Source organism: Mangrovibacterium marinum, assembly GCF_003046625.1.
Lineage (GTDB): Bacteria > Bacteroidota > Bacteroidia > Bacteroidales > Prolixibacteraceae > Mangrovibacterium > Mangrovibacterium marinum.
This window is the reverse complement of the sequence record NZ_QAAD01000005.1, coordinates 114,003-171,673: the sequence shown is the minus strand read 5'-3', so window position 1 is coordinate 171,673 and position 57,671 is coordinate 114,003. Positions and strand designations below refer to the sequence as shown.

Here is a 57,671-nt window from a genome sequence, read left to right as displayed (position 1 = left end):
TTCAGAAAACAGCTGCCGCGCAGGAATAACAATCAGCACTGTCCAGTAGGTTTTCGGGACAGGAGCAAAATGAAACCACGCTTTCTCATAGTTCAGGGCCTCGGGACGGGCAAAGCCGGATCCTTGTTGATGCGCACGCATCAACGCCTCATAATCGAGCCTTTGCGAAGGAGAAAGAATTTTTTCGGACAACTCGTAGATGTTCTTATTCATAATCATCGAAGAATCCGGATGGGCCAGGAATGTACCGTCCTCACCTAAGATGAAAGACATCGCTCCTTCATCAATTTTTAAATTCGAGTTGATTTGATTTAAGAAATTGAGATTGATTTGCGTAGACAGATAGCCTACCACCGTGCCGTCTTCCTGGTGAATTGGGCAGGTATAGCTTGCAACCAGCAAAGTAGTGTCCAACGGACAGTAAAACGGGGTCGACCACAGCCCGTCGGTTTGTTTCGATACAAATCCTTTAATCGAATTATAATTGGGAAAATTACAATATTCGGGCGAATGAAAGATCTCGACAGTGCCGGCCTTGTTGAATAAACTCAAATACCGCTGTTGGCCTGCCTGCGCAAATTCAACCCGGAATCCGGAAAGAATCGGATTATCTCTCAAAACATTTCCCAGAAAATCTTCGAGGCTTTTCTGCTGCGAATAAAACAGGATTTGGTGACTGGCATTTCGTGTGATTTCCTGCGTTGAAACCACATAAAACGATATTTTGTTCTGAACTTCTACCGACTTATTGATCGCATTTTCCTCGATTTTCTCAATTAAAATACGTTTACTGTAGTTGTAATTCAGATATACAATTACACCAACCGTAATTGTTACAATCACAACAATATATAAGCTTAATTGAAAAGCAATGCTTCTATTATTCATACAGGTAAAGCGTATTTTTATACAAATTATGACTTTTTTTTAAATGAATTGCTCTTTTTTCAATTCGGCAAAACATTTTCTGGTTCCCTCGTACCGGCAGGTTTGGCTCGCAAAAGAACTTGCAAGCCGAAGCGCCGACTCAAAATTTCGGTTTTTAAGCCAGTAATAGCAAAATGCGCCATGCAAAAAATCGCCGGCTCCCAAGCTGTCTTTTATCTTCAGTTTTTCAACAGCAATTTCGCAGATGTGGCCTTGACCGGCGCACAAAATTGAATCTGCTCCCCGGCTGATGGCAACTTCAGACTTTTGATGCTGGTGAAAGAAACGGATAACATCGCCGGACGAATTACAGCCCGGAGGACGAAAATCAGCAGAGCAAATAATCAGGTCAAAAAAAGGAAGCAACGATTCCAAATGAGGCTTCCAACTTCCACCGTCAAAAACAACGGGAATATTTCTGGCAGTCGCCTCTTCGCACACACGCAATGTCATCTGAGGGTAAAAACCATCCACCAGCACAAGCTCCGGTTGCAGCTGGTCGAAGAGAGCTTGTACATCCAGGAAGAACGAATGATCCTCCGGATGATGAGATAAGATTGATCGGTCTCCATTTGCGCTGGTAATAACTGTTGCCAACACCGGATTTGTACTTTTTGCTACAATAAAATCGATCAAATGAACAGCGTGCTCCTGAAGGTCTTGCTGAATTAATGGATTGAAAGGGCTATGACCGACAGCACTTAACAGGTTGGCCTCTCCGGCGAGAAAAGCATACGCAACAGCAGCGTTCAATGCAGGTCCTCCAACTAAAAGATCGGGAGGTTTACATTTCACTTTTTGATTCGACGAGGGAAAGCCGGGAACAAAATATTGAATATCAATTGTGCTTAGTCCTGCAAATAGCACCGAAGACATAAATTGTTGTTTGATGGTTTGAAAGTAAAAGTAAGAAAAAAGCCGGATTGAACATCAATCCGGCTTTTCATTATATCGTATATCTTACATTAAGTGTTCATCGCACCACAAACGTTGATGGTTTGTCCACTCACGTACGAGGACAAGTCAGAAGCCAGGAACAACGCTACTTTGGCAACTTCTTCGGGAGTACCACCGCGTTTCATCGGGATGTTGGCTTCCCAGGCTTTACGGGCATCTTCCGGAATAGCGCCGGTCATTTCAGTAATAATGAATCCCGGAGCAATTGCGTTGCTGCGAATACCACGCGAGCCCAACTCTTTAGCAACAGATTTTGTGAAACCCAAAATACCTGCTTTTGAAGCCGAGTAGTTTGATTGACCAGCATTACCGCTAACACCAACAACTGAACTCAGGTTCACAATTGAACCACTGCGCTGTTTCAACATCGTTTTTTGTACGGCTTTTGTAAAGTTGAAAACCGATTTCAGGTTTACGTTGATGACTGCATCCCATTGTTCTTCGGTCATACGCATCAACAAAGTATCTTTTGTAATACCGGCATTGTTTACCAAGGCATCTACACGACCAAAGTCTTCAACAATCTTGTTAACAACTTCGTCAGTGGCTGCAAAATCAGCAGCATTTGAAGCATATCCTTTTGCCTGAACACCCAAAGCGGCCAATTCAGCTTCAGTTTCTTTCATTGCTTCATTTTCAAACAAGTCGGTGAATGCAATATTGCAGCCTTCTTCCGCAAATTTCAGAGCGATAGCTTTACCGATACCACGTGACGCACCGGTTACAATAGCTGTTTTACCTTCAAGTAATTTCATGTGTGTAAAATTTATTTTTATTGGTTTTCTTTCTTGCCGAATGAACGAAATTTGCTTTGAATAAGTCATTTTTCATCACTCCTGCATCCCAATATTCATTTGCGCAACAAATATAGTGCTTTGATTATTTGCAGTGTCAACTTCAACCTTTTTTTTCTGAAATGCCCGTCGGATCAAGCAAAACGATTAGAATCTTTGACTGAAAAGTTTTAATGATTCAGCAATTTCTAATCGCATCGAATCCTGTGAAATTCTACATTCGCGATTCTTTAAAGATTTCCATACTTTTGCAAAAAAAATGAATTATGCTCGACCAGGCTACAATATGTGCTATCGCAACTTCTCCCGGAATGGGGGCTATTGCAACTATTCGACTTTCAGGTGACGATGCGGTGAAAATTGCAGACGAGGTGTTCCAATCGGTCAACAAATCGAAAAAGCTGGTTGATCAGAAAGCCAACACACTTCACTACGGCACCATCAGCGAAGGTGTCGAAATTATTGATGAAGTGGTGATTTCGCTATTTCGCGCCCCCCACTCTTTCACCGGCGAAGATATTGTCGAAATTGGTTGTCACGGCTCGGTCTACATTCAACAACGTATTTTGCAGCTTTTGATCAAACATGGAGCGCGGATGGCAAAGCCCGGCGAGTTCACACAACGGGCTTTTCTGAATGGAAAGATGGATCTTTCTCAGGCTGAAGCCGTAGCCGACTTAATTGCCTCGAGCAATGCCGCCAACCACAAAATGGCGTTGAAACAAATGCGCGGTGGTTTCTCAAAAGAAATCAGCAAACTGCGCGGGCAGCTATTACATTTTATTGCCATGGTTGAACTGGAACTCGATTTTAGCGAGGAAGATGTGGAATTTGCCGATCGAAAACAATTAATTCAATTAACAAGCGATATCCAACAATTGCTCAGTAAATTAGCAAAGTCCTTTAAACTGGGGAATGTACTAAAAAACGGCGTTCCGGTTGCCATTGTAGGCGAAACCAATGTCGGTAAATCTACTTTGCTCAACGCTTTGTTACAGGAAGAAAAAGCAATTGTGTCGGATATTCACGGCACTACGCGCGATGTAATCGAAGATGTAATTAACCTCGACGGAACTGCTTTCCGCTTCTTCGACACGGCCGGCATTCGCGAAACAACCGACCAAATTGAAAACCTGGGCATCGAACGCAGCTACAACAAATTAGAGCAAGCCGAAATTGTGCTGCTGGTTACCGATCTGACCAATCCAATTGCCCTGATTAGCGAGCGAATTGAAAAAATTCGTAAGCGCATCACAGATCAGGAGCTGATTATTGTTGGGAATAAAGCCGATGTAGCCGGTCGTGAGAAAATTGCTGAAATGCTCGGCTCTATCAATCTTGGCGACCAGGAAAACATCGTTTTCATCTCAGCCAAACAGCAGCAAAACCTGGATAGCCTGGTTGATTTACTCAAAGAAAGCGCCAACCTGCAACAGGCCGAAGGTGCCGACGTAATTGTGTCGAACATCCGCCACTATGAAGCGCTGACACAAGCCCTGGAAGCCGTCAATCGAGTAATCGATGGCTTGCACGACGGCATCAGCGGCGACTTCCTGGCTCAGGATATCCGCGAATGCCTGCACTACCTGGGTGAAATCACCGGTGAAATATCTAACGACGAAGTGCTGGGACATATCTTTAAGAATTTCTGTATCGGAAAATGATCATCCGATTTTTCTTTTACATTATTATTACACAACCCTTACAAATAGGGCCTTTTAGCGATTTTTCAAGGATTTAAAAATTGTTCGTTTTACTGTCCCTTTTCCTTATTTTTACCCTATATTTGTCCCTGTACTGTCCCCCAAATCGATCGAGGGACAGCGAGGGACAAAAATCATTAGTAACTGTAAATTGCTACATATGGCTAAAATTACAATTAGGGAAAAGGAATTGGCTAGTGGAAAAAAAAGCTTATTTCTTGACATTGTTATAGATGGTAAAAGGACGAAGGAATATTTACAACTCTACCTTGATCCCAAAAACAAATCAGAGAATAAGCGGACATTGGCTTTGGCTGAAGATATCAAGGCACAACGCCTACTCGGATTACGTGAAAACAAATTCCATCTTCCGAAAACGATCAATCTGGATGCTTCTTTCATTGCTTTTTTTCAAAAGTTGGTGGATGCCCGAAAAAAAGCCGACACGAATGGAAATGCAGGGAATTGGAATAGTACGCTGCAACACATAATCAAATACAAAGGCGATAACATCACGTTTAAGGATATTGATACTGAGTTTTGTGAGGGTTTTAAACATTACCTGGTCAATAAAGCGCGAACTAAATCAGACAAATCCCTATCGCAAAACAGCCAATCTTCTTACTTCCTGAAATTTAAAACTTCGATTAAAGAAGCGCATCGTTTGAAGCTCATCCATGAGAATTATGCTGAATATATACCGTCTGTAAAGCCGGACGATGTAGAAAAACAGCACTTAACAATTGATGAGCTACAAGCCTTAAAAAACACAGAGTGCTCAATACCAGTTTTAAAGCGTGCCTTTTTATTTTCCTGCTTAACCGGAATCCGATGGAGTGATATTGAAAAATTAACTTGGTCGGAGGTGCAAAAAGATGATAAGGGGCACAAGATTGTATTTAAGCAAAAGAAGGTGAAGCGCCAGGAATATTTACCGATCAAAGAAAGTGCTTTGGAATATTTGGGAGAACGAGGAAAACCTCATGAACGGGTTTTCACGGGGCTTAAGTACTCTGGCTGGCATAATGCTACCCTCTTAAATTGGGTCGTTAGTGCCGGTATCCCCAAAAAAATAACCTTTCATTGTGCCAGACACACGCATGCTATTCTTTTGCTAAATGCCGGAGTAGATATTTTTACGGTATCCGAACTACTTGGACATAGCGAAATAAAAACTACGATGGTTTATGCTAAGATTGTTGACCAGAAAAAGAGAGAAGCAGTTAATTTATTACCAGATATTGAAATATGAGCACAACTAATGGCCCAAAAGAAGTTGAACATTCATTAAAACAGAACAAATACTACAGACTAAAAAGAATTGAAGACCTAGATGCTAAAGACTATGAGAAATCATTCTCAGGCAAAAGCTTTGAAGAGCGTTCAATTCGTATGTTTCAGATCGTTAAGTCACTGGGAAAACCAATTGAATTACTGGGAAACAACCTTGACCTATTAAGAAAAACTGGATTAGATGAAGAAACACTCGATATTATTGCGATTTATTTACTCTACACAAAGGTATATACTAATCAAGAGGAAAGACAATCTTGGAGAAACTTAACAAAGACATATCAAGGTTTTATCAAAAGTCCTTATGCACAAAAAAGACCTATGCTTATTCGCGATTTGGAAGCTGAAATAGCAAACTTGCAGAACCGATTTTGTCTAGATTTTTTATCAGAAACAATTGGCATTCTCATGGAGATTATACCTCTTGATTCAAAGCGAAAAAGAAGTATTATAATAAGTGAACAGCTTAGAGAACTTGATATCCAAATACACTCTCCCTTTTATACACTAGAAGAGGCAAATGATGAAGCAGAAAGGAGTGATACATTTCAAGACGGAATAAGTATAATCTACGACAGATTAAAGAAATACGATATCAAATACAAAAAAATGATTGAGAACACCATAGCTCTAATCAAACAAAATAACCTATAACGAATTGATTCTCAAGCAGGGAATATTTCACATCCCCACATTCCCTACTGTACACCGTTTCCTTACCTTATGTTTGTATCGTTAACAAATTTGAGGTCATGCATGATCATTTTATTAATTTTTAAAATCAATAAAATGATAGATTTTAATTCACTATCAGAAAAATTGGATAGCATTGAATCAATGTTATCCAATCAAAAACGTGTATTCACGATCCAAGAGGCAGCAAAATTCACGAATCTCGCGGAACGTACCATTTACAAAAAAACATCGGAGGGTGAGATCCCGCATTACAAACAAGCCGGGAAACTCTATTTCGACAGGCGAGAACTGGAAGATTGGCTTTTAGCTAATAGAGGATTCTCGAAAGAAGATATTAGTCGCGCCGCTGCTACCTATAATATGAATATGAACTTAAAAAATCCAAAATGTCAGCAAGGAAAAGCATAAATATTGAATCAGGGTGGATTTGTCTTTACCGTTCACTAGCACAATCCCCACTGTGGCTTACAGAAACATTTACAAGGGGGCAAGCATGGGTCGATTTACTCGTTTTGGCAAATTATTCCGATGGTTTTATCCGGGTAAGAGGAAGTAAAATTGATGTCAAACGTGGTCAATTGGGGTGGTCAATGCTAAAACTGGCAGGCAGATGGGATTGGTCGAGAGATAAAGTAAAACGCTTCTTTAACGAGCTTGAAAAAGAAGGAAAGATTACACAACAAAACAGCAAGCTAACCTCCATTATTACAATTAATAATTACGAATATTATCAAAACAGCAATCAACAGACCAACAACAAACAATCGACAGGCATGCATAAGACCAACACTAATAACAAGAATAACAAACAAAACAAGGTCAACAAAGGAGAGTATGATTCAATCCCGCCCGCCCCTGATGAAGTTATTTCTTTCTTTAATGAATCAAAAAGTTCAAAGGATGAAGCTGAAAAATTCTTTAATCACTACACTTCGCAGGGGTGGAAAATTGGCCATAATCCTATGGTCGACTGGAAAGCCGCAGGCAAAAAATGGATTCAACGATGCCCAGATTTTGCGCAAAAAAAACAATCAAATAAACCGTCTAAATTCTTAAGCCATGATTCAGATTTCTAATATTATGGAACAAAACCATAAAAACCCTTTATTCGACAGAACAAACATAGCAGGACGTAGACCTTTTATCAAAGTGAGCTACGATCAATTTTGCTCTAGACTCGTCAGAAATGGCAATCAATTACTTTTTTCAAGAGGCATTTCTCGAAGGTTTGAATTATCGCCCAAAAACGAAGATTTGATCAAGCAACTGTACTTATATGCAACCTGTAACGAAACATGCTTATACGATCTCAATAAGGGACTCTTTTTCATGGGCAGTATCGGTGCCGGTAAAACATTACTCATGAAGGCTTTTTTGATGATTTTCAATCAAGAAGAGTATTCTAAAAATGTCAGAATACTCAGTGCTACTGACTATGTTGAGTTAGTTAGCAGAGATGGGAATCCGATTCAAGACTTGAGAAAGAAACCTCTTTTTATTGATGATTTGGGCAAGGAAGCAGATGAAATAAAAGTTTATGGTAAAGATATCAGACCTTTCGCAGAACTTTTGCCAATCAGATATGAATCTGGAGGAATAACTTTCTTTACGTCAAACTACAATCTGGAATCTTTGAGTAAGTTTTATGGGTTGCACATTGTTGATCGACTCAGAGAAATGTGCACGTTTATTACAATTACTGGCGAAAGCCGCAGACATTAAGTTTACGTAGCTTATTTGTTGAAAAACCGGGAAATCAACCCGGTTTTTCTGTTTTATAGCTTGTTATCAGATGTTATAGATGCTTATTTCTCACTGACATTGGTATGTTTGATTGATGACCCCAGAAATCGCATATATCCTGCAAATCCCCCACTCTTTCTGTTGATAACTCCGAATTATTTCTTTTCTATGTTTAGCTTTACTTTAGTAAATTAGCCAAAATCTGACAAGTCCATAAATACAACCATCATGTTTTTGGAGAAGCGGATTAAAGAACTACGCGAAAAGAAAGCTCTACTCCAACGCCAACTGGCTGCTGAATTGGAAATTGACACGCCCATGTACAGTAAAATTGAGCGGGGCGAACGGCGTGCGAAACGAGAACAAGTCATTAAACTGGCTGAACTTTTTCAGGTTACTGAAAGCGAATTACTGACTTTATGGTTGGCTGGTCAGGTATATGAACTGATTAAAAATGAAGAAACAGCAATGAAAGCCCTGCAATTTGTAGAGCAAAATCTGAGCAATAAATAAAAGAAAACGTGTCAACCAACAAAAACGCGACTATACGATACCAAGCTTTAGATAGATGCTTTCGCAATCCGGGTCGAAAATACTACATGGAAGATTTAATTGAAGCATGTAATGAAGCTTTGTTAGATATTGATCCTAATTCATCAGGGGTGAAACGTCGTCAGATATACGAGGACATAAAATTCATGCAGGATTCAAAAGGTTTTGATGCTCCAGTCGAATCCTTTAAAGATGGTCGAAAAGCGTTCTACCGCTATACCGATCTAAATTTTTCAATCAATAGTCAACCTTTAAACGAGCAGGAAGCCCAACAATTAAAGGAATCCTTATTAACACTTTCCCGTTTTAAAGGAATGCCTCAATTTGATTGGGTAGAGGAAATAACAGCCCGCCTAGAGCAAACCTTCAATCTGAAAACAGATGATAACATTCTGAGCTTCGAAGAAAATCCGTTTTTAACAGGGCGTGAGTATATTGGCGATATCTACAACGCCATTGCAGGCAAAAAGGTATTGCTAATAACCTACAAGCCATTTAAAACAGACAAGGAGTTATTATTTGAAGTTCATCCCTACCATTTAAAACAGTACAACAACCGTTGGTTTTTATTTGGGTTGAATAACGAATACGGAAACATCACTAACATAGCGCTCGACCGCATTCAAGAAATCAGCGAAAGCAAAACAAAATATATCACGAATACAAAAATCGACTTCTCAGACTACTTCGACGACGTTATTGGAGTATCGGTAGATGATACACAAGAACCACAAAAGATAGTTTTAAAGGCAGATGATGACCTGTTGCCTTACATCACTTCAAAGCCCATTCATGGTTCACAGAAAATAAAAAAGGATGAGGAAGAAACTCGAATTGTATTACATCTTCAATTGAATTACGAATTGGAATCTACTATTTTTTCTTTCGGTGAGAAAATTGAAGTATTGGAGCCAGAGGCTCTTAGAACAGCCATGGCAAACAGAATAAAAGCACTAAATCAAAAATACTCGACCTGTGTATAAACACTGCACAAGTCATTATTAACCTTGCAAGATGAAAAATATAGGATTCAAAAACTTTAGGCGGTTCGTCAAACTTGAACCGTTGGAGTTAGGTGAAATAACCCTCATGGTTGGTAAAAACAATTCTGGAAAATCAACTTTAGTTAAAGCACTATTGCTGGTATTCGATTACCTTAGAAACCAACAAAAAGACACATTTTCGTTCGCCGGTGAAGCATTGAACGATGCAAATATTGTAACCTACGAAAGAGCACTATGTCAAGAATCTGAATCACCATTAATTGATTTCCACTTTGAAATTGAAGATTTCATTATTGAAATCTCGTTATGGCCAGAAGAAGGTATTGACTATACTTTTGCCAATGTCCATACCCTAAAAGTAGCAGATGCACAAAACGCAACAGAGTTTTTAATCGACCATGTTTCAGAATTTGTTCGCATCGCAAAACAATCACAAATAACCAATGATTCATTTGTGATTGACAACCTACAAGAGGAATTGCTCCAAAACATTGAATATCAAAAGCAAAAATTAAACGAACATGAGCTGGCAACTAATAAGATAAAAGATCTTGAATCCAAAAGAAGTCTTTTAACGAATGTTATTGAACTGCGTTCGATGGCTCTGCATAACATGGAAAATGGCAAGGTTGAAGATGCATCATATACTGAAGACGAAATAAATGATTTAAGGTTAAGTATCGACGCCCAAAAGAACAATCTGAAGGAAATTCAACATGAGATTGAAAAACAATATCGACTCAAAGTTGAAAAAAGTCAGGTAATTGAGAAAATTGAACAACAAATAAAACAACTTAAAAAGCTTGATAAGCTAAAAATGAAAAATGAAAAATTCTTTCATATTAAAGTCTTAACAAGTGAATTGGTTGAAAGAATCAATTATCTGAAAAAAGAATTGAATAGCGTAAGCAAAACGTCAAGAGAAGGATTAACCATTATCAATCAGATAAATTCACAAACACAAAAACTTAAAGAACTTGAAAGTCAGGTTTCAGAGCAAGTTGAAGAAAAATCTAACACTGAATATAGTTTGGAATACCCAATAAAGGACTTTTCAATCGCATCAACCGAAGAAAGTCCCCTGGAAGAAATGGTAAGTGATTTTCTTTCCCGTAATCACGACCTACGTGTTTATTATATCGGGAAAAGAGGTGATTCTACCGCTTTATCAGATGAAGAAAACGAGCAATTTGAGCAGATTAATGGCATTGATGCAGAGAGACAAAACATTAAAAGGTCAATTTCAAGATTCGTCAATCTATTGAATACCAAAAAAGTATTCTACTTAGGGGCAAATCCATCCAAACAGTCAGCGCTGTTCTACTTACGCGATAAACAGAATGCTTTAGGACAGGCAATACACCAATTTTACCAATTAAAAATACAGAAAGGTCAACCTGAATATCTCTTTGTAGAGAAATGGATGAAACGCTTTGAAATCGGCGATACATTCGACATTAATTTCATTTCAGGCGAAGCTTACGAGTGCTTCATAAAAAATGGGGAGGTTGAAACACATTTGGCAGATATGGGAATGGGCTCACTTCAATTAATGCAGCTATTTTTCAAAATAGCAACCATGCTCCGTCTGTACAGAGCAGAAACCAAAGGCATTAACCTGATAGTTGAAGAACCTGAGTTAAATCTGCATCCTGCCTTACAATGCGAATTGGCAGATTTCTTTTTTGAGATTAATGACGAGTACGGTATAAAATTCATCATCGAAACACATTCAGATAATATAATCAGACGCACCCAAGTTATAGGACTAAAAAGGGATTTGTTTAGTAATCAAGAGCTAAATCCAAATCCATTTAAAGTTTACTATTTCCATGTATCGGAAGGTCCTTACGAGATGAAATACACAAAAGAAGGTAAGTTCGACAGAAATTTTGCAGAGGGGTTTTACGATGTCGCGTCTAATTCAACGATGGAAATTCTAAAAATAAATCGTCAAAAGAAATAGATATGTTTAATGTTTATTGTGAAAGAGAAATATTCGAAGACATTTGTTTGTTTGACGATTATCCGAACTGGAAGAAAATATTTACCAATCAAACACAAGTCCTCCTAAATATGTCGGACGATGAGCTAAATGACGAGCTCATGAATCCTGAAAGTCCTATTTTCTTGTTCCAAAATGCGAATGCAGGGGCTGTCGTCCCCAAAGCCTTAGATGGGCAATTTCGTGCATTAAAGGAGAACATTCCAGACATTCTAAATCACCCTCGGGATGCTTTTATTTTTGACTTTGAACCAGATGATGCTGATAAAATAGCTAAAGATTTCGGCATAGCCGTTTTCTCATCTAAAAATTTGAATGATACGTTTTTCACGGGTGGTTTCTTTAAAGAGTTAGAGCAAAATCAACATATACCAGGAGGCTGGAAATCGTTAATTTCAATTGATTTACCTGTTTCAAATTCACTAATAGTGTCCGACGACTATTTTTTCGAAAATGAAGACAATGGAATCAACTGTGGGCTTACAAATGTCACTCGACTAATTGATGCATTTCTACCAGATAATATTAAAGTAGATTATCATATAACAGTTATTGCCCCAAAGGGCAACAAAAACAGCAGAGCTTGGTGGATAAAGAAGTTTGGGATTTTAAAAGCTGAAGTTACCCGTCTTCGACCCTACACAATTAATATTGAAATGGTATTTGCTGATACAACCCATAAACGAAGAATAATTTCTAATTATATCAACGGATGGACAGACAAGGGATTCTGCATATTTAGAGGAGACAATTGTGAAAAAGTACGTGGAGTCAATGATATTCACATATACCGTGTTTTTGATAATATTAACAATAGTGGAGACACTCACTATACTTCTGCGTCAAATGGAATTGAACAAATAAAGCACCATTGTACGAATGCAGTTAAATACATTCAGAATCAAGGTGATAGTGAACATGCAATGATTTTTGGAGACTGTAATAAAGATAAGTCGATTAAGAACCGACTTTTAAATTAACCTATGCACCTCCACTGCACACATAAAAACTATCTTTGTAGTGTCAATAAAAAGAGAAAATAAAAACACAATATGAGCAACGAAATAAATAACAATAATAAAGTCGAAGTAGGCTTCATCTGGCAAATCACCAACGATGTTCTGTGGAATGCTTTCAAGAAAAATGAAATCGGCGACGTACTCCTCCCCTTTGTGGTAATTCGCCGCCTCGATTGCATCCTGGAACCCATGAACCAAAAGGTTCGCGATGCGTATAACAACTTTCACGATAAAGTAGCTGAGGATAAACTCGACCCCATTTTGCGTAAAGCTGCCGGAGGTTTAAAATTTTACAATACCTCGAAGCACACACTCAATTCGTTGAAAGACGACCCGCGCAACATCGAGATTAACTTCAATAACTACCTGAATGGTTTTAACCCTGATGTACGCGATATCCTCGACAATTTCCAATTCGATAAAATCGTTGCTCGCTTGATTAAAAACAAGCTGCTCTATGAAATGATTGATGCCATCTGTCGGGTAAACCTAAATACCGACAAGATTGACAATCATGGCATGGGTTATGTGTTTGAAGAACTCATCCGTATATCGAACGAACAAAGCAACGAAACTGCCGGGGAACACTTTACCCCACGCGATGTAATTGCCTTGATGAACGCCATCATTTTTGCACCAGAAATTGCCGAACTCAGCCAGCCCGGAATCATTCGTACCATTTACGACCCAGCTTGTGGTACCGGTGGTATGGTAAACCTGGGTAAAAAATACATCGAAGACGCCCTGTTTGGTAACAGCGACCATAAACCGGTGATTAAAACCTACGGGCAGGAAATTAACGAGCAATCCTTTGCCATTGCCAAATCGGAGGCTTTGATTACCGGTGAAGATGCCAACAACATCAAACACGGGAACTCCTTCACCGAAGACCATTTCGTAGGCAAGCACTTCCACTACATGATGGCGAATCCTCCTTATGGTGTAACCTGGAAGAAGGACGAGAAATTTATCCGCAACGAAGCCTTAAACCCTGCGGGGCGTTTCTATGCCGGACTACCACGCACCAGCGACGGCCAGCTCTTGTTCCTGCAACACATGATTTCGAAAATGGAACGAGAAGGCAGCCGCATCGGGGTAGTTACCAATGGCTCGCCCCTGTTTACAGGCGATGCCGGAAGCGGTGAAAGCGAAATTCGCAAGTGGATTATCGAAAACGACTGGCTCGAATGCATTGTCGCACTGCCAAAAGACCTTTTCTACAACACGGGCATTAATACCTACATTTGGTTTATTACCAATAAAAAAGAGGCCAGACGCAAAGGAAAAGTGCAGTTGATTAATGCAGCGGCCAACATCGAAAAAGGCACCAACGGCAGTAAAAAAGTGGAGCATATTTTTGCCAATCCAATGAAAAAGAGTTTGGGCAACAAGCGAAACCAAATCGAAGACCAGTATATCGCACAAATTACCGAACTGTATGAGCGGTTCGAGGAAGGCGAATACTGCAAAATATTCGACAACGACCACTTTGGTTACTACCAGCTAACCATCGAACAACCACTGCGCGACAAAAGAGGCCGCGTGCAAACCGATAGAAATGATAACCCGAAACCCGACAGCAAAAAACGCGACAAGGAAAACGTGCCTTTAACGGCTGATATTGACGACTACTTTAAAGCCGAAGTACTGCCCCATGTACCCGATGCGTGGATTGACATCGACAAAACCCGCATTGGTTACGAGATAAACTTCACCAAGTATTTCTACCAGTATAAAGGTTTGGAAAGCTCCGAAAAAATTGCTGATGAGATTAGAAAGCTTGAATATGGAAATACAACAGCCGTCCTTTTAAATAATCAAGTTTCTGAAGACGAAATTAACTACGGCAATAATGCAACAGAAGAAAAAGGAATTGTTGACCTTTTAAAAGACTTACTGGCGTAATGAAACGATACGAGAAATATAAGGACAGTGGAATTGATTGGTTAAAGGAGATTCCTGAACACTGGGGATTAAATAAACTCAAATATGAGGTTAGTTTAAAGAACGAGAAGGTCTCGAGTCAAGATTCTAAACTGACATATATTGGAATGGAAAATATAGAATCAGGTACAGGTAGGTATATCGCCACGGATTCTGAAGCAGAGGGATTAGCCAATTATTTCACAGAAGGAGATATCCTTTTTGGAAAATTAAGACCATACTTAGCAAAAGTATTTCTTGCTCAAACAGAAGGCATTTGTTCAACTGAATTTCTTGTATTCAAGTGTAATGAAAGTAATAGCAATCATTTTTTCCATAAATTATTATTGTCGCCAAACTTTATTGAGGTAGTTAATTCATCTACATACGGAGCCAAAATGCCTCGGGCAAATTCAGAATTTGTAAATAATCTGAAGGTTCCGGTTCCTTCTCTTTCAGAACAAACCGCCATCGCCACCTTTCTCGACCACAAAACCGCTCAAATCGATGCGCTTATTGAGAAAAAAGAGCAACTGATTGAAAAGCTCAAAAGGCAACGCCAGGCCATTATTAACGAGGCCGTAACCAAAGGATTAAATCCCAATGCTTCCATGAAAGACAGTGGAGTTGAGTGGCTAGGAAAGATTCCGGCTCATTGGGAGGTGGTGAATTTTAGATATGTAATTGACATTCTAACCGACTACACCGCAAATGGTTCTTTTGGTGATTTAGCTAAAAACGTAACCTATCTTGAGGAAGGATATTCAAGATTAATTCGCCTAACTGATTTAAGAGAAGACCTAACTAATAAAGGTGTTTATATTAGTGAAGAATCACATAATTATTTGTCAAAATCCGAATTATTTGGAGGAGAAGTTCTATTGGCAAATGTTGGTGCGTATTCAGGTTTAGCATGGTTGATGCCACGCAATGTCGGAAAAGCATCTTTAGCTCCAAATATGTTTTTATTAAAATTCAAAGAGCAACTCAATAACGAATACGCGTACAATGCAATGATTTCTGATTACCTAAGTTCACAATTCAAAATAAAAGCTATATCTGCAGCCCAACCTAAGATTAATAAAGAAGATGTACGTACTTGCTTATTCCTGCTGCCTCCCCAAGAAGAACAGCTAAGTATTAATTCCTTTATAAAGGAAAAAGAAATGGGCTATAATTTGCTTATGTACAAACTTGAACAATCCGTCGAAAAACTCAAACTCTATCGTCAATCCCTGATTTCAGAAGCCGTAACCGGTAAAATTGATGTGCGGGATTGGGAAACAATAACAACAAACTAAGACGATGACAGCAAAACAATTCGGAGAAATATTAGCAGATATGTATCACAACGCCCCCGGCAAAGAGCAGGTAACCATGATACATTTATTCGAGATTAAATATGCCAGCCAGATTGATGCAGCAGGATTTACAGCAGCCGAAATCATCGAAGCATCAGGCATCAACAAATCGTATGCAACCGAACTCAGCAAGGGCAAAAAGCTGGCGAAATATGTGAAAACAATCATCTAACACGACAATAAACATGGAAATCGCTTTTATCGGAATAGGATTAATCATTGGCGGGCTAATTGGCTGGTTAATAGCCAAACAAAAATTTGGTACTTCTTCTATTCAAAAATCGGTATTTGAAAAATTACAGACCGATTTTAACGAGGCATCATCAAAATTATTGGCCGAAACCGATAAAAGCACTCGGCTCGATGGTGAACTAAACAAGGCTAATAAAAGCATCGAAAAGAAGGAAGAACAGCTAAGAGTGTTTACAGGCCAATTAGCTACTTTAGAAACGGAATTGGCTACGGCAGTCAAAAACGAAACAAAGGCAAAGCAGGACTTTACGCGAGCCACTGAAACATTGGAGACAACCAAACAGCAGAAAACAGATGCTGACACCAGATTAGCACAGGCAACTATCGAAAAAGATGGTCTCACGAAAGAACTTGAAAAGCTGAACCTGAAGCTGTCGAAAACAGAAGAACAACTGGAGCAGAAAACAACTGAATTTAACGAGGCCAATAAGAAAGTAGCTACCCTTTCTGCCAACAACTCAGCCTTGGAAGAAAAATTGGATAACCAGAAAAAGGAGATTGAAGAAATCGGCAAAAAATTCAACAGCGATTTTGAAATCATCGCCAATAAAATTCTGGAAGAGAAAACTGAGAAGTTTACCAATACGAACAAATCCAACTTAGAAGCCCTGTTAAAACCACTGGGTGAAAACCTCGATTCCTTTAAAAAGAAAGTGGACGAGGTGTACGATAAGGAAGCCAAAGAACGGTTCTCGCTGGGTGAAAAAGTGAAAGAGCTGGTCGGTTTGAATGAGAAATTGAGTAAGGAAGCCAGCGACCTCACACGAGCGTTAAAAGCCGACCCTAAAGCACAGGGAGGCTGGGGAGAAATGATTTTGGAAAGCATTCTCGAACAATCGGGCTTAACCAAAGACCGCGAATATTTCCTCGAAAATTACCTCAAAGACGATAACGGCAACTACCTGATAGGTGAAGATGGAAAGAAAATGCGCCCGGATGCCATTATTCAGTACCCCGACCAGCGTAAAGTAATTATCGACTCAAAAGTATCGTTAATAGCCTATACCAACTATTTAGCTGCTGACGATGCCGACACACAAAGCAAGTACATCAAGCAACATGTGCATGATGTAAAGAAACATATCGTTGGTTTGAGCAAGCGCGGCTACGAGAATTTCGATAAGTCCCTGGACTTTGTAATGATGTTCATACCCAACGAACCGGCTTACATGGTAGCCGTGAAGGAAGAACCGAACTTATGGAGCTTCGCCTACGAAAAGCGAATCATCCTAATCAGTCCGACAAACCTGATTGCAGCGCTGAAACTCATTTCCAACCTTTGGGACAGAGACCACCAGAGCAAAAATGCTCAGGCAATTGTAGAACGTGGTGAGAAATTATACAACAAGTTTGTTGGTTTCGCCGAGAACTTTAAAAAGGTTGGAGATAGTATTGGTAAGGCTCAATCGGCCTATGAGGATGCTACCAAACAATTGGCAACTGGTAATGATAATCTCATTCGCCAGGCTGAAAAGTTAAAAGCATTGAAAGTTAATTCAAAGAAAACCTTCCCTGCTGAATTAATGGAAGGAAATCAAATGGATATTGACCCGGAAAACAATTAGCATATGAATGACAACTTAACGAACTAGATTATACCCTATCAAAGTATTTTCATTTAACCAAATCACCCCAAATATTTAAAATTACTTTCATGACCAAAACAATTATCCAACAACCGCCATCAGTTCAAGGTGCCTTCGAAGACCTCCTCAATAAAATGTACATCAGCAATGTACGCAACAGATTACGCCAACTGAATGAACCAACTGATAACGACAGCAAGCGTTGGGTTTGGGAGTTAATTCAAAATGCAAAAGATAGCATCGTCGGTGATCCTACCAGAGACAGCGTCGATGTAAAGATTGTTGTTCGCGACAATGAGGTAAAGTTTAAACACAACGGCTCCCCGTTTACAGGGAAAGCGTTATTGGGATTGTTGTACAAGTATAGTGACGGCAAAACAAATAACAGTGAAAGTACCGGGCGCTTTGGTACCGGATTCCTAACTACACACACGTTATCGAAGGTTGTATCTATCGAAGGTGATGTTTTTGTTGACGATGAGAAAACAAGAACCAATGGATTCTCAGCAACCATGTATCGCGATGGACTTGATGAGCAAGAGTTGCTCGATGGCGTGAATAAGATGAAGAAAAGCATGGTTTACACTGCCGAGGGAAATGATTGGACCTGCTATACTTACCACCTTCAGACACAAAAAAATGAAAATGCTTTGGACTTAGGATTGGTAAACTTTGAGGAAAACATCGCTCAAACGATGCTTTTTTGCAAAGAACTTAAATCAGTTGAATTAGATAATAATGGAGCGCTTACCAAAATCGAACGACAGCCGTTCGTCCAATTGGAAGATGGCCTGTATTCAACGACCTTCATTATTAGAGGCGAAAACGAATATGTTCGTACATTTATTCATACTTCCTTTAAAAAGTATGACGAGTATCTGACTGCGCGTTTCAAAACAGAACGATATGCACGATTAACCATGGCTATCGAAGTAGACAACGAGGGCAATCTGGTTGAAAACAGCGATTCACCATCACATTTTTGTGTTCTTCCTTTGGTCGGGTCCGAAAATCATGTCATGCCATTTTATCTGAACAGTCCCGATTTTGAGCCTGATTCAGAGAGAGAAAGCCTGATCTTGATCGGTGATGAAATTATGGCTGACAAAGGAGTAATATCGGAAGGAGGCATAAACCGGTTGTTGCTATCTCAGAGCGTTGAGCTATTTGAAAGAATGGTTAGATTCTTTAGTTCTAACAATTACAAAAAGCTTTATCTATTGGCAAAAGGACTGAAGAATACGCCGAAAGTTGAACGAAATTTTAATAAAAAGTGGTTCGAAGAAAACATGATTGCCCCATATCGTGAAGTTTTAAAACGATATGCAATCGTTGAAACGAACAATGGCCTTCAGAAACTATTCACGAATGACAAACCGTACATCATGATCCCCAAAGATTCCAGCCTTGACGATCAAAATGCTATTTACGAACTAGCGGCTGATCTCATTCCTGAAATTCTTCCGCAAAAAGAAGATGCCGATAACTGGGCTACGTTTGCATGGAAAGAATGTGGCTTGTTTAAGGTCGATGACTTATGTGAATTCGTTTCAAACAAAGAAAATACGAACAGTCTATCTCTTTCGTGTGGTAAATACGAGTGGTTGAACAAACTCCTTTTGTTTATCAAAGAAAAGGATGAAAGCTTGTTAAAAGAATATGAGTTAATCCCGAATCGAAATGGCAACTTTGTTTCATTAAATAACGAAGCTTTTGCGGAAGGAGTAGATTTATCTGACTATTCAGTTGAAGTACTGAAAGAATTAGGGGAAGACATTAAGCCAATATTATTAGACACAAATATCAACTCAATCAGTCTGCCGGTTAAAATTGACGCCAATAGGATTGCCGCAATAATCGATGATCAAGCGAAGAAAATCATTGGCGAAAAAGAAGTTTCTATCGGAGAGAAAATTAAACGATTAAAACCTTTAATCAACACAATTCCTGCGGATACATCGCTATTTTCAGACGAATTTATTCAAAAACAGAAGCTGATTTATAAATTCACAGAGGACCTTTTTGCTGAAATATCCTTCAACGAAACATCAAACAATGAAATCCTGGAACAAGCTTGGCGATCGGCGCACAAATGGCTGATAACTCAGTTGATGAAAGCCGTATCAGATCTTAAAAATCTGGATTCGTTACCTGCCTCTATTGAAAACAAAGTTGCGTGGATAAACAACTTTATTGCCTTTGTTATTAAAGAGATAAAAGAAGGTGAGCTTGATGAATATGCTATCATCCCGAACCAAAACGGTGCTTTCTGCAAAAAATCTGCATTGAAGAGAGATAATAATATTCCGGAGGCATTTAAATCGGAAGAAGCTGAAGGCTTCAATATTCAGTTAAAAAAGAATCTGTTGCACAAAGGCATTGATGCGATCACCCTTCCGTCTGAGATCAACATCGATTCTTTAATTGAGATTATAAACAAACGATTTGATGAGACTCTTGAATTTCCTAATAAATGCGACAGACTAAGTTTTGCGATTTTCCTCCTTCATTTTTTGCCCGTGGATGAAGCAAGTGTTTTGTATAAAACTCAAAGGAGTCTACTGGATATAATCAGGACATACTATTACCAGCGGAGTGCGGATTTTTCTGTCAAATACGTAGACTGCTTAAACGAAGGGATCTGGGTAAAAGCGACAAATAAAGTTATTTTTAACGTCACTAGTCATATCGAGGGAAAGGAGAACATTACAGGTTTAACGAATTTTCTCTGTATGTCCGGTAAAAGCTTTGACAAGGGTGATACCATCATTTTTCTCAATGACGTTTTTGAGTTTCTATATAATTCTAAGATATCAACTGAAAGACGCATCGTTCCAAACCAAAATGGAACATTTGCGAATCAAAAAGATTTATTTTTTGACGAAAGAATCCCCGAAGAATTGAAAGATATTCTGACACTAGTTGATCCAAAAAATGACTATCGGAACATTCTTGCTGAATCAAGTTTGTGCGATGCCATAAAACCAGTTCACCAAAAAACTGTGGCTGATATTGCTGACGTAATTGACAAAAGAATTGATGAACTTTACAAAACGCCGTCAAATTGGGAAAATAAGGGCTTCATAGAGGCGATAGAGAAACTGATGATTGAATGGTTTCCAAAAAATAGATTCACTGCAAAAGAGTGTTTTAAATTGATCTATAAGAAGAAGGAAACTATCGAGATGAACGTTCTTTGGTCCTTGGAAGAACGCCAACGAATGCAGCGCGCCAGATCTATCCCTGCTGAAGTGATGGACAAATTTATCGAGCATCAAGGAAATGTTGAATCGATAGTTGAAGAGAATAAAAAACTGGAAGAAAAGGTTCGTGAGTTAGAATCAAAAATAACAGACAATGGCACAAATGAAATTCTTTCTGAATTCCCTGACCTAAATGCAGACCGCATTAGAGAGTTATTGAAGTTGGAAGAAAGAGTTAAAGGTTGGAGCGGCACTTCCGACTATCTTCCTGCCAATGAGATGGAGGAAAAACGAAACTATGAAAATGGCTACAAAGGAGAGGCTTATATTTACGGCCAGTTAATGAAATCCGGGCAATATAAAAACATTGTGTGGCCTAATAAATCTGAAGTTCCAACTCATTTTGAGATAACCGACCATGAAGGAAATCAATACTATATAAATGATGAACGCAATGGTTATGATATTGTAGCAGAAACAGAAGACGGGAGGAAAGTTTTTATTGAAGTAAAGTCAACAAGGACTTTGCTGGCTGATGCAGATAAAATTGCGTTACCAATAAGCAGAAGAGAATGGCAGTTTGTAAATAAAATTAATGGAAACGACAAGTACTGTCTGGCTCGGGTTTTTGACGTAGAAAACAGCCCTCAGGGACATTACTTATCAATGATGGGGATTGGCGTAACTAAATTGTAATGAACTGTTTTTTTTGGATGGTTTGGAAGTATTAACAACAACCAGGCGATCATAGATTCGCATTGTAGATTGGAGTAATTATGGCAACAGGAATTAAAGAAATACATTTTGAAGCACATATTGAAAACTACTTGGTAAACGAGGTGAAGGAATATCATACCCTACCCCCTGCCGTGTATAACAAGGAATTGTGTGTAATTCCAAGCGAAATTATAGCCTTCATTAAAGATACTCAACCAGAAAAATACAAAGCACTCGCAGAACAATACGGAGCGAATGTAGACAACCAGATTGTCAGTAATGTTGCTCGTAATTTAAGCATGCACAAAACCTTGCATGTGCTGCACCACAAGATCAAAGACCGTGGGCAGGCGCTGGATTTAGTCTATTTTCAACCCGCCAACAATAAAACGCCCGAACACGAGGAGTGGTACAAAAAGAATCGACTGGCTATTGTTCGTCAATTGCAATACTCGAACAGAAATACTAACGAAATTGATATTGTTCTTTTCATCAATGGTATTCCGGTAGTTACCATGGAACTAAAGAATGCTTTAACGGGTCAAAACCATCACAATGCCATCAAGCAATACATGAAAGACCGTAATCCCAAGGGAGAAGCATTCCTGGAGTTTCAGCGTTGCTTGGTACATTTTGCAGTGGGCACCGAAAAGGTATTCATGACAACTCAGTTAAAAGGTGAATCGACTTTCTTCCTTCCCTTTAACCAGGGCTTGGATAACAAAAACGAAAATGGTTTTGCCACCGCCTATCTATGGGAAGATGTATTGCGAAAAGATTCCCTGTTGGATTTGATTCAGAACTTTATCAGTCTGCAAACGGATAAAGAAACATACTACGACGAGAAAACAAAATCGCTAAAAGAAAAATCCTCTACTAAATTGCTGTTTCCGCGTTTCCACCAGAGGCGCATTGTTAACCGCATGCTGGATGCTGTTCGTTTGGAGGGTATCGGAGGCCGCTATCTGGGGCAACATTCTGCAGGTTCAGGGAAATCAAACAGTATTACATGGCTGGCTTATCGTTTGTCTGGCTTTTATCAAAACTACAATGACGATAAAGCGCTATTCGACTCAACAATTGTTGTAACCGACCGTCGGGTACTGGATAAGCAAATTCAGGAAAATATTCGTCAGTTGGACGATACCCCTGGCGTTGTGGCATACATTGATGAACGTAAAACGAGTCAGGACCTCAAACAGGCGATTATCGATGGTAAACGTATTATTGTAACCACGCTTCAGAAATTCCCGGTAATTTCCGAAACCATAGCCAAACTACCGAATCGAAATTATGCCGTAATTATCGATGAGGCACACAGCTCGCAATCAGGCGATGCTGCCGGACATATGCGAAAAGCGCTGTCGCTCGAAGTGGCTGAAAAAATAGAAAGCGAGGAAAAATCACTGTCGGATATTATAGAAGAAGAAATCAGAAGTAAAGGAGTCCAAAAAAACATCTCCTTTTTTGCTTTCACAGCCACGCCAAAACCAAAAACCATTGAGTTATTTGGGACAGTAAAGGAGGATGGAACTAAAGAACCATTCGACATCTACTCGATGGAACAAGCCATTAAGGAAGGCTTTATTCTTGATGTACTAAAAAACTATACTTCGTTTAAGCGTTACTACAAAATCGTAAAGCGCAGCGAAATACCGGACAAGGAATACGAGAAGAAAAAAACAGTCCGTTTACTGGGTTCCTATGTCGATTTGCAATACCATGCTATCGAAAAGAAAGCCCGGATTATGATTGAGCATTTTGTTTCTCAAACACAAAACGAAATTCAGGGAAAAGCCAGGGCAATGTTGGTCACACGTTCCCGCCTCCACGCCGTTCGGTTTAAGCGCAAATTCGACGACATCATGCGTGAAATGAAATTGCCCTATGGTACTCTGGTAGCTTTCTCTGGCACAGTTCGTGACGATGAAACCGGCATGGATTATACCGAAGTAAACATGAATAACCTTCAGGGGAAAATAAGTATCCCGGAAGCGCTTAAACTACCGAAATACCGTATTCTGATTGTGGCCAACAAATACCAAACAGGTTTCGATGAGCCACTATTACACACTATGTTTGTTGATAAACAATTGGGCGGTACAAGTACCGTTCAAACCCTAAGCCGTTTAAACAGGACTACACGGGGTAAAGACTCTACGATGGTCCTAGACTTTGTGAACGATCCAGAAATGGTGCAGGAAGATTTCCAGCAGTTCTACGGGAAAAACTACATGGACGAAGAGCACCAAACTGACCCCAATGCACTTTATGATGTTCAGAATAAAATCGAAGGATATAATCTATTGTATCAAAATGAGATAGATGCCTTCGCCAATATCTTTTTTCGAAAGGGTGACAATTATGAGAAACTTCAACCCATTTTAAACGAGGTTTGCCGGAGGTATGAAGAGCAGTTGGACGAAGACCAGCAAAACGGGTTCAAAGCAGATGCCAAGTCTTTTGTCAAGCTATATCGATTTTTAAGAGGCATCATCACCTTCACTGATGTTGAGCTAGAAAAGTACTACGTTTTTCTAACCGCATTATTGAAGAAACTCCCCTATATCAAATCCAGTTTACCCTTGGATGTATTGGGAGAAGTGGAACTGCACAGTTATAAAATCCAGCATAAATACACCACGGACCTCGAATTGACGTCCGGCGACGGAAGTATGGAAGGAATGAAACCAGGTGGCGGAGGCAAATCCCCCGAAGATGAGCTGGACTTACTCACCAATATCATTAAGGTATTAAACGAGACTTTCGGCCTCGACCTGACCGATGAAGACCGAGTGGACTTCGAGCGGATGAAAGAAAACATCTACTCAAATGAAGAATTGATGAGTTTCTTTAATCAGCATAATTCGAAAGATAACATTCAGGAAAAATTCAATGAAGAAATTGACAGCGAATTACTGAACTTCATCAATACTAAACTAGAGTTTTACAACAAACTTTCCGAAGACAGAGCGAATACCATGTTTAAGCAACTTTGGTTTAATGAGTTGTATGATCGGAAAGTAAGAGGTGTAAGACTATAGAAAAAATAAGCTACGGATAAAATGAGATGTTTATTTATTACTCCCCAAATTAGATTTAAAATAAACCAACCGAATTTTAGTGCATTGACCAATACTACCAATAAATAACTAAAGAAATTATAATGACATTAAATAAATACTTATATCTTAGAATTCGATATAACGCAGCATAATAAGGCTGACCATGAATAAAACTTTTTTTTACTTACATTAATATAGTATTTCCATGTTTTTAAATAACTTTAATACCCCTAGACTTAATAAAAGAAGTATTGCTATTGTTAAAGACTTATACGATCAATTAACAGCAGGGAATGCTTATCCTAATTTCAAATTATCGTTCAATGATTTAGACGATGGAGGTAGTTCTTCCATCTCACTGTTGAATCCAACAACTCGGCGATGTGTTGTGAAGTATATGTTTTTTTCGCTACATCAAGAAGGTAATATTGAGAACATTGCTATCTATGGCGCCAATCTTCATGAATTTCACCAGACTATAAATAGATCTAAAAACATTTTTGGCTTTAAAGTTTTAGATATAAGTATCGAAACACAAAATACAAATGAGCCATTTGTTGATATCTATATTGAGCCGTATGGAGTTTCTGATGATGTTGAAATTTGGGATTTCGAAACGCAGGTTTCAATGGCGAATTTAGAGCGAGTTCGTAAAGTGTTGGAGAAAAACAAATATGGAAGAAAATATCGAGTGATTGATTTCAAAATGGAATTCCAGGGAGAACAAACCTATGCCGCAATAATACCAGAATCAGGAGCTGTGGTAACTCCTGTTGTTGTAGGTAATGAAACGAGTTTTGTGGCAACGGGTGACATCCCTGATGAAGAATTCAGGCTTTATTATGACAGTTTTGGAGGATAGGAACGAACATTAACAGTTGATTTAAAACTAGTTAAAACACATCTTCAGTAAATACAAATTGAGTGTAAAGAGAGTATAATCAACCTTTCGTAGGTTTAAAGCTAATCCAATTGGAAACAAGTCATATTTTTAACATTACAGAAATTCCCAGAAGTAGCTACAGACCCCTAAACTTAGAGTTTTATGGTGGAGATATTACCTCTGTATTTTCAGATGTCTTACTCACCTCGGCATTCCAAGGTAATTTTTATCCTACGCCGAATACTATATTAGGTCGAATCAATGAACGATTTGGAATTCACTTCTCCAACTTGCCCGAAAATGCAACACGATTAGGTGATCGATTGTTTGATTTTGGCAGTCCAACTACATCGTCGTACAAACGCCTATGGGTTCTGGAAATTAGTCAACTTGGGAATAGAGAGGGGCGCTCAACTGATTTATATAAGTCTATTAAAAGCCTTGAGAAACTGAATGAGGTAATTGATTATTTGGGAGTAAAATCGATCTCAATCCCTTTGCTCGGCACAGGTGCACAAGGGCTGAGCATAGAAGAATCAGCGATGTCTTTAATCAGCGTTGTGATTAAGTGGGCGCAAAACAGTTCTAGTTTGGAAACGGTACGCGTATTTGCATACAATTTACAGGCTGCTGCGAAACTCAACCAATTAATTGATACCTTTTTTGGGCATGAACAAAAGCAGCCAAGCTCCACATCAGTAGAACTGCTTAAGGCAAGCAAGCAAGAACTCAAGGAAAAAATTGGAGGATTTCACGAGCAATTACGCCACAATCTAGACGAGGTTAGTAATCTCCTCGATTCACCTAATCCATCTGTAAAAAGCATAGCTGTTGCTGGCAGGAACTTGGCAGAAACTTGCAGTGAAAATCTATTGAACATTTGGTTTCCAGAAGAAGATGCAAGTGAGCTTAATTTAAACGAACGTATCCAAATGATACAGGACAAGATTCGAAAAGAGAAAAGTTGGATGCTTTCGTATTTTCGATTACTGCAATCAAGCGGAAACATTGGTGCACATAGTTCAAGGCAAGTCCTGGACCTTGTTGATGCAACAGCAATTGTTATAGCTGTTCTTCGAATAGCTGAATACACGTCAGATCACATAAAAAATTATTTAAATTAAAAAGATGATTGAAAATAAAGCATTTCTCATATTACACAATGGTTTTCAAAATCTGATCAATAGAAACGGATCTCTTAATCTTGGTGATGTTGAAACAGAGGTAATTAATCAAGCATGTAGATATATCATTGAGACGTCAGATCGCTTAGCAACTGTTCACGATGTATCACAAATTGGCAATGTTATTACAGCAAACATGGTACATTACCAAACTGCTTCAGCATTCACAAGCGCTGCCGCGAGACTTTTCCCTGAACATTACAGGGAAGATGAAATTAACACAGGTATTGCTGGAATCATGAGCAACATTTCATGGGCTGGCATGTGGGACTTCTTAAGAGATTATTTTCAAAAGAATCATGGGGAAGCAATTGACAATAAAGTCAATGAGCCAACTATCTTTTATTCTGTACATCACGAACGATTCGAAGGACGTTTACCTGTTAAACCGGTTGATGTAGAGCGAAATATCAATATTGTATTCATGGACGATCGGCAAGATGTAATCGTTAGCATTGAACCAACCTTATCTCCTAAGAAAGCTCGCTTAGTTAATAAGGCAGATGATGTATATTCCTATAGAGGATACGATCCAGATTATCTCTTTCATATTCATTTTAACCATTTCGATGAAGTAGAACGCTTTGTTCTTGAATTGCCTAATAGAAGCATTAAGCTTGTATATACTTAAATCAGGATGGTGAAAGAAGAATCTGTCATTAGAAACGTCGAGTTTGTTCTTAATATTCTAACAGAAATTAGAATACTTTTAGACAATGCTATTTCGCAGAATGATTGTAAATCACTAAGTCATTTAATTGATCAGTACGATGAACTATTTTACAATGAAGACATAAAAAAATATGTGAAATACAAAATAACAGGTGTGGGCAATTCAACACATGCATTATTTTCCATGGATATGAATGGTCCTTATGCAAGGAAGCACATAACGCTTAGTCTTAGTCCTGAATTGGATATGATTGATTCTATATACAGTAACAAGCTAAGTGAGTTGATCATGTTCTTCAAATATTTGTTCTCGGCTGTAGAAAACTTGGCTATCTACCAAAATCAGTCTAAACTAACGAAATACCTCGCTGTTTTAAAGGAAATTGAGATTTCTATTCGGAACTTCATCATCCAACACACTCAGGTTAGTGAACAACAAGATGAACTTAATAGACTACTACGAAGCCAGGAAGAATATGAAAATCACTTGCGAACAAGTGGAGTTGTTTATAAATCTGAATCTGATTTAATGAGCTCTTTTTTACAGAAAAACGGTATCAATTCATTGTATCATTTTACTGACAGTCAAAATCTTGAAAGTATAAAGAATCATGGAGGCCTGTTCTCAAGGGCTTACTGCAATAACAAAGGCTTGCAAATAGCTTATCCTGGTGGAGATCAGTTTTCATGGCAATTAGACAAAATGAAAAACGCTACTAATTATGTGCGACTGTCATTTTGCAGGGAACATCCAATGAAATCAACTGTCATAGCAAAAAGGAGAATGAAAGATCCTGTTGTACTAGAAATTGACACTTCTGTAATAGATTTGATTGGCACAAAATTCTGTGACAAAAATGCATCTCGTTCAGACGCAATTATTAGGTATGATAAAGAGTTACTTAAAAATTTGCCCTTTCATCTTTTCAATAAGGATTATTCAATGCTAGGTGAATCCGAAAAAGAGGCATTTCAGGCAGAAGTCCTTGTTTACGAAAAGATTCCACTGGAATACATCAGAAATTTATAATGACTAGGTTCGAATGCTTATTCGATTTCTACCAAACTATAAAAACTCACTTGCAACATATTTATTCAACGCAACTCCAGTTTGTATGCAGTAGCAAATTAACTATTAACTAGCAAGTTTGTTAAAATGCATTTAATTGCTTTTGTAACCAAAGATTCAATTACCCGTTCTTTGATTTTTCAAAATAGGTTCGTTTGAACGTATCTCCCCTGCCCACCCAATGGTTTCGTCTTAATTATCTCACTGACACTTGGGGCAATGTTATTTGGATCAATAACACTAATATCTTTTTGTTCTTGTATCAACTTTCTATTTAAGTCAAATTGAGGATTATTCTCGTCAGCGATCTTGTCGTAAATCACAGCGCTAGGTATCGCATATTTCTTCGCGTATTCCATGGCAAGCCTTGAGCCGCTATCATTACCCAAATTATTTTTCGCATAGCTCGCCGTCAAGATTATACTATCGCTATAAAGAGCTTGCAGCCTATCCCGTTCTTGATATCTTCCTCCGAGTTCCATCTTCGATTTTGCTTCAGTGGAATATTCTGATATCAGTAGGCCCTGGCACTTTACTATATCATTAGCTAAATCTTTATTTGAGGCAGGCATGATGCTGTTTAAAGGGCCAGGAAGAATTGCAATTGTCTTTCCATTCGACCTAAGCGCTTGCTCATGTGCTATTGTATCGCATCCTAATGCTAAGCCACTCACAATGGTAGCACCTTCTGTTACCAATCTGGAGACTACCTCCCGCTCTAATTCTTTGATATTACCTTCCGGATTTAACAAGCCAATAACTGCCACATTTTTGTTGTCAATGCTTAAAAGAGATAAATCCCCTCGATAGAACAATAGAACTGGTTGTTCGCTCAACGTTACTTTTCCTCGGTATGGAGGGAACCCGGTGTCTCCAAGTGCAATTAGTCCATCAGCAAAGCCATCAAGCTTAAGAATCATTGTTTTAATTTGTTCCTTTTTAAACTCAAAACGACTTACCGTAATTTCGTCACTTTCTTTAGAGCCCTTATTCAATAATTCAACTAGTACGCGTGTCTTTTCATTCCCCTTTATGTTTTTATTAATCCAGGCGCGGCCAATTCCTTTAAAGGATTTTAAGGTCAAAATATTTAGAGCATTTTCTGAAAAAACCATATCTACTATCGTATTTGATTAATTAATATTTGCTGACCGTATAAGCAACTGCATAGAATGTAACTGAATTCGCACCTGCATTAAGCAGTGCTTGAATAGCATCTTCATCGATATTTACCGTTTTGGTGTAAATATCGTCAATAAGGAGGATATCTTTCCCAAATACACCATTTGAAATAGAACAAGTATCGCAGGTAATTCCAGGATAAGGCAGCGAGCCATCATTTATAATTCCATTAATAGGCAGACGTAGATGAGTCGTTTTTGTATTTCTGTTTCTAACTATATAATTCGTTCCATCCTCAAAGCCACCCAGATTCTTTGTAACATTCTGCACTGCAGATCGAAACAAAAGTTGGTCTGGGCGATAAACATTTTCTGCTTTTGCTCGAGGAACGACACACACAGTCATTGAACTCAGCATCAAAATATTTAGCATTACAGGTAAATCAAGCATTAAAATTGCTTCTAGTTGCTGCTTCGCTAATGCGACCTGAATCTCAGACCAATTATGGTGAGGATCATTTTTTATTTTATATAGGAAATTCGGATTCTCAGGATGTTTACAGCCGTAAAAATTAGTATGATGAAATCCATCAGTAGACTGTATCAGATAACTATTAGGCTTAATTGTAAACTGCTTCATAAGTGTTTTGGTTAATATCATCAGGTGATAAAATATTCGTAGAAAGTATTCCTGCTACAATCGCATTGTTTATCTCAGAGCGCTCATTTTCAAAAGCGATAATTTTCTCGGGGGTAATTTTTAATTTATTTATCGCATACGCATACTTATTTTTTGTAGGATTGCTGAGCCCTTGAAAAATCACTTCTTCAAAGTAACTCTCTAAACCATGGTATTTGAGAGTCAAATTGGTTCGATCCTCACAACTTTTAGTTACCAAAACTACTCTGTGGGTTTGATAATACTTTTTGAGAAGATCAACAACCACTGGAATAAGTGTCGTATGCGACAAGTAGTTTTTGTAGAAAACCTCTTTCATGGTAATAATCTGTTGCAGTTCAAACTGATTCAAATATGGCATCAGTTTTGCTATCACTGTTCTTGTTAACCTTAAATGTGGCTCCAACTTGATTATATTGCTTAGACCTAATACCTTCTGAATTGCATCCAAATAAGCCACATTGTTCGAATAGTCTGTATCAACCAATGTTCCGTCCATATCAAAAAAGAACACTGTATCCTTTCTAATTAAGTAATCTTGCCCTACGATTTCAGTTTTTATGGTTGTCATTCCAGATACGATTATTTAAATGTTAGTTGTATTTGAGATACTAATAGTCAGACTCGACCTACTGTATCTTTCAGAAAACTATAGACAATGTCGTCCAGGTGGAAGTCAACTGACGCCATTTTATTTTTTAAGGAAACCTTCTTCAAGAGATTTCCCTTGAAATAGTAATTAATAGCAATCACCTGCCGCTCCTCATTTAGGATTAATCGATATTCAAATCCTGCAACAGGACTAATTTTTGTCGCAATCTTCATCATATATTAGTCTTTTATATTATTCCTAGTGATTCAGCCCAAATCAAAATAGATTTTCGACTTTGTTCGAAATAGCAATTGTCCAACAGCGTGTTGATTTTTCTCAAAGCAGCTTCGCGGTCTATCCAATACTGACCTTTTGTAGCCGCATTCACCAACAAATCAACCAATTCCTTCGAAACAAGATCAACACATTTTTGACGAGAATAATGCACATTCCTTGGGACATTAATTTCTGCCACTAAGGTGTTATCGGCTTTATTCAAAACGCGGATTCCACAGAGGTAGGTGCAGCCAACACCTTCGGCTACTGCTTCAACAATTATAAGTCCGTCTAGCTCCCGAACTCCTGCTTGATAATTAAATCCAGACGGAGCCAAGTAGGAAGCTTGTAGCTCAAGTCCGTAGTTACCGCAGAGGTCAGAATTAGTATTGTTTATTGCTGGTAGATTATTATTCATGCTGTTAGGCTTTTAAGAATTTTTGTGTGTTATAGTTGAGCATATACCGTTGATCTTTGGCAAAGCCATTAACAATAATCGAACGCACTTTTTGCTCTACATGAAGTGGATTCAGACATAAGCCACCTTTGGCTGCAGATTCTAAAATAAGACTTGTGACTTTTTCAACAACCGTAGAAATGACAGCGTGTTTGCTGTAATAACGGCAATGGTAGGAAGAGTCAAAGACGAGCTTTTTATCCTGGATATTGACAATCTTGAGCCCGTTCAGAAAGGTCCAGGTATGACCAATACCAATATCGGCCAGGACAGCAAGTCCTTCAACAAACCAGATCGAGTTGAAGTAAGTATTGCCAGCCAGTGAAGTATATCCAGTACTGTTGAATGAATTCGCGATTTCTGAATAGTTGTAGTTTCCGGCTTTAGCGATTCCTACTTGTTGAAAGAGTTGAATTTCTTTATTCTGCATATCACGGTGTGTTTGATTACAGAACAAAGATTCACCGTACGAATGCAGCCTATATGCGCAGGTCAAAAAAAATTATTTAACCCAATGTGAAAGCTGTAATATAGCTCAGAAATAATAATGAGTAGGTAGATAATACCCCTGATTATTTTGGCAGGCAAGTCATGTATTTTGTTTTATCTATGGCTATATAAAAGAAAAAATCAGGAACATTAAACAAAAAATACTCTCGGACACGTTATGACTGAGGATCTTATTAGATTTGACTCTCAATTTATCGATGATTTTTAATTGGAAACTACATATAAGCAACCTAAGAACACATGTCCGACCGCAAAACCGTCCTTCGCTATTTTCACATTCTGAACAGACTCCGTAAATCACCGGCCTCATTCAAAAAAATTGATGCTTATCTGAGCCAATAGTCCGAATGGCAGGATGAGAACTTTAATGTTTCAAAACGTCAGTTCTCCCGGATTATAAAAGACATCAATTCCATCTTCGAGCTGGACATCGACTACGATACAAGCCGTGATGTTTACTTTATTAATGAGGATTCTGAGTCGGACATTACAAAACGGCGTTTGGAGGCCTTGGATACCTTTCATGCGCTAAAACTTGGAACAGCAACTTTCCAAATTGTGCATTTCGAGAAACGACATCCACAAGGCTCTGAATAATTGGCACCAATAATAGAAGCCATAAAAGAAGAAGTTCAAATTCAGTTCAGTTATCAGAAATTTTGGGATAACTTTTCCACCATAAGAACTGTTGAAGCATATGCACTCAAAGAATTTAAGAATCGTTGGTACTTGGTAGTAAAAGATACAGAGGACTGTAAAGTCAAAACCTTGGGGCTGGATCGCCTTTCCAATCTGGTAATTAAGACAAATGAATTTAAGAAGCCAAGCTCCTTCTCTATTGACGCCTATTTTCAGAATTGCTTCGGAATAATTACACCAGATGAAGGCGAACCGGAAGAAGTCGTTCTCTCCTTCCCTCTTCATCAAGGCAAATACATTAAAACGATGCCTTTGCACGAATCGCAGGAAGTATTGGAAGACAACGAAAGGGAAGTCAAAATCCGCTTGCGGCTATTTCTCACCTACGATTTCATGTTGGAAATTTTATCATGGGGAGATAATATAAAAGTTGTCAGTCCGGACAAACTGGTCTGTCAAATAAAGAATGTTTATCAAAACGCTTTAAATCAATACAAATAGAAATTGGCGCTAAATCAAAAATTGAAGTGTGAAAATGAAATTTTAGAATTGGACAATGAATTATTAAAAATTTACCCTTAGACAGACACTTCGTGCAGTACATCCTGAAATTATTATAAGCCACCAACAAGCCTGCAACGAGCCATCAACATTTGTTGCAGGCTCATATGTATCCATAGATAATGAACCCAAACAGAATACTTTGACCATTTTAAAAGAATAACATTTAAAACACTGACATTCAACGCGCAATCTTCATGAGATTTTGTTGCAGGCACGCGCAACAAGCCATCAACATTTGTTGCGTGCTCCAGCAACAAGCGGGAAATCACTAAAATTTGCGTTTCTATCCCATTCTCAATTTGGCTGAAAACACAAAATAAAGGCAACAAGCAAATTGGTTTTCAATTTCAAAACTTGCAGACGGAACATCCTCCTTTTTCTATCGTAAATTTGTTTGAAGGAAGAATAAATATTCCTCAAAAGCCAATAGCCATTTGCTTATCGTAAAACTTTAAAATATCAAATTATGGCAAAATCAAGTGGTCTTAAAGATGCACCCAGCACAACGGGGAATCCGTCTGGCAAAGGAAGAGGAAATAATCCTCCGAAATCAACAGGTGGATCAAAAAAATAGTTGAACGGAATTAATGAAATAAGGAAATTAGTCCGTATTTCCGTTTTTTAAGTCCGATTATTGGAATGAATATTTTAAGTTTACACTCTGAAAATGCAGTGTGCAAGTTCAGAGTGTAAATATTTTTTCTCCATGAACAGAAGCATTCAAATTAGTAAGTTGACATTCCTTACAATATCTTTCCACTTTTATTGCCAACTTTCCTGTCCCCTATTTGTCCCTCACAAAACATAGGACGCTGCCTATATGACTGACATTCAGCTGTGTATATTTTGAGACGATTTTCTGTATCGGGAAGTAGCCACCCGTCATCCAACGCGATCGGCTCATGCTCCAAGCGCATTGCCACAATAGATCCGCCTGGCAACAAATAATGCAACTGGCTTTGTTTTAATTTGGTTTTCCACCTTTGTGTTGCAATCAATAAGCAATGTTTCTGTGATTAAATCAAGAAATCACTATTTTCGGGCTTCGATTAATTATAATCGCTAACCAAAGCCGATTGCTTCGGAATTGGTTTCGAAAGCAAATTGGGATGGCAAAATTCGAGAAAATTGAGGAACTGATCGGTGAGCTAAACAAACACAAAAAGTTGTTTGCAGCCTTATTTGATAAGCGGATGTTTCCGATTCAGGAGGAAATGATACTACCGCTGGTCGATCACGACACCGAAAAGCTGGAACGATTGGCAGCCTACAACCTCTTGGTCAGAGGCCAGTCGCAGGTTGGTCTGGAATCGCGGCTACAGGAGTTCTTCGAGGAGTTTCTGGAGGTCGACGAAACCGTTCACGTGCTTTATATTCAGGAAAACCTGAATCAAATTAAAGCGAACCAATCGTACTATCTGAAAGAAAATCAAGCGATAAAACGTGAGCAGTACCTGACCAAAATCAAAAAACATTTGCGGCGGATTGATCAGGTGACGCTGCAGAATGTAAAAACGCTCCGCAACAATACCGATGAAACCTATAAAACGGAAATCAACTTCGACATTAAAAAGGAGAAGTTAACCGATATCAGAACTCAGCGTGATGCGCTGGAAGGCGTCATCAAGGCTGTTGAGCGAATGATTCAGGACGATCTTTTCTTCAAAACAGCAACCGACGCTGAATTACAGCTAATCATACACCGGTTGCGCTTAACCTTAAATGATAGTGTGCACAACTTGATTGAAGTTCAACAGCAGATTATTGAATATCTCAACCACATTGAGAAAAGGGTTCAAATTGTCGACAAAGTTCTTCTGCTGAAATCATTGCGCGACAAGCACTACCTGAAAGAGCGAACGAATTTTTACCAGTTGGCGGCCCAAAATGCCGACATTCCAATCAGCCAGGCTGAAAGTTTTCGAACCCGTCTTGCGATCGAATCGTTGGGCAGCGATGAAGAACGGCAAAAGCTGATTTTCAAAGTTCGCGATAAAATGAACAACCGGAAGTTGCTGGCTCAGAACAAAGCAGGGGCAATCTCCGATGAAGCTTTTGAGAGCCGGGAACAGATCGAAGAATCGTTCAACCTGAACAGCTTAAAACAGATTTTTCTGGGGAAAAGTCAGGACCTGTTTTCATTTACCATGCAGCACCGCTTCAACAACGAAGTATCGCCCCAACAGCGCATTCAACTGTATTGCCGCCTGGCCTCCTTATTCGAGTCCGAGTTTACTTTTTCAGACCAAACCGGAACCTACGAAAATTTGGAATACGCCTTGATTTATCCGGCAAGTGTAACAACTGCGGGTTTCGCACAGCCACGGCGCAACGATTAATACCAATCACGAAATGAATAACCGAACTTCCGAAATTTTTGAAATACTGAGCAAAGGAAACTTCATTTGCTCCAACGCTGTCGACAACCAACAGCGCTATTTGTACACTTATCTCGAAGAGCATTTTGACGATTTGGAACCCAAATTCCGGGAAATCGGATTTCAACTCGAGGAAGGTAATAATTACTATTATTTTTCCCGGTTCAATGAGAGCAATCCCAATGTGGAAAGTAAAATTGAAAAAGCCCTTCGTTGGCTGGACATCCTGGCCTTCTTTACCACCTTTCGGAAAGACTTGTGCCGGGGCGCCCGCTTTAAGCCACTGGATATCCTGAACCAGGTGGAAATTAACCTTCCGATGAAGGAACAGTTGCAAAACCTTCGAAAAAAGACGGTCGCCGGAAAGAATTACCAGGAGATGCTGACCGACTTGCTGAAGGAAATGCAAAAAGAAGGCTTTATCGACCTGGAAAATGAACTTGAACAAACATGGAAAATCCTGGACTCGTGGGATTACCTGGAAAAAATGGTGACAGCGGTCAATATTCAGGACGAAAATGAAGCCAACGCCAACCCAGCCCAAAATTCCGGGAACTAAACAGCGTTTGTTTTGTCCGCAAACGAGACAAAAATCGCATTAAGAAGATAGCGAAAAAGAATACCAGAAACAGAAAATCAACGAATTAAAGGTCTATATTCAGCATGAATCAGCTCAACCGAATCGTCTTAATAAACAGCGCGAAAGTAGATTTCCACGAAATACAACTGGATGGCAATATTCACTTTATCGGCACGCAGGGAACCGGTAAAAGCACCCTGCTGCGGGCCATCTTGTTTTTCTACAATGCGGATACCCGGAAACTAGGGATCTCCAAAGAAAAGCTCCCTTTTGCCGATTACTACTTCCCCAACACCGATTCGTATATTATTTATGAAGTTCGTCAGGCTGAACGAAACTTTTGTGTATGGCTGTATAAAAAGCTAAACAGGCTTTGTCTCCGATTTATCGATGGCCCTTACAGTCGCGAGCTTTTCATTCAAAACCACCAGGCTTTGGCCGAAACCGAGATCATCGCCAAAGCAAATGGTTTGGGCTACAAAGTACAGCGGCCAATCTTCAACTATTCGGAGTACCGCGACATTATTTACGGCGCCAATAAAGGGATGAGTCGCTTTCAGCTGCTGCACAACCCGGCCTACCAAAACATACCAAGAACAATTTCAAACATCTTCCTGAACTCCTCGCTCGATGGCGGATTCATCAAAACAACCATCATCAATTCGCTGAGCGACGAGCAATTCGAGCTGAATTTGGATACCGAAAAACACCATATTGAGACGGCAAGAAGTGGCTACCAGGATGTGAATGAGTTTTTGAAACACGAAAAGAGGGCTCATAATATCGTTGAATTTTATGATCAGCTTCTGTCCATGGAGCAGGAACAGAAAAAGATAGCCTGGGAAATTGGTGCCGCCTACAACCAGGCCCGGGAACAAGAACGCCTGTCGAAGGACAGCTTTGCCGTGGTTGCGGAACAGTTGAAAAATCAACAGGATAAGATAACCAAAATTGACGCAGACCACCGAACCGGCCAAAGTCGGGTGCAAAACAAGCTGTCGGTCGTTATTGCCGACATTAAGAAAGCCAACCGGCTGGCAAAGGAGTACGCAGCGCAAAACATCGAACTTGTTTTAGCTGAAAACGATAAAAAGGCGGATTATGTAGCCGGCTTGGCGCAGGCCAATGCTCAACTTGAACTGCTGACTGCCAATCTGAAAGATGTGGAAAGTCAGTTTCAAAACGAAAAGCAGCGCCTCGAAAATCAATGCCAGTTACAGATTATCGATTTTAAAAACTCAAAGGCAACTGAGAGCCAGCAAATTCAAGATAAAATCGCTGCCCTAAACCGGAACTTTTATCAGCACAAGGAACAGTTGACCAAGGAGTACAACCAGGAAAAAGAAAAGTTGAACCTCCAGAAAACAGAGCTGGAAAAACGAATAGCGGAGGTGCAGTTCAAAATAGAAAATATTTCCCAAAAGCAGTTTTTAGAGGAAGAGCTCAAAGCTTTGCAGCAGAAACGACAGGAGTTCGAAAAGTTGAAAGTGAAGTCCAAAGCACGCAAAAAACTAGCGGAGTCCACCCTCATAAGCACGCAAAAAGAGGGCGAGAACAAAGTTGAACTCCTTGAAACCAAAGGCAGTCAACAGCGTGAAGACTTCAAGCGACAAAAGAAAGCGCTGGAGCTTCAAATCGAACAAATAAACACCGAATTGCAGGCGCTATCCGGTTCCTTAGTCGAATTTCTGGACTCGAATCATCCGGCTTGGGGACAATCAATCGGGAAAATCGTTTCAAAAGAAATCCTGCTGCACAACAACTTAAACCCCACCCTGAGCGACGGTAATAACTGCTACGGCTTAAACCTGAATTTGGAAAATCTGGATCCGATCCGCCTGTCGAAAACGGACTTGGAAAACAAGCTGGCTCCCCTGCAACAGCAACTCGCCGAACAGAACAAAGCGATTGAAAAACAGCTCATCGATCTGCAAGATCAAAAAGACAAACTTCAGAAGAAATACAACAAACAGATTTTGGACCTAAAGCAGGAAGAAAAAGAATGTACTCTGGAAGTTGAAAAAAGCGAGACCGGCATTGAGAAGATTGGATTGGATATCAATCTGCTGAAAGAAAAAGCAGCGCTGCAAAAACAGGAAGCACAAAAGCAGGAAGAAGCCCGAAAGCATCAACTGGAAGTTGACAAAAAGGAGATCAGCGAACTTCTGTCAAATCGGGATGAGCAGCATCACAAAATCGTCAGCAATTTGCAAGCGAACACCAATGCCGAGGAGAAAAAGCTGAAGGCTAAACTCATGGAACTAGTTGAGCAAATTAACATTACCGAAGCACGGATCAAACAAGAATTTCAAAAGCAAATAAACGAGCTGGAAGCGAAGCGCAATAAACTGCTGGAGGAAAAAGGCATCGACACCACCGAAATTAAATCGCTGGAGGAAAAGGCAAAAACATGGAAAGCGAAGCTCGATAAAATTGAGAAAAATCTACAATTGGTTTTCAACTACCAAAAAGACTGCAAAGACTACATCGACCGCCTGGCTGAATTTCAGCAAGCCAGAAAAGAATTGGAAGCGAATTTGGAGCATGCTGCGAATTTGTTTGCAAACCGGATGGAGAAGGAACAGGCGATACTGGCCGATTTTAGCAAGCAACGCGACGAACTGAAAATGCGTCTGGCCGGGTTAACGCGCGAACTGGAGGCCTTCAAATTATTCAGCCAAAGTCAGACTTTTGAAGAGCTTCGGAACTTCGTGGAGCATCATGATCGCGCAGACCACTGGAAATGCGACGAAAACATCCGTAAGCTGACAAATTTGGCGCTGGATTACGAGAAGAAACAGCATACCCTCACGGCAAAAATCACCGAATTTGCAGGCTATTTCAATCCAAACAACTGTCTGGGATTTGAAACAAATCTATCGGGGAACAAGCAATTCAGAGCTTTTGCCGGAAACCTGAAAGAATTTGTTCGCGAACAAAAAATTGTCGACTATAAGACCGAGGTAACACGCAAATATGCGATGGTGTTGGCCAATATTGTCAACGAGACCAACGAGCTGCTCAGGAAAGAAGAAGATGTGCAAAAAGTCATTCACCGGATCAATGCAGACTTCCGCAAATCCAATTTTGTGGGCGTTGTAAAAAGTATTGAGATGCGGATTCAGGAAAGCTCCAACAAGCTGATTCAAATGCTTCGCAAAATCAGAAATTTCCAGGCCGAGAACCACCTGAATTACGGAGAAATCAATTTATTCAACCAGGATCAAGCCGGATCGAATGATACCGAAGCCGTGAAATTGCTGGAAAACCTGCTTCAACAGATCGGACAAGCCAAATCGAAGGCAATCAGGCTGGAAGATGCCTTCGACCTTGAATTTAGGATTCGGGAAAATGAAAACGACACAAATTGGGTGAGCCGCCTGGCAAACGTTGGCTCAAACGGCACCGACGTACTGGTCAAATCGATGATATACATCAACCTGCTCCACATCTTTAAAACGAACGGTTCAAAAGCACAAACCGACGCAATGCTGCATTGCTTAATTGATGAAGTTGGTATTTTGCACGACAGCAATGTCACGGGCTTAATTAGCTTCGCCGGCGAGCGTAATATCCGCTTGATCAACGGATCGCCAAACTCGCATAACGAACAGGATTACAGGCATATTTATATGTTCCGAAAGAACCGCCAATCAAACAAAACAGGAATCACAAAGCTGATTAGTCATGAACTCTAAGCCAATCCCCTTATCGTTCGCCCGATGCCTGCTGCGTTTGTCGAAAGGCGAAATACTGAAGGCCAGCGAGATAAAAGCCAAAAGCTTTTTAAAGCCATTTACCGACGACGGAATCATCCAAAAACTTCCCGTTGCCGGTCGCCGGGTGACTTATGCCTGCTCCGATCCTCAAAGCCTCCGGGTGTATCTGGAAGTACAACACGGCATTTTATCGTTGGAAAACTATCTAGCCAGTTTCGAATCGGCCAGCATGGATGGCGAGGGCTCACTTGCAGCATCAAAGTCAACAAAAACATTTCGAAGCCAAAGCTTACAAGGCTTTTTTATCAAAGCCTTTAACTCGGGGCTGAAAATCGGAAATCAACCGGTATCCCCCGCGCCCGAAGGAATAGAACTCTTTGTGTGGCGACCGGACTTGTTACAAGTATCCCCGGAGGCATTGATTGTCGGAATCGAAAACCCGGAATGCTTTTTGAAATTTGACCGGTTAATCAAGCTTTTTCCCCAGAAGGAAATCGTAGTCGTTATGCGCTACCTGAGCCACAGCTCCAACCGGTGGCTTCAAACCATCCCGAACAACTACCTGCATTTTGGCGATTTCGATCCTGCCGGTCTCAGCATCTACATTCGTGAATTTCGGGACCTGCTCCCCGCCCACCGTTGCCGCTTTTTTATCCCCCCGGATATTGAAAAGCTTATCTGCGAATATGGAATTGAAGCACTTTACGACCAGCAAGCACATCTTCTCGATTCAATCGACCTTCATCTTTATCCCGAGATTGAACAGCTTGCCCAACTCCTGAGCGCATATCGCAAAGGACTTGAACAGGAACGCTTGTTGTCGGTATTTCACCTTTAATCGTAAAAAATAATCGCCGGTTATTTGCCTTTATCCGATCCAGAAGTTTGGATCATCGGCAACCATCAATTCAGACTTCGGCCTACTCAATAGCCTAACAGGCTACGCCAAATTGAAGTTCCGCGCGGCGTGCCGAGACCTAATGAGAGTCAAAATTACCTGCAAAAGTAATAAATTCGGATTCATTTCCCCGGAACTGTCTGCTTTGAAGTCTGACGATGGCGAAGGCTCCCTGGAAAATGTCTTTCGGCGAGAGTCGATGAATGCTATGGTACCAGGCCGCCAGATCATCAAGTGGCTTTCATTTCGATGGAACGATAGCCCAAAAATCTGTGATAGCGATCATTACAGCATAATCGAAAAATTTTCAAATTTCATTTCTGTTGGAGATTGCCGGAATCAGCAGGCTATACCGGGGCTGTATCAGATGGTATATCCCGGCTCTTTATAAAGAATATCCTTTCGGCCGATAATCTCCGTCGGATAAACCTTGTTTTTCCATTCCCCGAAGGTAAAATCTTCAATGGTCACCGAATAAGATTCATCGCCATAACCGATGACGCTCTGTGCTGCTTTTACAACTTCTTCTGCTAATTTTTGCTTTTGCTCTTCGGTTTTTCCTTCGAGCAATTTAATTTGAAAATGGGGCATCGCTGATTCCTTAAAAACAGCCTCCCGGGTTAGCAGAAGGCTGTTTGATTATTTCCTTGTTATTTTTCAATACCAACCTAAAATATGGCGCCGGTTAAAATGTTGCAGCATCAATCACATAGCGGTAACGGGCCTCTTTGTTAATCACTTTCTCCCAGGCTTCGTTGATCTGATCGGCACTGATTATTTCAATTTGGGGATGCACCTGATTATCGGCACAGTAATGAACGACTTCCTGCGTTTCGGGAATACCGCCGATCAGGGAAGCATTAAAATTAACCCGGGCAAACGCCAGCATGAGGTTGTTAATGGTAATTTCGGACCGAACAGGCATGCCCACAAAGGTGAATGTTCCTCCTGGTTTCACACAGATGATGTAGGGCGCAGCATTAAACTCGTAAGGAATTGTGCTGATCATATAGTCCAGCGTTTTGGCGTAAGCCTGTAAACTGCTCAGATCGTTGTTGACAACAATAACTTCTTTTGCGCCAAAGGATTTAATATCATCCACTTTATCGGCAGTCGTGGTAAACGCGTACACTTCGGCTCCTTTTGAGACTGCCAGTTTAACAGCCATGTGCCCCAGTCCGCCAATACCGGCAACACCAACTTTATCGCCAATTTTGAAGTTGGCTTTCATCAAGGGTGAATAGGTTGTAATACCGGCACAGAGCAAGGGGGCAGCCTCCTGCAGGCTGATGTTTTCGGGAATGTGGACCGCAAAATGATCCCGCACAACAAGGCTGGAACTATATCCGCCCTGGCTGATTCCTGTTGGCGACGATTTTTCGGGAAAACCATAAGTAAACACCGTTTCACCCTTGTCGCAAAATTGCTCCTCGCCATGCTTGCAGCTGTTGCACTCCATACAGCTATCCACCATGCAGCCAACACCGGCGCGGTCGCCCACCTTAAATTTGGTAACATTTTTACCAACCGCTGCTACAATACCAACAATTTCGTGCCCGGGCACCTGCGGGTATTGCTGCGGTCCCCAGTGCCCCTTCATTTGGTGAATATCCGAGTGACAGATACTGGCGTATTTCACATCAATCAGGATGTCATTGTCTCCCACTGCACGACGTTCGAACGCCCAGGGCCGAAGCTTTCCTGATACATCAAAGGCGGCATAGCCTTTCGATTTAATATTCTGTTCCATATTTGTTGAATTTGAATTGTTGGCAAACAACGAAGCCGGATTGCTCATTAATACTGAAGCACCGGCGCCAGCCAAAGCGGTCTTTTGAATAAATTCCCTCCTGGATTGTTTTTTGCGTGATAAATGATCATTCATAACTATTCTGTTTTAGTTTTTCAATGTTGACTATTTTAGTTTAAGGCAGATACTTCAGGACTTTTGCCGGGATTCCACCGACAACCGTATTGGCAGGTACATCTTTGTTCACCACTGCTCCGGCAGCTACCACCGCATTTTCGCCCACGGTAACACCAGGCAAAATAGTTGCCCCTGCCCCGATCCAGGCACCATTGCCAATGACAACAGGCCTCACCAGTAACGCTTTTCGTTCGGCCGGATTTACCGGATGTTCTTCGGTAATAATATTCACCTTGGGGCCAATCAGCACATTGTCGCCAATGGTTATTGTGCCCATATCGAGCATTGAGCAGAGATGGTTGATGTAAACATTTTTGCCAATTCGCGTGAACCGGCCGATGTTCACATGAACCGGTATTTGAATTGTTGAAGTTGAATCGAGTGGCTGGCCGGTAATTTCGCCCCATTTTAAACGAACTTTGTCAACATCGGCCGTTGCATTCAGCTCAAGCAGCAGCTTGGTTGTTTGTGCCGCAGCTTCGCCGATCTCCTGGTATTTCTGCTCAGTAAAACTTACGGCTTCGCCTGATTGCAGGCGTTGAAAAATATTTTTACCCTCTTGTTTCATCGTTCCACCATTTTTCAAATTGTTGTGTTGAATCATTCAGCAAAACAGGCGCTCCAATCATAGGAGTCAGCACAGAAATACCTGAATCGGTATGGTTCTCGATTACCTTATTTAGTGGTTCATCCCAGGGATGATTGGCTAAAGCAAACTTCGAATTGTGAACCGGTAAAATACACCTTGCCTGAAGTTGCGTGGCCGCGTCAAATAGCTTTTCGGGCAACAGATGGATCAGGTTCCAGTTTTGGTCGTATTGCCCTTGTTCCAGAATAGCCAGGTCGAAGGGGCCGTATTGGGTTCCGATTGTGGCAAAAAAGTCATCGTAGCCGCTATCGCCGCCGATATAAATATTGAAAGAAGGCGTCTTCAACACAAACGAGGCCCACAGGCTCTGATTCCGTTTCAATCCGCGGCCGGAAAAGTGCCGGGCAGGTGTTGCGGTTAATCGCCATCCGTCATCCAGCTTAGCTGCCTCGTACCAGTCCAATTCGGTGATGATTGATGGATCGAATCCCCAATACTCAAAATGTTGCCCAACCCCCAAAGCACACACAACCTGCCCGGTTTTTTGCTTTAAGTCCATTACTGTTTTGTAATCCAGGTGATCCCAGTGGTCGTGCGTAATGATTAAATAATCAATGGACGGAAAATCATCGGCAGTGTAAGAACTTGTGCCTTTAAAAGCCTTATTCACGAACGAAAAAGGCGACGCATAAGCACTCAGCACCGGGTCGATTAAAAATGTTTTGCCGGCTAAACGAATAAAGTACGACGAATGGCCAAACCAAATCAAAACATCCTCCTGCGGATTCAAGGACTTAAGATCCGTTTTGACCACCGGGATGGAGTCGACAGGCGATAAGCGGGCTTTGTTGCGGAACAAGAAATCCATCATCATCTTAATTCCGCTATCCTCGGTTGTGAGCATCGGTGTTTCGTGCACGTTTCGGAACTCGCCGTCAACATAATTGGGTGACTTTTTAATTCGTTCCAGCCGTTCGCCCTTGGGTGATTGCCCAAATTTAGTTTGATTTAATATTGACATACCGGTTACAGTTATCAGAATTACGATTACGAATAAAATTTGAATTAGTCGCATCATGTATAAATCGGTTTTTCGTTGTTTTCCACCTCCATTCAACCGGGGTCGTATTGCTCAATAGCGGTTCCTTCATTTTACTGATTCACAACAACACAACATTCCCTGCAAATTACGGAATCGCCCCGAAAACGTTTTGCCTTGCCTGGCGGCCTATCGGCACAACGTGCACCATCCGGTGTTTACCGATGCGAGAGACTGCACTGACGCTGCAAATTTTAGTTATTGCTGATCTTCAGAAATTCATGTTGCAAAGATCTCCGTAAACAGGAAGAATAGAAGACCCAAATTACAGAGAGACCTACCACAATTACGGAATCCGATTGGGCGCAATGAGCAAAGCTAAAGCCAGTTGGCCAAAGCAAACTTGATGAGCCATTTTGATGCCAAAAGCCCGGGCAGGATCGGCTGGCATTAATTCGTATGCAGACCGCACTTTAACCAATTTCCTTTATACAAACGGATCAAAAAAATTATTCCCCTGAAACAAAGCTCAAGGCACATGGCCATCCAAACGCCCTGCAGTCCCATCAAGGGGGCCAGCAAGGCTGCTAAAGTCAGGCGGACCAGCCAGATACTTGAGAAATTCATCACACTGGGAACAAGCGTATCGCCTGCGCCCACAAATACGCCATAAGCAACAATGGCTGCTGCAAACATCGGTTCGGCGAAAGCCTCCAGGCGCAAAGCCACCACGCCCAGCGAGAGAATCTCCGGATCGGGTGTCATAAAACCCATCAGCTCCGGGGCGGTTACATACATAATTGCCCCCATCACGGTCATCACGAGCATCCCCATCCAAACGGTAATTGACGCAAAACGTCGTACCAGGTCCTTTCGCGCCGCGCCAAAGCTGTGCCCCACCAGCGTTGTAGCAGCTTCGGCAATTCCGAATCCCGGCATATAACAAAGGCTTTCAGCCGTAATGGCAAACGAGTTTGCAGCAATAGCAGCAACGCCCAATGGAGCAACAATCATCGTAGAAAGGATTTGTGCACCCATAATCACCGTATGTTCCAGCATCATCGGCGTACTTATGCGGAAGGACTTGCGCAACAACGCCTTCTCCGGCAAATAGCTGCCTTTTTCGCTTGTCAGGCGCAAGTTGGGATCCTGGGTGAACAGATACAGCAACAGTGCCGCAGCCGTTAACAGGTAAGCCAAAGCAGTTCCCAGGGCAGCACCCACCACGCCCAGATCTGCTCCGGGAATGTTTATCGTAAAACCACCAAGCAGCACTTGGCGCGAGGGAAAGATGAGTAACAGGTTGAAGCAGACATCCAGAAAACACATCAGCACATTCAGGATGCTCGGGATATGCATATTTCCGCTACTTCGCAGCATTCCCCCGGCCAGTGAATTTAGTTGCAGCGCCGGCAGCGAGCACACAAAAATCAGGAAATACATGGAAGCGTCGCCGGCGATGGCCTCTTCTCCGCCCAACCAGTAAGGAAGCTTTGAGCTGACAGCAATACCAATGACCATCAACACAGTACTAAACAGCACGTTCGACAATAACGCCTGCCGCAAAACCGATCGCGCGCCGGATGGATTGCCGGCACCAATCAAATGGGCAACCTGCACCGAAAAGCCAGCTGCAAATGTCGTACTAATGCCCCAAAACAACCAGGTCGACGAAATGACCAAACCAATGGAAGCTGAAGCATTCGCTCCAAGGCTTCCCACCATCGATGCATCAATATATTGCATAACAATGGATGAAACCTGCGCAATAATAGCCGGCACACTCATCAATACCGCTAACCGCAGTTGCTGCATGAATGTCATTGCCTGCTTATTTTGGATAAGCGACAACAGGTAATCACTTTTTTTCAATCGATTTTTCCCTACCGTTAGTCAAAAAACACGGATAATTCTCTGCATCTGATCACAGCAGTAAGCAGTCGGACAAAGCTGCTTAGTTTGCTGCAATCAGTTTATCAAATGCCTTTTTAATTCGCCCCAACCCTTCTTGTAAAACTGCCCGGGGGCAAGCAATATTTAAACGAATGAAACCTTCACCTGCCTGACCGTAAACGATTCCTTCATTCAGCCAAACATGCTCACTTTCCAGCATAAATTGAATCAATTCTTCCGACGACTTGTTCAGTACCGCCGTATTGATCCACACCAGGTAAGTAGCTTCCAATGGCAAGAGCGGAAACTGCGGTAAGTTCTGCGCTAAAAAAGCCTCCACCAAACGATAATTTTCCAGCAAGTATACTTTCAACTCGTCTAGCCAACGTTCTGAATCCGGGTTTGTGTAAGCGGCAATCAGTCCTTCAACAGCAAACGGATTAATATCACACACCTCGTTAATATTAATCGCTTTATCAATTCGCTTTCGGTATTCCGGGTCAAATGCAAAGATGTTGGCAACCTGCAATCCGGCCAGGTTGAAGGATTTGCTTGGCGCGATACAGGTTACTGAATTCTCCAGGAACTGCTGTCCCAAGGATGCAAAAGGAATATGGGTACGACCGGGATAAACCAAATCGCAATGAATTTCATCCGAAACCACCAACACGTCGTGGCGGAAACAAATTTCACCGATCCGCAGCAGTTCGTCCTTTGTCCAGGCGCGGCCTGCCGGGTTATGCGGGTTGCACAAAAGCATCAGCGTCACCTGCGGGTCCGCTGCCTTTCGCTCCAAATCGTCAAAATCGATGGTATATTTTACGTCTTTGTAAATCAGGTCATTTGAAACGGCCTGACATTGGTTGTTGCGAATGGATGAGAAAAAGCAGTTATACACCGGCTCCTGCACCAGCACTTTATCACCGGGCGTGGTCATCGCCAAAATAATTGCTGAGATGGCGGGCACCACCCCGGTTGTGTACAGAATCCAATCCTGCTCGACCGTGAAATTGTGCCTGCGCTTAAACCAGCTGATCACCGCTTTGTAATAGGCATCGGGAACTTTGGCGTAACCAAACACAGCATGCTGTACACGCCGGGCAAGGGCTTCAACAATAGCCGGCGCCGTTTTAAAATCCATATCGGCCACCCATAATGGCAGAATATCGGGAGCTGGATTGCTGTCCCACTTGTAGGAATTGCTTTCCTTGCGAATTATAATTTCGTCAAAGTTGTATTGCATCAATCAGACAGTCACTTCATTTTTAACAGTTATCTTACAATCACCGGGATTTTTGCAGTGTTCATCAATGATGATCTCACCAATACTTTCCGCCATGATCTCGCCTCCTCCTGGATTTTTAATACTGACAACCGGGCTATTGATTTCAGCTTGTACCGTCGTATATTCGAACGCTAAATCAGCATCTTCTTTCATCGTACAATTCTCCATCACCAGGTTTTCGGCATAACACAAGGGTTGCGTGCCACTGATCACACAATTCACCAGGCGCAGGTTTTTCGAATGCCATCCCAAATACTCACCTTCCAGAACCGAATCGTAAACCGCCACATTTTCGGTATTCCAGAAGGCATCTTTGGATTGAATGTGCGCATTGCGGATCACCACATTTTGGGTGTATTGAAAGGAATAGTTTCCTTGCAATTTAAAGTCGCAGATGCGGATATTCCGGCAGCTCTTGAAAATGTAATCGCCGTTTTGAACTTCAACATGGGACAGCGCAATGTTTCGACACCACCACGCGCATTCCGCAGCATCGGTCAACTGAACGTTGTCGAGGGTCAACCCATCAATTTCGCGAAACATTTTGGGCGCATCCCCCCGGGTATTCACCATGCGGATATCCTTACAATACCATATCGCAGCTCGTCCGCCCGGCAAAAATACGCTGTCCTCAATGACCGAATTGGTGTTGTGCCAAAACGGATATTTGCCAGAAAACTCACAGTTTACGGCTCGAATATTACCGGCTTCCTTCAAAGCTGACTCTCCCGGAAGAAATTTGACGTTTTTAACTTCTAAACCCTGTTCTGCAAATAAAGGTCTTTCGCCGCCGAAAGACGTGTTTTCTATTGTTTTCATGTTCTTCTAATTTGTATCTGAATTTTCCGGATACAAAGATCCGCCATCGGATCAGAACAGAACTACCCCGATTACCGGATTACTTACCCTTTTTACGGAAATGAATTTTCAGCCCGCAACCGGAGAACTACCCAAATTACGGAGAGAGCTACCAACATTACGGAAACTGAAAATCGGATTAAAACAGTTGCGTATAGTTGCTTACCTTTGTCGGGTACAAAAAATTAAGGCGATGAGCGAGATTTTGAAAATCAATTCCGTAAACGAATACAACAATTTGGTTGGACAGGAAACCCTGCACCCTTTAGTGAGTATTGTCGATTTTTCGAAAGTAGATCCCTTTTGCTATTTCAAGGCGCAAATGGGCCTTTACACCATCTTCCTGAAAGATATCAAATGCGGCAATATCACTTATGGCATTAACAATTACGACTACGAGGAAGGCAGCTTGATTTTTATATCGCCGGGGCAGGTTTATGGCGTTGAAAGTAATGGTGAAAAACAAAAAGGCTCCGGTACCGCCTTACTTTTTCACCCCGACCTGATTCACGGCACCTCCTTAGGCAAACAGATCAAAAACTACACTTTCTTTTCGTACGACGTGAACGAAGCGCTGCACCTGTCGGCCCGCGAACGGGCAATCATCAACCAATGCTTTGAAAACATTCAATACGAACTGGAACATGCCATCGACACCCATAGCAAAACCTTAATTGTATCGTACCTGGAACTGTTCCTCAATTATTGCAAACGCTTTTACGAGCGGCAGTTTGTTACCCGCAGTCATGTCAACAAAGATGTGTTGGCCCGCTTTGAAAAAATAGTGGACGATTATTTTGCCAGTGAAATGGCCCTCGAAAACGGAGCGCCAACCGTTCGTTACTGTGCCGAAAAGCTATTTCTTTCGGCCAACTACCTGGGAGATTTATTAAAAAAGGAAACCGGCAAGTCAGCCCAGGAGCATATTCAGCAAAAAATGATTGATTTTGCCAAAGAACGCCTCTTCGACGCCAGCAAATCAATCAGTGAAATAGCTTACGAGCTGGGCTTCAAACATCCGCAGCATTTTACGCGCATGTTCAAGAAGCAGGTGGGATTGTCGCCGGCTGAATATCGGTCGTTGAACTAATACACGACCGGATTCATGAAAACGCCGGGCGCCCGAGGTGTGAGACAATTATTGTCATTAGGTCATTTGTTGTCATTCGATGGTCAGTCCTTCAATCCGCTAATCCAGTGATCAGTGATCAGTCCCCAATCGTCATTCGATGGTCGATGCAATGTCAATCCTTCAATCCATTAGTCCGATAATCCAATAATCTAAACATCCAGAGAATCTAAATATCCAGCAGTCCAACAATCTAAGTTGCAATGCTTATTAGTCACCCTAACGAATTGGACATTGCAGCCGAAATGGAAGCAGTGTTCTGAAAAAATACGGCTTCAGCTATTTTATCAATGAATTTTTATGTAGTTTTGCCGCCACTTGGTGGATTCCTCCTGTCACAGGTGGAGCCTTAATATGGGAATCCGGTGCTTCAAATTTGAAAATTCCGGAGCTGTACCCGCAGCTGTAAGTCCATTAAATGTTTTTCGGGAATACTCTTGCCACTGTCCGGCATCTGCCGGATGGGAAGGCCCCGAAAAAGGACGAGCCAGAAGACCTGCCAGGTCGTATTACAATGCTTTCGGGACTAAAAGCAAATGGACACCCATTCGTTGGATTTCATTTTCTTTCGTTTTATAACCAGGCGTGAGTGCGCGCTTTTTTCTGTTTCCCAAGCATTGCTTTTGATGGATTTTCAAACACTAAATAGTTTATAAAATGCAAAAGCAAGCGGTTATTATTCTCGGTCACGGCAGTAAATCAACACAGGCAGTTGATGACTTCAACTACATTGTGGAGCTGCTGAAACAAAAATTGGATGGTCAAAATGTTTTTGGCGCTCACATGGAGCTGGCTTCGCCGTCGCTGGAAGAAGTTGTTGCCGAAATCGCCCTATCCGGCGTCAGCCGGGTGGTTGTTATCCCCTACTTCCTGTTCAACGGGAATCATATTAAAGAAGATATTCCTGAAATTTTGGCTCAGCTGAAAGTGAAACACCCGCAATTGGATTTTCACTTTGGTAAGCCCATCGGCCGCGAACCTTTGATGGCCGAAATTATGTACCGAAAAATACAGGAGATTGCCTGATGAACAAGAATACACTAGCCTATCTCGGGCTCGCTCTTTTGCTTCCGGGAGTGGCCAACAGCATGCATATTGCCGAAGGATTTCTGCCTGCCTCATGGTGTATTGGCTGGTGGGCAGTCTACCTGGCTGTCTTAATCGCCGGGTTCTCCAGCTTGAAAAAAACCATTGGCGAACACCCCAATGCCAAGTTGCTTTTTGCGGCGGTCGGCGCTTATGTTTTTATTTTGAGCTCGCTGAAGTTGCCCTCTGTAGCCGGAAGTAGTTCACACTTAACCGGTATTGCACTGGGCGCCTTGTTGTTTGGCGCATCCAGCATGTCGGTCGTTGGCTTAATCGTGTTGTTGTTCCAAGCCCTCCTTCTCGCTCACGGTGGACTGACTACGCTTGGAGCCAATGGTTTCTCAATGGCAGTATGTGGCGCTTTTTCGGCAGTCTGGGCTTTCCGTTTGCTGAAAGGTTTAAAAGCTCCGCAATGGCTCGCTGTTGGTAGCGCTTCATTTGTTTCGAACCTGGTGATTTACAGCTGCACGTCAGCTCAGCTGGCCGTGGCATTTGCTGATTCTACCGCAAGTTTTACAAGCAACCTGATCAAGTTTCTATCCATTTTTGCGGTAACGCAGTTGCCCCTGGCGGCCATCGAAGCAGTATTTACCGTACTGGCATTTCAGTACATACAGCGAACAAGTAACGCAGAAATTCAACAACTCAATCCGAATCTTTATGAAACGAAAAACACACATATACCTGCTTAGCGGCTGTCTGCTGGTTTTGCTAATCCAGTTTTTAGCAACCGATCTGTTCCCCGGATTCACCGGCACCGACGATCAGTCTGTTGAACTGATCCAGCAAATAGCACCCGGGTACCAGCCATGGGCCAAGCATTTAATTGAGTTTGACCAACCTTGGGCCGAGCCTGTGTTATTTGCTCTTCAGGCTATCATCGGCCTGAGTGTCATTGGCTATTTCGTTTGGAAGCAAAGCAAAAAGAAAGCTTAATGTGGATTACCGAAATCTATAAACACGATCATCGCTTGCAGCAGCTGTCGCCTGCCGTTCGGGCCCTTTATTGGGCTCCGGCCATGGTTTTGGCTTTGGTATCCAGCTCGGTCTATTTCGACTGGGCCATGTTTGCGCTGGTCAATCTTAGTTTGTTGGGAGTTATCCGGATTGGTTTGTCGAAACTAACTCGCCTGTACCGCATTCCTGTTGCTTTTATTCTGCTAGGATGTTTCGTGATTGCAGTCGAAATTCCGGCTCAGAAAGCGTTCACCACCATCGGGCAATTGCCAATCGGCTTTTCAACGGGTGGATTACAACTGGCAAGCCTGCTGCTTAGTCGAAGTTTAGCGCTCATCGGTATTCTGTATTTCATTTTACTGACAAACACAATTTCAGAACTGGCAGAACTAATGAGAAAGTGCCGGATTCCGGCCTTGTTCATCGACCTATTTGTCATCACATTCAAGTTTATAGAAAATCTTCGCCAGACGAGTTTCGAAATGTACCGAGCACAAAGATGCCGGTTGGGCTATTCCGGAAATGGGAAACGAATTCCGCTCTTCGCCAGCTTAATGGCTGCTGTATTTCAGAAATCCATGCAGAATGCCAAACAGCTGGAAACGGCCATGCAAGCGCGCTGTGCCGGAGAAAATTATTGCTTTCTGCAGGAAGAGCGGCAATTCACGTTGCCTCAGTTATATCTTCCGGTGGGACTGGCCTCGTTGTCTGTCGCCTTCCTTTTAATTTGCTGCAATTATGGCTGGTAACTTAATTGAATTAAAAGCAGCGAGCTATCGCTACCCAACAGGAAAGCAAGCGATAGCTGAAGTTGATCTGGCGCTTCCCGAGGGCAAGAAAATTGCGCTAATGGGAGCCAATGGTGCCGGAAAGTCAACACTGCTGCTTTTGTTGAATGGAATTTATAAACCCACGAAGGGCGAGCTCCACTATCGGGGAAAACAATACAGATACAACAGAAAAGCGTTACGGGAATTGCGGCAAAAAGTGGGCATTGTTTTTCAGGAAAGCGATAACCAGTTGGTGGCTCCATCGGTTTATGAGGAAGTGGCTTTCGGGCTCAGCAATCTGTATTCAGATAAAAAGTGGATTCGCGAGCAGGTTGAAAAATATTTGGATTATTTCGATTTGCAGGAATTGAAAAATCATTCGCCTCATCAGCTAAGCTCGGGACAAAAGAAACGGGTTTGCCTGGCTTCCGTGTTATCCATGGAGCCGGAGCTGATTGTTTGCGATGAACCGGCCTCGAACCTTGATCCACAAAATGCCCGCTTGACATTTGAGCTGTTGGAAGCTCAAAACAAACAAGGAAAAACCTTGCTCATTTCAACCCACGACGTGAATCAGGCTTATGCCTGGGCAGATCTGGTTGTTTTGCTTAAAGAAGGATCGGTACTCAGCGTGGGCAGCCCCATAGAGGTATTCGGCGATGCCGATACGCTGGCCGAAGCAGGACTGGAACAACCGTTACTGGTGAAACTGGCCCGAATGCACCAACCTCATTTGGCAGCAGAAGAGCTTCCCGGGAACGAAGCCGAATTAGTAAACAGACTAACAAAAAAATTATGCACGGATTTATAATAGCTGGCACAAACAGCGGATGCGGAAAAACCACCGTCACCATCGGGTTGATGGCTTTGCTGCAATCGAAAGGGATGCAGGTTGCGCCCTTCAAAACCGGTCCCGACTACATCGATCCGGCTTTTCACCGGCGGGTTACCGGACTGCCATCCTACAACTTGGATAGCTTTTTATTGAATGACCAAAGCCTGCGTCACCTCTTTCACAAGCACTCGACTGGCAGCGATATTGCTGTAGTTGAAGGTGTGATGGGCATGTACGATGGTTTGGGCAAAGAAGGCTCCGGCTCGACTTGGGAAATGGCGCAAAAGCTGAATCTGCCGGTTGTGCTTGTCGTCAATTGCAAAGGACTTTACCAATCCGTCATTGCTATCATCAAAGGATTTGCCGAACTTAAAAATCCGTCGAATGTGCGCGGCGTGATCTTGAATCACGTGTCCTCCAAAATGCAATTTGAGTTCCTTCAAAGCTTGATTGAAGAAGAAACCGGAATAGCCTGCATTGGCTATCTACCCACCCGAGAGGAAATTGGGCTCGAAAGCCGCCACCTGGGACTGATCCAGGCCGATGAGGTGGATACACTTCCGAAGAAAGTAGCGCTTCTCCGGCAAACGATGGAAGAAACCATCGATGTTCAGGCGCTGTTGAAAGCGACCGAAATTGAGCAGCCTTCCCCCTCCACAATTAAGCTTCCGGAACTTGATTTGTCGGATCTGCAGATTGGTGTGGCCCGCGATAAAGCCTTCAGTTTTTACTACCAGGACAACCTGGAATTACTGGAAAAGCTGGGAGCCACGCTGCATTATTTCAGCCCGCTAAATGATCCGAGTTTGCCCGCTGCCTCCAACTGTTTGTACCTGGGCGGTGGTTATCCGGAAGTCTTCACTGCAGAATTGCAGCAGAACACAGCGCTGATGCAAGAGATCAAGCAAAAAATAGAATCGGGCATGCCGATTTATGCGGAATGTGGCGGACTAATGTACCTGACCGACAGCATCATTTCGCTTGAAAACGAGGAAACGCCCATGTGTGGCGTGTTCAATGTTTCGGTGCAAATGACCACCCGGCTGCAACGCTTTGGATATGCGCAAATCAGCTACGCCAACACCATCACCCCCTGCCATGAGTTTCACCGGTCGCAACTGGTACAAAAAGAGTCCCCTAAGAACTACCGGCAAACTTACCAGCTGCGAAAACCGAACCGGTCGGTTGAATGGGAATGTGGCCTGCAACGCAAGAACTGTCTGGCGGCATACGCCCACGTACACTTTTACTCCAATTTCGAATTTCTAAAAGCAATATGTACGCTATGGAAAAAAGCAACTACGTCAATTTAAGCCCCATGGGGATTGAACGCGACAGCATGGAAATTATTTCCCGCGAGCTTTCGCACTTAAATATACCGGAGCAGTACGCCTCCATCGTGAAGCGTGTGATACACACCACGGCCGATTTTGAATACGCGCACCTGTTCGAAGCGCACCCACAAGCGGTGGAAATGGCTAAAAACGCCTTGCAGCAATCCTGTCGCATTTATGCCGACACCAGCATGGTTGTAGCCGGCGTGAGCAAGCCATCCCTCAAAAAATTGGGCTGCGAACTGCACTGCTTTGTGCACGACGAAGAAGTTGTTGCTGAAGCTAAAGCGCAGGGAATTACCCGCTCTATATGCGGGATTAACAAGGCGGCGCAGGACGAACGCTTTCGCCTATTTGTAATCGGCAATGCACCAACCGCACTGGTTCGTTTGTGCGAGCTGTATGCTGAAGGGCTCATCAAACCCGACCTGGTGATCGGTGTTCCGGTGGGCTTTGTTGGCGCGGCCGAATCCAAGCAAATGCTGAAGGAATCAGGCCTTCCCTACCTTTTGATTCGTGGCCGGAAAGGCGGCAGTACTGTGGGTGTTGCCATGTTGAATGCCCTCTTGTACGAACTGATTAAACGAAATTAGCGGAAGCCGGAGATGCCAGAACAACGAACATTGCGAAACGGATTAACCACGGGAACTTGCGCGGCAGCGGTGGCCAAAGCTGCTGCCTGGATGCTGGTGCATCAGCAAAGCCTGCACGAGGTTGGCGTGAAATTGCCCAACGAGGACGAAGTTTGGCTCGAAATCGAGAAAGCTTCGTTTTCGCCGGAGGAAGCAATGGCAACAACGATCAAAGATGCCGGCGATGACCCGGACATCACCCATGGGGCGGAGATCGTAGCGCGGGTTTGGCCGGGCACTCACCAAGGCGTCACAATTATTGGAGGAAAGGGAGTCGGCCGGGTAACCAAACCGGGACTGGCCATTGCTCCCGGCGAAGCAGCCATTAACCCTGTGCCTTTAAAAATGATCCGGGAGTCCGTGGCCGAAGTGCTGCCTCCCGAGGTGGCAGTTACCGTAGAAATTTGCATCCCAAAAGGGGAAGAACTGGCCCGAAAAACCTTCAACCCAAGTTTGGGGATTGTTGGTGGATTATCGGTTCTGGGTACAACCGGAATTGTACGGCCCATGTCCGAAGAGGCTTTGAAAGACTCGCTGGTTCTGAAGCTGGATCAGCTGAAGGCATTGGGCTGGAACAAGGCTATTTTCAGCCCGGGAAATTACAGCACCGCCTTTTCAAGCGCGAATCTACCGGTGAACGAAGCGCAGCTTGTGGTTACCAGCAATTACATCGGTTTTATGCTCGAACAGGCCGTTGCCCGCGATTTTAAGCAACTGGTATTGATTGGGCACCTCGGCAAATTGGTGAAGTTGGCCGGCGGTATTTTCCAAACACACAGCAAGGTAGCCGATGCCCGCAACGAGATTTTGGCAGCGCACTATTTTCAGTTTAGCCAAAGCCCCGAAGCCTTTTCAAAGATCATGCGGGCCAACACCACCGAAGAGGCGCTCGATTTTATCGATGACCCGGAATTTTGGACCGTATTTTCGGAACGGATCAAAGCAAGGACCGAGCAACGTGTCTTCGGTGAGCTCTCGGTCGAAGTCATTTTACTGTCACAAAAGCAAGGTCTGCTGGGCTGCACCTCGAAAGCGATGAACCAATTAAAACAGTGGAAAAATGAGTAACACGAAGGAACTGTGTATTTGCGGAATTGGCCCGGGACACCCCGACTACATTCTCCCAGCTGTTCACCTGGAGGTGAAAGCAGCAGACCTGCTTGTGGGTGCACGCCGCCAACTGGAAACCTTTCAAAGCTATGCCAAAACCGACTTGCTCTTCACGGGTAAACTGGAACAGCTCGAACAGGATTTGGACAATCGAGATGAAGAAAAAATAGTTGTGCTGGTTTCGGGAGACACCGGTTTCCACTCGCTCCGTCGGTTTCTGCAGCAAGCCATTACCGACCGGACTATTCGCTGCATCCCCGGCATCAGTTCCTTTCAATATTTATATGCCAAGCTTGGTCTGGGCTACGAGAATGCCTTTAAAGCATCCCTGCACGGAACAACAACGCAGTTTGTGAGCAAGCTCAACGAATACGAATCGGTATTCCTGCTAACCGATCGTCAGAATAACTGGAAAACAATTGCCGGGATGCTGGCAAAAAGCGGGCACAGCCAAGCCACCATGCATATTGGCAACCGCCTCTCCTATCCCGACGAGCAAATTATAACGGCAACCGCTGAGCAACTGCTCCAACTCGAATTCTCCTTCTCGCTGTGTGCCGTCATTATTGAAGGAGTAACTACACAACCGATCCAACACGCATGAAAGATTCAGCATTTATACGGGGCTCCGTGCCCATGACCAAGGAAGAAGTGAGGACACTGGTTTTAAGCAAGCTGGAACTGCAGTCCAATGATCGCCTGATGGACATCGGTGCCGGCACCGGTTCTGTTTCCATTGAAGCGGCGCTACGCCTCAGCGAAGGGCAAGTGATTGCTTTGGAACGAAAGCCGGAAGCGGTGGGGTTGATCAAACTGAATGCTGAAAAACACGGCGTTTCCAACATCGAAATTATTGAGTCTGAAGCACCGGTTGGCATGGAAAAGCTGGACACCATCAACAAATATTTTATTGGTGGCAGCGGTGGTCAACTGGAACAGATTCTCGATTTAATTGATACAAACGCACCGGCAGACAGCATCGTCGTTCTAACGGCCATTGTGATTGACACCATGCTGCGGGCGTACTCCTATTTTAAAAGTAAAGGATGGTCTTTTGAGCTGAGCCAGGTGGCTATTAGTAAAGTCGATACACAATCGGCTGTGGCCATGTTGAAAGCTCAAAATCCGATCTTCCTGTTTACAGCGACAAAAACAAAATCAAAATGAATACAACCAACGGAACTCTTTACGGAATTGGCTTGGGGC

The 57,671-nt window shown here is 41.9% G+C and carries 54 protein-coding genes and 1 riboswitch (2 of these 55 cut by a window edge); of the genes, 37 read left to right on the top strand and 17 right to left on the bottom strand.

The annotated features are described in order from the left end of the window. From C8N47_RS06490 to fabG, 3 genes are all read right to left on the bottom strand, one after another. A protein-coding gene (locus tag C8N47_RS06490) for a SpoIIE family protein phosphatase (protein WP_107821725.1) crosses the window boundary here: on the bottom strand, positions 1-888 show its 5' portion. The gene continues 1,002 nt to the left of window position 1, outside the view; only the first 888 of its 1,890 coding nucleotides appear in the window; its start codon is at positions 886-888; its stop codon lies off the left edge, out of view. Between the two features lie 39 nt (positions 889-927). Further along, complete coding sequence (locus C8N47_RS06485; protein WP_107821724.1) at positions 928-1,803, bottom strand: PfkB family carbohydrate kinase; 876 nt, start codon at positions 1,801-1,803, stop codon at positions 928-930. An 89-nt stretch (positions 1,804-1,892) separates the two neighbouring features. Next, a complete protein-coding gene (fabG, locus tag C8N47_RS06480; protein ID WP_107821723.1) occupies positions 1,893-2,639 on the bottom strand; it encodes a 3-oxoacyl-[acyl-carrier-protein] reductase in 747 nt (248 codons plus the stop codon). A 305-nt stretch (positions 2,640-2,944) separates the two neighbouring features. On the opposite strand from fabG, the gene mnmE reads away from it, so the two are divergent. From mnmE to C8N47_RS06380, 20 genes are all read left to right on the top strand, one after another. Further along, complete coding sequence (gene mnmE, locus C8N47_RS06475) at positions 2,945-4,342, top strand: tRNA uridine-5-carboxymethylaminomethyl(34) synthesis GTPase MnmE (RefSeq protein ID WP_107821722.1); 1,398 nt, start codon at positions 2,945-2,947, stop codon at positions 4,340-4,342. Between the two features lie 199 nt (positions 4,343-4,541). Beyond that, positions 4,542-5,633 carry a site-specific integrase gene (locus C8N47_RS06470; protein ID WP_107821721.1) on the top strand — a complete coding sequence of 364 codons (1,092 nt, stop codon included), beginning with the start codon at positions 4,542-4,544 and terminating at the stop codon, positions 5,631-5,633. Further along, entirely contained in the window at positions 5,630-6,328 is a 699-nt protein-coding gene (locus C8N47_RS06465; RefSeq protein WP_107821720.1) for a hypothetical protein, read from the top strand. The genes C8N47_RS06470 and C8N47_RS06465 overlap by 4 nt, the downstream gene beginning before the upstream one ends. A gap of 135 nt (positions 6,329-6,463) precedes the next feature. Then, on the top strand, positions 6,464-6,778 hold the full coding sequence (locus C8N47_RS06460; protein ID WP_170111310.1) for a helix-turn-helix domain-containing protein: 315 nt from the start codon (positions 6,464-6,466) through the stop codon (positions 6,776-6,778). Beyond that, entirely contained in the window at positions 6,757-7,446 is a 690-nt protein-coding gene (locus C8N47_RS06455) for a hypothetical protein (protein ID WP_146161446.1), read from the top strand. The genes C8N47_RS06460 and C8N47_RS06455 overlap by 22 nt, the downstream gene beginning before the upstream one ends. Then, positions 7,430-8,092 (top strand): P-loop NTPase family protein, encoded by a 663-nt coding sequence (locus tag C8N47_RS06450; protein ID WP_107821717.1) that lies wholly within the window; start codon positions 7,430-7,432, stop codon positions 8,090-8,092. Before C8N47_RS06455 ends, C8N47_RS06450 begins: the two co-directional genes overlap by 17 nt. 249 nt (positions 8,093-8,341) lie before the next feature. Further along, a complete protein-coding gene (locus C8N47_RS06445) occupies positions 8,342-8,626 on the top strand; it encodes a helix-turn-helix domain-containing protein (protein WP_107821716.1) in 285 nt (94 codons plus the stop codon). 86 nt (positions 8,627-8,712) lie between these two features. Beyond that, positions 8,713-9,648: a helix-turn-helix transcriptional regulator gene (locus tag C8N47_RS06440; RefSeq protein ID WP_211316065.1), complete on the top strand. Its 936-nt coding sequence runs from the start codon at positions 8,713-8,715 to the stop codon at positions 9,646-9,648. Positions 9,649-9,679: 31 nt separating this feature from the next. Next, a complete protein-coding gene (locus tag C8N47_RS06435; RefSeq protein ID WP_107821714.1) occupies positions 9,680-11,635 on the top strand; it encodes an AAA family ATPase in 1,956 nt (651 codons plus the stop codon). A 2-nt stretch (positions 11,636-11,637) separates the two neighbouring features. Then, complete coding sequence (locus C8N47_RS06430) at positions 11,638-12,654, top strand: hypothetical protein (RefSeq protein ID WP_107821713.1); 1,017 nt, start codon at positions 11,638-11,640, stop codon at positions 12,652-12,654. Positions 12,655-12,726: 72 nt separating this feature from the next. Beyond that, positions 12,727-14,598: a type I restriction-modification system subunit M gene (locus C8N47_RS06425; RefSeq protein ID WP_107821712.1), complete on the top strand. Its 1,872-nt coding sequence runs from the start codon at positions 12,727-12,729 to the stop codon at positions 14,596-14,598. Then, positions 14,598-15,917 carry a restriction endonuclease subunit S gene (locus C8N47_RS06420; protein WP_107821711.1) on the top strand — a complete coding sequence of 440 codons (1,320 nt, stop codon included), beginning with the start codon at positions 14,598-14,600 and terminating at the stop codon, positions 15,915-15,917. The genes C8N47_RS06425 and C8N47_RS06420 overlap by 1 nt, the downstream gene beginning before the upstream one ends. Positions 15,918-15,921: 4 nt before the next feature. Further along, positions 15,922-16,149, top strand: a complete 228-nt coding sequence (locus C8N47_RS06415; RefSeq protein WP_170111309.1) for an HTH-like domain-containing protein — start codon at positions 15,922-15,924, stop codon at positions 16,147-16,149. Between the two features lie 13 nt (positions 16,150-16,162). Continuing rightward, on the top strand, positions 16,163-17,794 hold the full coding sequence (locus C8N47_RS06410) for a DNA recombination protein RmuC (RefSeq protein ID WP_107821710.1): 1,632 nt from the start codon (positions 16,163-16,165) through the stop codon (positions 17,792-17,794). 89 nt (positions 17,795-17,883) lie between these two features. Further along, positions 17,884-21,714 (top strand): protein NO VEIN domain-containing protein, encoded by a 3,831-nt coding sequence (locus C8N47_RS06405; RefSeq protein ID WP_107821709.1) that lies wholly within the window; start codon positions 17,884-17,886, stop codon positions 21,712-21,714. 80 nt (positions 21,715-21,794) lie between these two features. After that, a complete protein-coding gene (locus C8N47_RS06400) occupies positions 21,795-24,779 on the top strand; it encodes a type I restriction endonuclease subunit R (protein ID WP_107821708.1) in 2,985 nt (994 codons plus the stop codon). A 226-nt stretch (positions 24,780-25,005) separates the two neighbouring features. Then, on the top strand, positions 25,006-25,662 hold the full coding sequence (locus C8N47_RS06395; protein WP_107821707.1) for a hypothetical protein: 657 nt from the start codon (positions 25,006-25,008) through the stop codon (positions 25,660-25,662). A 110-nt stretch (positions 25,663-25,772) separates the two neighbouring features. Then, positions 25,773-26,807 (top strand): macro domain-containing protein, encoded by a 1,035-nt coding sequence (locus C8N47_RS06390; RefSeq protein WP_107821706.1) that lies wholly within the window; start codon positions 25,773-25,775, stop codon positions 26,805-26,807. A 4-nt stretch (positions 26,808-26,811) separates the two neighbouring features. Next, positions 26,812-27,498 carry a hypothetical protein gene (locus tag C8N47_RS06385; RefSeq protein ID WP_107821705.1) on the top strand — a complete coding sequence of 229 codons (687 nt, stop codon included), beginning with the start codon at positions 26,812-26,814 and terminating at the stop codon, positions 27,496-27,498. A gap of 6 nt (positions 27,499-27,504) precedes the next feature. Beyond that, a complete protein-coding gene (locus C8N47_RS06380) occupies positions 27,505-28,569 on the top strand; it encodes a DarT ssDNA thymidine ADP-ribosyltransferase family protein (protein ID WP_107821704.1) in 1,065 nt (354 codons plus the stop codon). 179 nt (positions 28,570-28,748) lie between these two features. Here the strand turns inward: C8N47_RS06380 and C8N47_RS06375 are convergent, their stop codons facing one another. From C8N47_RS06375 to C8N47_RS06350, 6 genes are read right to left on the bottom strand one after another with little or no spacing between them, the layout of a single operon-like run. Then, complete coding sequence (locus C8N47_RS06375; protein ID WP_107821703.1) at positions 28,749-29,723, bottom strand: DNA-processing protein DprA; 975 nt, start codon at positions 29,721-29,723, stop codon at positions 28,749-28,751. A 22-nt stretch (positions 29,724-29,745) separates the two neighbouring features. Continuing rightward, positions 29,746-30,369: an amidophosphoribosyltransferase gene (locus tag C8N47_RS06370; protein WP_107821702.1), complete on the bottom strand. Its 624-nt coding sequence runs from the start codon at positions 30,367-30,369 to the stop codon at positions 29,746-29,748. Continuing rightward, the gene (locus C8N47_RS06365) at positions 30,350-30,979 is read right to left on the bottom strand and encodes an HAD family hydrolase (protein WP_107821701.1); all 630 of its coding nucleotides are present in this window, start codon (positions 30,977-30,979) and stop codon (positions 30,350-30,352) included. Before C8N47_RS06365 ends, C8N47_RS06370 begins: the two co-directional genes overlap by 20 nt. 47 nt (positions 30,980-31,026) lie before the next feature. Then, positions 31,027-31,236: a hypothetical protein gene (locus C8N47_RS06360; RefSeq protein WP_107821700.1), complete on the bottom strand. Its 210-nt coding sequence runs from the start codon at positions 31,234-31,236 to the stop codon at positions 31,027-31,029. An 11-nt stretch (positions 31,237-31,247) separates the two neighbouring features. Then, positions 31,248-31,694 carry a hypothetical protein gene (locus tag C8N47_RS06355; protein ID WP_107821699.1) on the bottom strand — a complete coding sequence of 149 codons (447 nt, stop codon included), beginning with the start codon at positions 31,692-31,694 and terminating at the stop codon, positions 31,248-31,250. A 4-nt stretch (positions 31,695-31,698) separates the two neighbouring features. Next, positions 31,699-32,163 carry a hypothetical protein gene (locus C8N47_RS06350; RefSeq protein WP_107821698.1) on the bottom strand — a complete coding sequence of 155 codons (465 nt, stop codon included), beginning with the start codon at positions 32,161-32,163 and terminating at the stop codon, positions 31,699-31,701. A 677-nt stretch (positions 32,164-32,840) separates the two neighbouring features. On the opposite strand from C8N47_RS06350, the gene C8N47_RS06345 reads away from it, so the two are divergent. Further along, positions 32,841-33,383, top strand: coding sequence for a helix-turn-helix transcriptional regulator (locus tag C8N47_RS06345; RefSeq protein ID WP_107821697.1), 543 nt, complete (start codon positions 32,841-32,843; stop codon positions 33,381-33,383). Between the two features lie 113 nt (positions 33,384-33,496). Here C8N47_RS06345 and C8N47_RS18660 read toward each other — a convergent pair whose 3' ends face one another. After that, positions 33,497-33,775 carry a hypothetical protein gene (locus C8N47_RS18660; protein ID WP_146161445.1) on the bottom strand — a complete coding sequence of 93 codons (279 nt, stop codon included), beginning with the start codon at positions 33,773-33,775 and terminating at the stop codon, positions 33,497-33,499. 780 nt (positions 33,776-34,555) lie between these two features. Here C8N47_RS18660 and C8N47_RS06335 point away from each other — a divergent pair. The 4 genes from C8N47_RS06335 (at position 34,556) to C8N47_RS06320 (ending at position 40,961) form a co-directional block, all read left to right on the top strand. Beyond that, positions 34,556-35,785 carry a hypothetical protein gene (locus C8N47_RS06335; protein ID WP_107821695.1) on the top strand — a complete coding sequence of 410 codons (1,230 nt, stop codon included), beginning with the start codon at positions 34,556-34,558 and terminating at the stop codon, positions 35,783-35,785. Between the two features lie 13 nt (positions 35,786-35,798). Further along, positions 35,799-36,383, top strand: coding sequence for a condensin complex protein MksE (locus C8N47_RS06330; protein ID WP_107821694.1), 585 nt, complete (start codon positions 35,799-35,801; stop codon positions 36,381-36,383). 104 nt (positions 36,384-36,487) lie between these two features. After that, on the top strand, positions 36,488-40,102 hold the full coding sequence (locus C8N47_RS06325; protein ID WP_107821693.1) for an ATP-binding protein: 3,615 nt from the start codon (positions 36,488-36,490) through the stop codon (positions 40,100-40,102). Beyond that, on the top strand, positions 40,092-40,961 hold the full coding sequence (locus tag C8N47_RS06320) for a DUF7281 domain-containing protein (protein WP_107821692.1): 870 nt from the start codon (positions 40,092-40,094) through the stop codon (positions 40,959-40,961). The genes C8N47_RS06325 and C8N47_RS06320 overlap by 11 nt, the downstream gene beginning before the upstream one ends. Positions 40,962-41,384: 423 nt before the next feature. Here the strand turns inward: C8N47_RS06320 and C8N47_RS06310 are convergent, their stop codons facing one another. From C8N47_RS06310 to C8N47_RS06280, 7 genes are all read right to left on the bottom strand, one after another. Then, on the bottom strand, positions 41,385-41,612 hold the full coding sequence (locus tag C8N47_RS06310) for a tautomerase family protein (RefSeq protein WP_107821690.1): 228 nt from the start codon (positions 41,610-41,612) through the stop codon (positions 41,385-41,387). A 94-nt stretch (positions 41,613-41,706) separates the two neighbouring features. Then, entirely contained in the window at positions 41,707-42,906 is a 1,200-nt protein-coding gene (locus C8N47_RS06305; RefSeq protein ID WP_107821689.1) for an NAD(P)-dependent alcohol dehydrogenase, read from the bottom strand. 40 nt (positions 42,907-42,946) lie between these two features. Next, positions 42,947-43,516, bottom strand: a complete 570-nt coding sequence (locus C8N47_RS06300; protein WP_107821688.1) for a DapH/DapD/GlmU-related protein — start codon at positions 43,514-43,516, stop codon at positions 42,947-42,949. Then, positions 43,500-44,558: an MBL fold metallo-hydrolase gene (locus C8N47_RS06295; RefSeq protein ID WP_211316064.1), complete on the bottom strand. Its 1,059-nt coding sequence runs from the start codon at positions 44,556-44,558 to the stop codon at positions 43,500-43,502. Before C8N47_RS06295 ends, C8N47_RS06300 begins: the two co-directional genes overlap by 17 nt. A 468-nt stretch (positions 44,559-45,026) precedes the next feature. Next, on the bottom strand, positions 45,027-46,400 hold the full coding sequence (locus C8N47_RS06290; protein ID WP_107821824.1) for an MATE family efflux transporter: 1,374 nt from the start codon (positions 46,398-46,400) through the stop codon (positions 45,027-45,029). Positions 46,401-46,530: 130 nt separating this feature from the next. Further along, positions 46,531-47,712 (bottom strand): MalY/PatB family protein, encoded by a 1,182-nt coding sequence (locus C8N47_RS06285; RefSeq protein WP_107821823.1) that lies wholly within the window; start codon positions 47,710-47,712, stop codon positions 46,531-46,533. A 3-nt stretch (positions 47,713-47,715) separates the two neighbouring features. Next, the gene (locus C8N47_RS06280; RefSeq protein WP_107821687.1) at positions 47,716-48,573 is read right to left on the bottom strand and encodes a DUF3737 family protein; all 858 of its coding nucleotides are present in this window, start codon (positions 48,571-48,573) and stop codon (positions 47,716-47,718) included. Positions 48,574-48,805: 232 nt separating this feature from the next. Here C8N47_RS06280 and C8N47_RS06275 point away from each other — a divergent pair, with 232 nt between their 5' ends. The 12 genes from C8N47_RS06275 to cobI all read left to right on the top strand — a co-directional run. Then, positions 48,806-49,702 (top strand): helix-turn-helix domain-containing protein, encoded by an 897-nt coding sequence (locus C8N47_RS06275; RefSeq protein WP_107821822.1) that lies wholly within the window; start codon positions 48,806-48,808, stop codon positions 49,700-49,702. 341 nt (positions 49,703-50,043) lie between these two features. Continuing rightward, positions 50,044-50,259: riboswitch (cobalamin riboswitch) on the top strand. Between the two features lie 139 nt (positions 50,260-50,398). Next, entirely contained in the window at positions 50,399-50,767 is a 369-nt protein-coding gene (locus tag C8N47_RS06270) for a sirohydrochlorin chelatase (protein WP_107821686.1), read from the top strand. Continuing rightward, positions 50,767-51,519 (top strand): energy-coupling factor ABC transporter permease, encoded by a 753-nt coding sequence (locus tag C8N47_RS06265; RefSeq protein ID WP_211316063.1) that lies wholly within the window; start codon positions 50,767-50,769, stop codon positions 51,517-51,519. Before C8N47_RS06270 ends, C8N47_RS06265 begins: the two co-directional genes overlap by 1 nt. After that, positions 51,488-51,763, top strand: coding sequence for an energy-coupling factor ABC transporter substrate-binding protein (locus C8N47_RS06260; protein ID WP_107821684.1), 276 nt, complete (start codon positions 51,488-51,490; stop codon positions 51,761-51,763). Before C8N47_RS06265 ends, C8N47_RS06260 begins: the two co-directional genes overlap by 32 nt. Next, on the top strand, positions 51,763-52,533 hold the full coding sequence (locus C8N47_RS06255; protein ID WP_107821683.1) for an energy-coupling factor transporter transmembrane component T family protein: 771 nt from the start codon (positions 51,763-51,765) through the stop codon (positions 52,531-52,533). The genes C8N47_RS06260 and C8N47_RS06255 overlap by 1 nt, the downstream gene beginning before the upstream one ends. Further along, positions 52,523-53,365, top strand: coding sequence for an energy-coupling factor ABC transporter ATP-binding protein (locus C8N47_RS06250; protein WP_107821682.1), 843 nt, complete (start codon positions 52,523-52,525; stop codon positions 53,363-53,365). Before C8N47_RS06255 ends, C8N47_RS06250 begins: the two co-directional genes overlap by 11 nt. Then, positions 53,350-54,702: a cobyrinic acid a,c-diamide synthase CobB gene (locus C8N47_RS06245; RefSeq protein WP_107821681.1), complete on the top strand. Its 1,353-nt coding sequence runs from the start codon at positions 53,350-53,352 to the stop codon at positions 54,700-54,702. The genes C8N47_RS06250 and C8N47_RS06245 overlap by 16 nt, the downstream gene beginning before the upstream one ends. Continuing rightward, positions 54,675-55,316: a precorrin-8X methylmutase gene (locus tag C8N47_RS06240; protein ID WP_107821680.1), complete on the top strand. Its 642-nt coding sequence runs from the start codon at positions 54,675-54,677 to the stop codon at positions 55,314-55,316. Before C8N47_RS06245 ends, C8N47_RS06240 begins: the two co-directional genes overlap by 28 nt. A 12-nt stretch (positions 55,317-55,328) precedes the next feature. Further along, positions 55,329-56,423, top strand: a complete 1,095-nt coding sequence (gene cbiD / locus C8N47_RS06235) for a cobalt-precorrin-5B (C(1))-methyltransferase CbiD (RefSeq protein WP_107821679.1) — start codon at positions 55,329-55,331, stop codon at positions 56,421-56,423. After that, positions 56,416-57,069 carry a precorrin-6y C5,15-methyltransferase (decarboxylating) subunit CbiE gene (gene cbiE, locus C8N47_RS06230; protein ID WP_107821678.1) on the top strand — a complete coding sequence of 218 codons (654 nt, stop codon included), beginning with the start codon at positions 56,416-56,418 and terminating at the stop codon, positions 57,067-57,069. Before cbiD ends, cbiE begins: the two co-directional genes overlap by 8 nt. Then, positions 57,066-57,632 (top strand): precorrin-6Y C5,15-methyltransferase (decarboxylating) subunit CbiT, encoded by a 567-nt coding sequence (cbiT, locus tag C8N47_RS06225; RefSeq protein WP_107821677.1) that lies wholly within the window; start codon positions 57,066-57,068, stop codon positions 57,630-57,632. Before cbiE ends, cbiT begins: the two co-directional genes overlap by 4 nt. Continuing rightward, positions 57,629-57,671, top strand: partial view of a precorrin-2 C(20)-methyltransferase gene (gene cobI / locus C8N47_RS06220; RefSeq protein WP_107821676.1) — the beginning only. 671 nt of this gene lie beyond the right edge of the window; the window shows 43 of its 714 coding nt (coding positions 1-43); its start codon is at positions 57,629-57,631; its stop codon lies off the right edge, out of view. The genes cbiT and cobI overlap by 4 nt, the downstream gene beginning before the upstream one ends.

What these genes read in the sequence shown, in the direction of transcription:
- C8N47_RS06485 (WP_107821724.1), bottom strand. Translation starts at nt 1,803, where the DNA reads ATGTCTTCGGTGCTATTTGCAGGACTAAGCACAATTGATATTCAATAT.
- fabG (WP_107821723.1), bottom strand. Translation starts at nt 2,639, where the DNA reads ATGAAATTACTTGAAGGTAAAACAGCTATTGTAACCGGTGCGTCACGT.
- mnmE (WP_107821722.1), top strand. Translation starts at nt 2,945, where the DNA reads ATGCTCGACCAGGCTACAATATGTGCTATCGCAACTTCTCCCGGAATG.
- C8N47_RS06470 (WP_107821721.1), top strand. Translation starts at nt 4,542, where the DNA reads ATGGCTAAAATTACAATTAGGGAAAAGGAATTGGCTAGTGGAAAAAAA.
- C8N47_RS06465 (WP_107821720.1), top strand. Translation starts at nt 5,630, where the DNA reads ATGAGCACAACTAATGGCCCAAAAGAAGTTGAACATTCATTAAAACAG.
- C8N47_RS06460 (WP_170111310.1), top strand. Translation starts at nt 6,464, where the DNA reads ATGATAGATTTTAATTCACTATCAGAAAAATTGGATAGCATTGAATCA.
- C8N47_RS06455 (WP_146161446.1), top strand. Translation starts at nt 6,757, where the DNA reads ATGTCAGCAAGGAAAAGCATAAATATTGAATCAGGGTGGATTTGTCTT.
- C8N47_RS06450 (WP_107821717.1), top strand. Translation starts at nt 7,430, where the DNA reads ATGATTCAGATTTCTAATATTATGGAACAAAACCATAAAAACCCTTTA.
- C8N47_RS06445 (WP_107821716.1), top strand. Translation starts at nt 8,342, where the DNA reads ATGTTTTTGGAGAAGCGGATTAAAGAACTACGCGAAAAGAAAGCTCTA.
- C8N47_RS06440 (WP_211316065.1), top strand. Translation starts at nt 8,713, where the DNA reads ATGGAAGATTTAATTGAAGCATGTAATGAAGCTTTGTTAGATATTGAT.
- C8N47_RS06435 (WP_107821714.1), top strand. Translation starts at nt 9,680, where the DNA reads ATGAAAAATATAGGATTCAAAAACTTTAGGCGGTTCGTCAAACTTGAA.
- C8N47_RS06430 (WP_107821713.1), top strand. Translation starts at nt 11,638, where the DNA reads ATGTTTAATGTTTATTGTGAAAGAGAAATATTCGAAGACATTTGTTTG.
- C8N47_RS06425 (WP_107821712.1), top strand. Translation starts at nt 12,727, where the DNA reads ATGAGCAACGAAATAAATAACAATAATAAAGTCGAAGTAGGCTTCATC.
- C8N47_RS06420 (WP_107821711.1), top strand. Translation starts at nt 14,598, where the DNA reads ATGAAACGATACGAGAAATATAAGGACAGTGGAATTGATTGGTTAAAG.
- C8N47_RS06415 (WP_170111309.1), top strand. Translation starts at nt 15,922, where the DNA reads ATGACAGCAAAACAATTCGGAGAAATATTAGCAGATATGTATCACAAC.
- C8N47_RS06410 (WP_107821710.1), top strand. Translation starts at nt 16,163, where the DNA reads ATGGAAATCGCTTTTATCGGAATAGGATTAATCATTGGCGGGCTAATT.
- C8N47_RS06405 (WP_107821709.1), top strand. Translation starts at nt 17,884, where the DNA reads ATGACCAAAACAATTATCCAACAACCGCCATCAGTTCAAGGTGCCTTC.
- C8N47_RS06400 (WP_107821708.1), top strand. Translation starts at nt 21,795, where the DNA reads ATGGCAACAGGAATTAAAGAAATACATTTTGAAGCACATATTGAAAAC.
- C8N47_RS06395 (WP_107821707.1), top strand. Translation starts at nt 25,006, where the DNA reads ATGTTTTTAAATAACTTTAATACCCCTAGACTTAATAAAAGAAGTATT.
- C8N47_RS06385 (WP_107821705.1), top strand. Translation starts at nt 26,812, where the DNA reads ATGATTGAAAATAAAGCATTTCTCATATTACACAATGGTTTTCAAAAT.
- C8N47_RS06380 (WP_107821704.1), top strand. Translation starts at nt 27,505, where the DNA reads ATGGTGAAAGAAGAATCTGTCATTAGAAACGTCGAGTTTGTTCTTAAT.
- C8N47_RS06375 (WP_107821703.1), bottom strand. Translation starts at nt 29,723, where the DNA reads ATGGTTTTTTCAGAAAATGCTCTAAATATTTTGACCTTAAAATCCTTT.
- C8N47_RS06370 (WP_107821702.1), bottom strand. Translation starts at nt 30,369, where the DNA reads ATGAAGCAGTTTACAATTAAGCCTAATAGTTATCTGATACAGTCTACT.
- C8N47_RS06365 (WP_107821701.1), bottom strand. Translation starts at nt 30,979, where the DNA reads ATGACAACCATAAAAACTGAAATCGTAGGGCAAGATTACTTAATTAGA.
- C8N47_RS06360 (WP_107821700.1), bottom strand. Translation starts at nt 31,236, where the DNA reads ATGATGAAGATTGCGACAAAAATTAGTCCTGTTGCAGGATTTGAATAT.
- C8N47_RS06355 (WP_107821699.1), bottom strand. Translation starts at nt 31,694, where the DNA reads ATGAATAATAATCTACCAGCAATAAACAATACTAATTCTGACCTCTGC.
- C8N47_RS06350 (WP_107821698.1), bottom strand. Translation starts at nt 32,163, where the DNA reads ATGCAGAATAAAGAAATTCAACTCTTTCAACAAGTAGGAATCGCTAAA.
- C8N47_RS06335 (WP_107821695.1), top strand. Translation starts at nt 34,556, where the DNA reads ATGGCAAAATTCGAGAAAATTGAGGAACTGATCGGTGAGCTAAACAAA.
- C8N47_RS06330 (WP_107821694.1), top strand. Translation starts at nt 35,799, where the DNA reads ATGAATAACCGAACTTCCGAAATTTTTGAAATACTGAGCAAAGGAAAC.
- C8N47_RS06325 (WP_107821693.1), top strand. Translation starts at nt 36,488, where the DNA reads ATGAATCAGCTCAACCGAATCGTCTTAATAAACAGCGCGAAAGTAGAT.
- C8N47_RS06320 (WP_107821692.1), top strand. Translation starts at nt 40,092, where the DNA reads ATGAACTCTAAGCCAATCCCCTTATCGTTCGCCCGATGCCTGCTGCGT.
- C8N47_RS06310 (WP_107821690.1), bottom strand. Translation starts at nt 41,612, where the DNA reads ATGCCCCATTTTCAAATTAAATTGCTCGAAGGAAAAACCGAAGAGCAA.
- C8N47_RS06305 (WP_107821689.1), bottom strand. Translation starts at nt 42,906, where the DNA reads ATGAATGATCATTTATCACGCAAAAAACAATCCAGGAGGGAATTTATT.
- C8N47_RS06300 (WP_107821688.1), bottom strand. Translation starts at nt 43,516, where the DNA reads ATGAAACAAGAGGGTAAAAATATTTTTCAACGCCTGCAATCAGGCGAA.
- C8N47_RS06295 (WP_211316064.1), bottom strand. Translation starts at nt 44,558, where the DNA reads ATGTCAATATTAAATCAAACTAAATTTGGGCAATCACCCAAGGGCGAA.
- C8N47_RS06290 (WP_107821824.1), bottom strand. Translation starts at nt 46,400, where the DNA reads ATGACATTCATGCAGCAACTGCGGTTAGCGGTATTGATGAGTGTGCCG.
- C8N47_RS06285 (WP_107821823.1), bottom strand. Translation starts at nt 47,712, where the DNA reads ATGCAATACAACTTTGACGAAATTATAATTCGCAAGGAAAGCAATTCC.
- C8N47_RS06280 (WP_107821687.1), bottom strand. Translation starts at nt 48,573, where the DNA reads ATGAAAACAATAGAAAACACGTCTTTCGGCGGCGAAAGACCTTTATTT.
- C8N47_RS06275 (WP_107821822.1), top strand. Translation starts at nt 48,806, where the DNA reads ATGAGCGAGATTTTGAAAATCAATTCCGTAAACGAATACAACAATTTG.
- C8N47_RS06270 (WP_107821686.1), top strand. Translation starts at nt 50,399, where the DNA reads ATGCAAAAGCAAGCGGTTATTATTCTCGGTCACGGCAGTAAATCAACA.
- C8N47_RS06265 (WP_211316063.1), top strand. Translation starts at nt 50,767, where the DNA reads ATGAACAAGAATACACTAGCCTATCTCGGGCTCGCTCTTTTGCTTCCG.
- C8N47_RS06260 (WP_107821684.1), top strand. Translation starts at nt 51,488, where the DNA reads ATGAAACGAAAAACACACATATACCTGCTTAGCGGCTGTCTGCTGGTT.
- C8N47_RS06255 (WP_107821683.1), top strand. Translation starts at nt 51,763, where the DNA reads ATGTGGATTACCGAAATCTATAAACACGATCATCGCTTGCAGCAGCTG.
- C8N47_RS06250 (WP_107821682.1), top strand. Translation starts at nt 52,523, where the DNA reads ATGGCTGGTAACTTAATTGAATTAAAAGCAGCGAGCTATCGCTACCCA.
- C8N47_RS06245 (WP_107821681.1), top strand. Translation starts at nt 53,350, where the DNA reads ATGCACGGATTTATAATAGCTGGCACAAACAGCGGATGCGGAAAAACC.
- C8N47_RS06240 (WP_107821680.1), top strand. Translation starts at nt 54,675, where the DNA reads ATGGAAAAAAGCAACTACGTCAATTTAAGCCCCATGGGGATTGAACGC.
- cbiD (WP_107821679.1), top strand. Translation starts at nt 55,329, where the DNA reads ATGCCAGAACAACGAACATTGCGAAACGGATTAACCACGGGAACTTGC.
- cbiE (WP_107821678.1), top strand. Translation starts at nt 56,416, where the DNA reads ATGAGTAACACGAAGGAACTGTGTATTTGCGGAATTGGCCCGGGACAC.
- cbiT (WP_107821677.1), top strand. Translation starts at nt 57,066, where the DNA reads ATGAAAGATTCAGCATTTATACGGGGCTCCGTGCCCATGACCAAGGAA.